The following is a 57,671-nucleotide window of genomic DNA, read 5'->3' as shown; positions in this document are numbered from 1 at the left end:
GTTGACCGGTGTTACGCCGCGCTTCTTCCGGCCCGGAACGGCGTTCTACGACGAAGTCGCCGCGAGCATGACCCGCAGGCTGGGGATGCTCCCGGTCAATTTCACGCTGAACGGCGACGGGGGCGCTACCTTCGCGCCGCCTACCGTCGCCGGGGAAGTGGCCAAGGCAGTGGCGGGAGACATCGTCATCTCGCACTTCAACAGACCGGCCGCCGGAACCGCAGAGGGTTATGCGAGGGCTTTGCCTCGCTTACTGGACCGGGGTGTTACGTTCGCGCGGCTCGGAGACGTCCTGCCTGTGTGAAGGGGTTCTCTAGTCCTGCCGCGGTCCTTTTGACCCTGCTTTGCAGATACGACTAGAATAAACGGGCGTGTACTACGTGCATGCGTCCATTTTGTATTAATCCACAAATCAGGATGACCCGGTATTTTGCCGTGTTCTGCCGTCCGGACCCGGGCGGCAGCGGTTTGCCTGACCGACATACTATCCACAACGGAGCCCCTACTACATGACCATCACCTCCACCGAGAAGCCCGGTACCCCCGTAGTCGCCATTAACGACATCGGTACCGCTGAGGACTTCCTCGCAGCTGTCGACGCCACCATCAAGTACTTCAACGACGGCGACCTCGTCGAAGGTACCGTCGTCAAGGTCGACCGCGACGAAGTCCTGCTCGACATCGGTTACAAGACCGAAGGTGTCATCCCTTCCCGCGAGCTTTCCATCAAGCACGACGTTGACCCCGGCGAAGTTGTTGCCGTTGGCGATCAGGTCGAAGCTTTGGTTCTCACCAAGGAAGACAAAGAAGGCCGTCTGATCCTCTCCAAGAAGCGTGCTCAGTACGAGCGCGCCTGGGGCGACATCGAGAAGGTCAAGGAAGAAGACGGCGTCGTTACCGGTACCGTCATCGAGGTTGTCAAGGGTGGCCTCATCCTGGACATCGGCCTGCGCGGCTTCCTGCCCGCATCCCTCGTCGAGATGCGTCGTGTTCGCGACCTCGCTCCGTACATCGGTCAGCAGATCGAAGCCAAGATCATCGAGCTGGACAAGAACCGCAACAACGTTGTGCTGTCCCGCCGTGCATGGCTCGAGCAGACCCAGTCCGAGGTCCGCTCCACGTTCCTCAACAAGCTGGAAAAGGGCCAGGTTCGTCCCGGCGTCGTTTCCTCCATCGTCAACTTCGGTGCATTCGTGGACCTTGGCGGCGTAGACGGCCTGGTCCACGTTTCCGAGCTCTCCTGGAAGCACATCGACCACCCGTCCGAGGTTGTCGAGGTTGGCCAGGAAGTCACCGTCGAGGTCCTCGAAGTGGATCTGGACCGCGAGCGTGTCTCCCTGTCGCTCAAGGCTACGCAGGAAGACCCGTGGCAGACCTTCGCCCGCACCCACGCCCTCGGCCAGGTTGTTCCGGGTAAGGTCACCAAGCTGGTTCCGTTCGGTGCGTTCGTTCGCGTCGAAGACGGCATCGAAGGCCTCGTTCACATCTCCGAACTGGCTGTCCGCCACGTTGAGCTCGCCGAGCAGGTTGTCTCCGTTGGCGACGAACTGTTCGTCAAGGTCATCGACATCGACCTCGAGCGTCGTCGCATCTCCCTCTCCCTCAAGCAGGCTAACGAGGGCGTTGACGCTGACAGCACCGAGTTCGATCCCGCTCTGTACGGTATGGCCGCTGAGTACGACGAAGAGGGCAACTACAAGTACCCCGAGGGCTTCGACCCCGAGTCGAACGAATGGCTCGAAGGCTACGAGACCCAGCGCGCCGCTTGGGAGCAGCAGTACGCTGACGCCCAGACCCGTTGGGAAGCCCACAAGAAGCAGGTTGCACAGCACGCTGCTGACGACGCTGCCGCTGCAACGTCCGGTGAGAGCGATTCCGGCACCACCAGCTACTCCTCGGAGCCGGCTGCTGCTGAGTCCAACGCCGGCACCCTGGCGTCCGACGAAGCTCTCGCAGCACTGCGTGAGAAGCTGACCGGCAACTAATTCCGCCGCCCCTCACGGGATGCGCTGAATAGCCAAAGAAGGACCCCTGCCATGCGGCAGGGGTCCTTCTGCTTTAGTCAGGTGCGAGGAGCCCTGCCAGTTAAAAGAGCACTGCCTAGCGGAGCAGTAGCCGAGCCTTAACCAAAGTCCCCTCGAAGATGAGTTCGGCGCCGAGGGAAGCCAGTAGGGATTGTGCAGCCTTGTTTCCTGGCGTGGTGGAGGCTTCCAGGACGGCGAAGCCGCGAGCACGGGCTTCGTCTGCCACAAGCTGGAGGGCCAGCCGCCCCACGCCCTGGCCGCGGAAGCGAGTGGCCAGCCAGATGCCAGTTTCTACGGCACCGGGTTCTACGGCGTTGGGTTCTACGGCATCGGGCCCGACCGACTTCAACCGAACGGACCCCACCACTGTTCCGCCTGCCACCACAGCCCAGGTCTTCTCACGCGCAGGCCCTTCAAGTCCGGTTGCAGCCGCCCGGTGATAGTCGCGGAACCAGGCGATCCGCTCAGGGTTCCAGGCCGACGTCGAGCCCAGCGGCGGAGTGACCTCATCGGCGGTGGCCTGCACCAGCGCCACGGCAAGCAATTCTTCGAGCACGTCTTCGTCAACGTCTGCGAGTGCCACCTGGGGTTCCACCGTTGATTCAGGGCACATCGATCCACTCCGTTCCCTGGGGATTAAGTCTGCCCGCGCCTGCAGTGAGGGCGCGTACGCGGGCTTGGGCGTCCGCGATGGTGTTGCTGCTGTCCGGCAGCGCTACCCGAAGGACCGTGTGCTTGGCTTCATAGCTGGTGTTCGCCATGACAAAGCCGGAGCCACGCAGTTCGTTCTCCAATCGTCCGGCGTCCACGTGCGGCACCTCGATCTCACAAAGCCGTAGCCGCCGGCGCTGCACGAGTGGCGCCAGTTCCAACGCTGCTGATACCGATTCGGAGTAGGCGCGGACCAGCCCGCCCGCCCCCAGGAGGATTCCACCGAAATAGCGGACGACGACGACGCTTACGTCGCTAAGGTCCGTTACCCCGGGTGCTGTCTCACGCTTGAGCAGTGCCTCCAGCATGGGGACACCCGCCGTGCCCGACGGTTCGCCGTCGTCACTGGAACGTTGAGTCATCCTGTCCGGACCTACAACGAAAGCCGAGCAGTGGTGCCGTGCGTCATGGAACTCGCGTCGCAGCGCGGCCACCAGGGATCGTGCAGTATCTTCGTCCGGCGAGCGGCGGAGGACGGTGATGAAGCGTGAACGCCGGATCTCCAGTTCGTGTCGGAAATCCGGACCTTCAGCGAGCGTTGTGTAAATGGTTGCACGGCTGTCATCCTCAATTTCCACCGCTTCAGTCTAGTGTGGAGGGGTGTTGAAGATCGGGCTGACGGGCGGCATCGCCTCAGGAAAATCGCTGGTGGCGGCCAGGCTGCAAGAGTTGGGTGCCGTGCTCATTGATGCTGACCTCATCGCCAGGCAAGTGGTGGAGCCTGGAACTCCGGGCCTTGCCCGTGTAGTGGAGGCCTTTGGACCCGGAATCGTGGACGGGCAGGGCAGACTCGACCGCCCTGCTCTTGGCGCCATAGTTTTCCAGGATCCCGCTCGGCGGGAGGTGCTTAATGGCATCATCCACCCGTTGGTCCGGGAGTCAGCAGCGGCAATCGTCGCGGAGGCCGCCGACGAAGACATTCTCGTCCAGGACATTCCCCTCTTGGTCGAGACAGGCCAGGGGAGCGCATTCCATCTGGTGGTTGTGGTGGATGCTCCCGATGACGTGCGGATCCAACGGATGGTGGACCTACGCGGAATGAGCCTGGAGGACGCGCGTTCCCGAATGGCGGCCCAAGCCAGCCAGGAGGCAAGAAACGCTGCCGCGGACGTCGTCCTGGAGAATACAGGTAGTCGGGAGGAACTGCTCGCCAAAGTGGATGCCTTGTGGTTCGGGCGACTGGTGCCTTTCGCGGACAATTGCCGGCGTGGAGTTCGTGCCCGGCGGACAAATGGTCCGGTCCTGTCCGCCTCGAGAACCGACTGGGGCCTGCAAGCAGCCCGGCTCTCCTCGCGCATCCAGGCGGCAGCGCCGGAGGACATCCTTGCCGTGGACCACATTGGGTCTACGTCGGTGGCCGGGTTGGCTGCCAAGGATGTGATAGACCTTCAACTGACTGTTGCCGACCTTGAGGTGGCGGATCGCATTGCCCCACGTCTGGCAGCAGCAGGATACCCACGTGTTCCGGGCGTTTTCGCTGACACCCCGAAGCCGTCGGAACCTGATCCAGCCCAATGGCAGAAGCGTTTCCATGCCAACGCGGATCCGGGACGCCCGGCCAACCTGCATGTGCGGGTTGCCGGCTCGCCCGGATGGAGATACGCCCTGCTGTTCCGCGACTGGTTGAGGGCGGAACCTTCTGCGGTTGCCCTGTATGAGGCACACAAGCGCCACCTTGCTGCACAGCATGCCAGTGACCCCGGCACCGCTGCCTATGCCGATGCCAAAGAACCCTGGTTCACGGATGTGGCCTGGCCGCTGATGGATGAGTGGGCAAACCACACCGGCTGGCAACCGCCGTCGTATTCTTCTGTTGCAGCGGGACATTAATCCGGACAATAACTGTCGGGGTGCGGGGGTAGATTGGTGTCATGAGCCTTGCCCAGGAGATCAACCGTGTCGTCGCGCCCTTCGAAGTCGTCAGCGATTACAAACCGGCCGGGGACCAGCCGGCAGCCATTGCGGAACTGACAGAACGCATCAACAACGGCGAGAAGGATGTTGTCCTTCTCGGCGCCACCGGTACGGGCAAGAGCGCCACTACAGCCTGGCTTATTGAGCAGGTGCAGCGTCCCACACTGGTCATGGTTCAGAACAAGACCCTGGCAGCCCAGCTGGCCAACGAGTTCAGGGAACTCCTGCCCAACAATGCAGTGGAGTATTTTGTCTCGTATTACGACTACTACCAGCCCGAAGCGTACGTACCCCAGACGGATACGTTCATCGAAAAGGACTCCTCGGTCAATGAGGAAGTCGAGCGCCTTCGGCACTCGGCCACCAATGCACTGCTGACCCGGCGCGACGTCATCGTTGTGGCCACAGTCTCCTGCATCTACGGCCTGGGAACTCCCGAAGAGTACATCGCGGGCATGGTGACGCTCACCAAGGGCGCGGAGATGAACCGCGACCACCTCCTTCGCAAGTTCGTTTCCATGCAGTACACGCGCAATGACACCGACTTCCACCGGGGCACCTTCCGCGTCCGTGGAGACACCGTAGAGATCATTCCGATGTATGAGGAACTCGCACTTAGAATCGAATTTTTCGGTGACGAGATCGAGAACATCTACACACTGCATCCGGTCACCGGCGAAGTCATCCGCGAGGAAACCGAAATGTACGTCTTCCCGGCTTCCCACTATGTGGCAGGCCCGGAGCGAATGGGCCGTGCGATCACCGCCATCGAAGACGAACTCGCCGAACGCCTGAAGGTGCTGGAGAGCCAGAACAAGCTGGTGGAAGCCCAGCGCCTGCGGATGCGGACCACCTACGATCTCGAAATGATGCAGCAGATGGGTTTCTGCAACGGCATCGAGAATTACTCCCGGCACATTGACGGCCGTGCAGGCGGTACAGCACCACACTGCCTGCTGGACTACTTCCCTGACGACTTCCTCCTGGTCATCGACGAATCCCACGTCACCGTCCCGCAAATCGGCGCTATGTACGAAGGGGACATGTCCCGCAAGCGCACGCTGGTGGACCACGGCTTCCGGCTGCCCTCGGCCATGGACAACCGGCCTTTGAAGTGGGACGAGTTCCTTGAACGCATTGGGCAGACCGTGTACTTGTCGGCCACGCCTGGAAAGTACGAGCTCGGGAAGGCGGACGGCTACGTCCAGCAGATCATCCGGCCCACCGGCCTCATCGACCCCGAAGTGATCGTGAAGCCCACCAAGGGACAGATCGATGACCTCCTGGGTGAAATCCGCCAACGTACTGAACGCGATGAACGCGTCCTGGTCACCACTTTGACCAAGCGGATGGCGGAAGACCTCACGGACTACCTCCTGGGCCACGGCGTAAAAGTCCAGTACCTTCACTCGGACGTGGACACTCTTCGCCGGGTCGAGCTACTGCGTGAGCTGCGGATGGGAGTCTTTGACGTCCTGGTCGGCATCAACCTTCTGCGTGAGGGCCTGGATCTGCCCGAGGTCTCGCTGGTCAGCATCCTGGATGCGGACAAGGAAGGCTTCCTGCGTTCCTCAACCTCGCTTATCCAGACGATTGGCCGTGCCGCTCGAAACGTGTCCGGCCAGGTCCACATGTATGCGGACAAGATCACGGACTCCATGGCCCACGCCATCGAGGAAACCAACCGGCGTCGCGCCATCCAGGTCAAATACAACACCGACAACGGCGTGGACCCCCAGCCGCTTCGGAAGAAGATCGCTGATATCACGGACCAGCTGGCCCGCGAAGACGCCGATACCCAGGAGCTCCTGAACAACAACAGGCTGGCCAAGGGAGCCAAACGTACGTCGGGCAGCAAGGGTGCAGCCACGGTCCGGAAGGACGGGCTGGCCGCGGCTCCGGCGGAAGACCTGGTTGGCCTCATCGAACAGCTCACGGAACAGATGCACGGTGCTGCTGCCGAGCTGCAGTTCGAGGTCGCCGCCCGAATCCGTGACGAAGTGGGGGAGTTGAAGCGGGAATTGCGTCAAATGCAGTCTGCAGGGCACGCCTAAGGTAAGGTTGTGGTCACGTAGGGGAGTATCCCAAGCGCTACGTCCGTCAGCACGCAAGGCATAGATGCCTCGCCGGACTTAGTGGGCCGCTGAATGTGCATTCACCGCACTGGCAGGCCGGAGAGACTTACACCGCTTTCCCGTACCCTGCGAAAGGCCCACATTAATGGAGCTTCCAATCTGGTTTGAGGTCGGCTCGTTCGTCGCCCTCGGAATTATCCTGCTCATCGACCTCCTCCTGGTGGTCAAGCGTCCCCACGAACCATCAATGAAGGAAGCCGGCCTCTGGGTTGCCTTCTACGTTGCCTTGGCCCTGGTCTTTGCTGGTGCCATGTTCTACTTCACCGGCCCCGAATATGGCAGCCAGTTCGTCGCCGGCTGGGTTACTGAATACAGCCTGAGCATCGACAACCTTTTCGTCTTCATCATCATCATGGCCCGCTTCTCCGTGCCCCGGAAATACCAGCAGGAAGTGCTGATGGTGGGCATCATCATCGCACTGGTCCTCCGCGGTATTTTCATCGCCTTGGGCGCGGTGGTCATCGAGCAGTTCAGCTGGATCTTCTACATCTTCGGCGCGTTCCTGCTGTGGACGGCCTGGAAGCAGGCCACGGATTCAGGTGAAGACGAAGAAGAAGGTGCCGAAAACCCGCTGGTTGCGCGGCTGCGCAGGGTCCTGCCGATGTCTGAAAAGTTCGACGGCGGCAAGCTGCGGACCACGGTAAACGGCAAGAAGGTCTTCACCCCGATGCTGATTGTCTTCGTGACCATCGGCATGACCGACCTCCTGTTCGCAGTGGACTCAATTCCCGCGATCTTCGGCCTGACCCAAAGCGCCTTCATCGTGTTCACCGCCAACATCTTCGCCCTCATGGGCCTGCGCCAGCTGTACTTCCTGCTGGGTGGACTGATGAGCCGTCTGATCTACTTGAAGCACGCCCTGTCAGTCATTCTTGCCTTTATTGGTGTCAAGCTCGTCCTGCATGCGATGCATGTCAACGAGCTTCCCTTCATAAACAACGGCCACCACATCGAGTGGGCTCCGGAGATTCCCACCTTCGTTTCGTTGGCGGTCATTATCGGCACGATCGTCGTGGCCGTCGTGGCCAGCTTGCTCAGCCCGGCCGCCCGCCAGTCCAAGCTGGACGCGCGGTTGGAAGAGGACGCGAAGAAGAGCTTGAGCGAAGCAGAGTAACCATACTGTGAACGTTGTAGTCTCTTGAAGTGACTACCACATCTACTACGGCGCTGGACCCCCAACGGGTTCAGCGCCGTACTGTTTTCCTGCTCAGCTCGGCCCAGCTCCTCAGCGGAATTGGTAACGGCGCCACGTTATCCATTGGATCGCTCCTGGCCGTGGATCTGTCCGGGTCCGAGGCGTGGGCGGGATCGATCACTACTGTATTGACGCTCTCGGCCGCATTGTCTGCTTTACCGTTGGCCCGGCTGGCGGAGTCGCGTGGACGGCGGGTTGGCCTCGTCTCGGGCCTGATCGCCGCCATGATCGGGGCGCTCCTGGTGATGGCATCCGTGGTGGGTGAATCTTTCCCCCTGCTCCTGCTCGCGGCCGGTTTTCTCGGCCTTGGTACAGCCGCCAACCTTCAATCGAGGTTCGCCGCCGTCGACCTCGCCCACGCTGAGCACCGCGGCAGGTCACTTTCCACTGTTGTCTGGGCAATCACTATTGGCGCTGTGGCCGGTCCAAACCTCATCCAACCTGGTGCAGCAGTGGGGGCCGCGTTGGGCCTGCCGCCCATTGCCGGGCCTTTCGTTTTCTCGGCTGCAGGTCTGTTCCTGGCGGCAGTGCTGCTCTTTGCCGGTTTGCGGCCCGACCCGTTGCTGCTGGCACGGCGGTTGGCCTCGGAGTCCGCAGGAATTGGGACGCTCCCAGTTAGGGGCACTATCCGATCCGGCCTTCAGGCTGTTCGTTCCTCGTCCCGGGCCATCCTTGCGCTTGCAGCCGTGGTCGCTGCCCACGGCGTCATGGTGGCCATCATGTCCATGACCCCCTTGCACCTGCAGCAGCTGGTGGGCGGTTCACATGCCGGCCATCACGGCGGAACAACTGACAGCACGGATGCTCTGGTGCTCATTGGGCTGACCATTTCGCTGCATGTCGCCGGCATGTTCGCCCTGTCGCCGCTCTGGGGTTGGCTGACTGACAAAGCCGGCCGCATCCAGACCATCGCCATAGGCCACGGACTGCTGCTGGTGGCAGTGCTGATCGCTGGAATCGGCCAGCAGGAGCCCGTGCTGGTCACCACTGGGCTGATCATCCTGGGACTTGGGTGGTCCGCCGCGACCATTGCCGGGTCCACCCTCCTTGCGGAGAGCATCGCCGAAGAACAAAGGGTAACCGTGCAAGGCGTTTCCGATACGCTCATGGGCGCGGCGGGTGCAACGGGCGGGGCTACGTCCGGACTTGTCCTCGCCTGGCTCGGCTATGAAGGGCTGAATATAGCCGCCGGTCTGCTGGCAGCCGTAATGCTGGCCTTGACGGCCGCCACCGCGGCCCGGGTGCGCCGTTCAATCCCCGTGTAGGAACAGTCCCTGTGGAGGAACGCGTTGGGTTAGCGGGAACTCCGCACCAGCCCGAATAGCCGCCTGAAGATGCCTTCGCCGTCTTCCCCGATGCCGTCATGGTGGAAGTCGTCCGTGACCCAGGTCTGAAGCCCACGGACTGCCGCGGCGGTTTCCATTGAGAGGTCATGGTCCACGTAGATATCGTCTTTGTAGACGGCGGCCGCTACTGGAACCTTGTTGACCGCCAATTGCTGGTGGTCATACAGGGGACACCAATCGGACTTGGCCGCCAGCATGGCCGCGACGTCGCGGAGCGGGATCAGCGCCGGATCCTGTTCGAAGTACCAGGGGTAGACCATTTCTCCCGTCAGCAGCGGGGCTTCTGCTCCCGGCTTGAACTCGGGGAATTCTTCCAGCACGCGCCACGCTGCCCAGTCCGTGGACTCGCCCTGCCCGTAGATCGATTCATGAAGGACCGCGTACAAGGGGTTCCCTGCCCGGCTGACCAGGCTCCGCACTTGCTCCAGGAACGCCTCCGACAGTCGATCACCCAAAGGTGTTTCGATGAAAGCGTCCTCCAGGAGGTAGTGCAGGGAGTCCACCCGGGTGTTGCCGCCGAGGAACGATCCCACCATCTGGAACCGCTCGGGCGTCAGCCGTTCTCCGCTGGCCAGGAACTCCTTATGCTGTTCGAGGTGGCGGACGATCCTGGTGACAGTTTCCCGGTCTTCCGGATACCAGGCGAAGTACTCCGCGTTCCGCTCCGCCACCCGGCGGAAAGTGGCACGGTAAACGCGCTCGGCCGGGCCGTGCAGCGGAGCAAGTCCTCCCGTGATGAGGACCTCCCGCAACCCCTTCGGGGCGAACGACAAATAGGTCAACGCGCAGAATCCACCAAAACTCTGGCCCAGCACTGACCACGGTCCGGAATCCAAGGCATGGCGGATGAATTCGGCGTCAGCCACGATCGAATCAGCCCGGAAATGCGTGAGGTAATCGGCCTGGGCTGCGGCGTCGCCCCGGAGCACCAATGACTGTCGCTCCACAGGCGTGGAAAGGCCGGTACCGCGCTGGTCCAGCATCAGGATCCGAAAATCCTTGGCCGCTGCCTTCATCCAACCTGAAAGGGAAGTGATGCGGTTCCCGCGCCCGCCAGGTCCACCTTGGAGGAACAGCAACCATGGGAGCTTGGCGGCCTCCTCCTCCGAGTACTCGGTGGAGGAATACTCCCGTGCAAACACAGTGATCGTTTCGCCAGCCGTCTGGTCATCCGTGGCGGAATTAGCCGAACCATGGTCCAGGGGGACCGTGAAGTAGTGCTCGGCGGTCCGGAGGCCTCGGAATTCGTGCCGGGCGCGGATGCGGTGGGTGTCGGCCAAGGCTCGCACTTCAGCCATGGGCAAGAGCCTTGTTACCGTTACTGGCACCTGCCCCGAACGCTTCCAGCGCTTCGCCGGTCAGCCTGAACGTAGACCACTCTTCCATGGGGAAGGCGCCAAGGTTCTTGTAGAACTTGATGGACGGTTCGTTCCAGTCCAGGACGCTCCATTCCACCCGGGCATAGCCGCGTTCGACGGCGGTGGCGGCCAGATGCTGCAGGAGCGCCTTGCCGTGACCCTCGCCACGCGCGTCCGGAACCACGTAGAGGTCTTCCAGGTAGATGCCGTGAACACCTTCCCACGTTGAGTAATTCAGAAACCACAGGGCAAAGCCCTGCACCGTACCAGCGTCATTGGAGGCCATGTTCGCGAATACCCGCGGGTTTTCTCCGAACAGTGCCTCGGTCAGCAGTTCGGGGGTATTCCTGACGGCGTCGGGTTCCTTTTCGTAGATCGCAAGATCGTGGATCATGCGCAGTATTGTGGGAACGTCTTCAACGGTGGCAGGGCGGATTACACTCATGCTTCCGAGCTTACTAGGGGCTGGACCGCCTACCGCCAACGTAGTGCGGAGGAACCGTACGTGACGGGCGGTTCTTGATAACCAACGGGGACGCCGTCCACCGTGATGGGCGGGCCGACGTACCGGAGACGGCCGTAGGGGCTGTCTACCTCGTGGTACTCGGGCTCGGGCAGGTCGACGTCAGTCGCGCTGACCGTCGAAAGGAGAAGTAGCTCTTCCGCTGTCCGGGCCAGTGAAAGCCGGGCAGTTCCACCACGTCCCGTACCGAGTCGCTGGGCCAGCAAAGCGAACACTGCCGCCGCCAGGCCGTAACCCGTGGCGTGATCCAGCGCCTGCACCGGTAGCGCGCCAGGCCTCCACCCGCCGTCGTCGAAGTGGCCATATCGATCAGCTATGCCGCATGCTGCCTGCACCAGGCTGTCAAAACCACGTCGTCCCTGCCAGGGACCTGCGTGGCCCCATGCGCTCAAGGTCACTACTACGAGGTCGGCGCGGCGCAGCAGCAGCGCACCAGGCGTCAATCCAAAACGATCCAGACCGCCGTCGCGATACCCCATGACCACGACGTCTGCCGTCTCCAGGAGACCCATGACCGCGGTCAGATCATCCGGATTCCGGAAGTCTGCTTCAGCGCTGCGCTTGTCAAAACCCGAGTCAATGAAGGCGTCTGTCAGCTCCGGGAGGTGCGGAGGGTCTATCCGGAGGACGTCCGCGCCCAGCGCGCCAAGTAGCCGGGTTGCCACAGGGCCGGCAATGACGCGGGTCAGGTCAAGGACTTTCAGACCTGTCAAGGGGCGGTCTGGAACCGCGGAAGGAACCCACGACGACCGTCGGGTTGCTTTCGTGGACGGTCCAAGGTGATCGAAACTGATCCACGGCCCCTCACTGGCCGCTTCAAACATAGGGGAGTCTGTCCACTCTTCCCTGGTACGGACGGCGGCAGCTACGCCGTTGTTGCCAGTAATTAGGTGTTCGGCTTCCAAAGACGTCATAGCCAGTAACGCGCGGTCCACGTCGGCAGGTTCGCTGGCCGAGACCGCTTCCATCAGTCGGGCCGCGTGGTGCGGGTAGTTGGCGTGGAGGCGGATCCAGCCATCAGCGGTTCTTCGAAAACCGGACAAGGGAGCGAACCCTTCAGGTTTCTGGCCACCTATGCGCAGGTGCCCCAGGGAATCGAACGCAGCTGCAGTGGGCCCGGCGGCGACAGAATACCTATGCATCGTTCCCGTCAAGGCGTTCAGGGCCGTAGCCGCAGCCTGTACCGCGCCCAAAGCCAGCCCTTCCACGTCCAATGCAGGAATGCCATCTGGGGAGCCCCACCATCGTCGCGATCCGGTCCAAGAAGGCGTGGGTTGTGCGCTCATTACCTCCAGCGCCCGCAAGGTGCTGCCGAGATCGGGGACGGATTCCATGGGACTTCCTTTAAGCCGGTGGAGCTGGACTTGGGAGCCGGTTGGCCTAGAGCCGGTTGACGTTCGTCACGCGGACCACAGCGGTGCCTGTCTCATCGGAAGCCGCTAGATCCACGTCGGCGGAGATTCCCCAATCGTGGTTTCCGGCGGGGTCATCGAAGATCTGGCGTACCCGCCACGTGCCGGGTTCTTCGGTGATGATGAGCAAGCCGGGGCCCCGGGCATCGGGTCCCGTGCCGATGTCGTCGTGTTCATCGAAGTAGTCGTCCAGAACCTCTTCCCAGCGCTCGGCGTCCCAGCCGGCGTCGGCATCCAGCTCACCCAGGGCGGCAGAGTCTTCGTCCGCAAAGAGCTCCACCCTACGGAACATTTCATTCCGGACCATGACCCGGAAAGCCCTGATGTTCGAGGTCAGAAGCGGCGGCGGTGGCGGGGGAGCGTCATGTGGTGTCGGCATTAGTCCTGAGGTGAGCTCCTCCCACTCATCAAGGAGGCTGGAGTCCACCTGCCGGACAAGTTCACCCAGCCAGGCGGTGAGGTCTTCAAGGTCCTCGCGCAGCAAGTCCTGGGGCACCGTCTGCCTGAGTGCACGGAATCCATCCGCCAAGTAGCGCAGGACGATGCCTTCGGAGCGGGCCAGTCCGTAGAACTGCACGAACTCTCCGAAGTTCATGGCACGTTCATACATGTCGCGGATGATTGATTTGGGCGCAAGCTCGAAGTCGCCCACCCATGGGGCAGCTTTTCGGTACACCTCGAAGGCTTCGCCGAGAATCTCCGCCAAGGGCATCGGGTACGTGACGTCGTCGAGCATGGCCATGCGCTGCTCATATTCGATGCCGTCAGCCTTCATGGCCGCAACCGCCTCGCCACGGGCTTTCTTCTGCTGCGCAGAGAGAATCTGGCGCGGCTTCTCCAGCGTGGCCTCGATAACTGAAACAACGTCCAGCGCATACGACGGCGACTCTGGATCCAACAGTTCCAGCGCGGCAAGCGCAAACGGCGAAAGCGGTTGGTTGAGGGCGAAGTTGGCCTGCAAGTGGACCGTCAAGCGGACAGAACGGCCTTCGGTTTCTTGTTCATCTTCGGGAATGCGTTCAACCACACCCGCGGCCAGCAGTTCGCGGTAGATGCCCAACGCCTTCTTCGTGAGTTTCAACTGCGCCGGGCGGTTCTCGTGGTTTTCACTGAGCAAGCGCCGGGTTGCATGGAAAGGATCTCCCGGGCGCTCCATGAGATTAAGGAGCATCGCGTGGGTGACCGTAAAGCTTGAAGTCAGGGGCTCCGGGACCGAGTCCACCAGCCGCTTGAAGGTTGATTCGCCCCAGGAAACGAAACCTTCCGGTGGCTTCTTCTTTACCACTTGGCGAAGCTTCTTCTGGTCGTCGCCGAACTTTGCCGTGGCCTTTGCCATGGCCTTGGTATTCTCCACTACGTGATCCGGAGCCTGGACCACCACGGTGCCGGCGGTGTCGTACCCAGCGCGACCAGCACGTCCGGCAATCTGATGGAACTCACGCGGGTTGAGCACCCGTGTGCGTACGCCGTCGTATTTGCTCAAGGCCGTCAACAGAACCGTCCGGATGGGCACGTTGATGCCTACACCCAGGGTATCGGTGCCGCAGATGACCTTCAGGAGCCCGGCTTGTGCGAGTTGCTCCACCAAGCGGCGGTACTTGGGCAGCATGCCGGCGTGATGGACGCCGATGCCATGGCGGACCAGCCGGTTGAGTGTCTTTCCGAAGCCCGCGGCGAACCGGAAGCCTGCGATGAGCCCTGCAATGCGGTCCTTTTCCTCCCGGCTGCACATGTTGATGCTCATCAGGTTCTGGGCACGCTCGATCGCTTCTGCCTGGCTGAAGTGCACAACGTACACGGGGACCTGCTTGGTGGAGAGCAGTTCTTCCAGGGTCTCGTGGACCGGAGTGAGGTGATAGTAGTAATGCAGGGGAATTGGACGCTCGGCAGAGCTAACGGTAGTGGTTGGCCGCCCGGTGAGTTCAGTGAGGCCGGCTTCGAAACGGCTGACGTCGCCCAGTGTCGCGGACATGAGCAGGAACTGGGCCTGGGGAAGTTCAAGCAGGGGAACCTGCCAGGCCCATCCCCGCTGGGGATCGGAGTAGAAGTGGAATTCATCCATGATCACAGCGCCAAGTTCCGCGGAAGCTCCCTCGCGGAGGGCAATATTGGCCAGGATCTCAGCGGTGCAGCAAATAATCGGCGCATCCTGGTTTACGCCGGAGTCACCCGTAATCATGCCAACGTTTTCGGCGCCGAAGATGTCGCACAGCGCGAAGAACTTCTCCGAGACCAAAGCCTTGATGGGAGCGGTGTAGTAACTGCGTTGGCCACGGGCCATGGCCTCGAAGTGGGCTGCTATGGCGACAAGCGATTTACCCGAGCCAGTGGGTGTAGCCAGGATGACGTTGGCGCCGGAGGCGAGCTCCATGATGGCCTCGTCCTGAGCAGCGTACAACTGCAAGCCGCGGCCTTCTGTCCACTCAACGAAACGGGTATAGATCTCGTCCGGACCCAACGGGTTGGAGGGGGTGGAACCAGGGAGCTGCTCAAGAAGTTTCATTGGTTTCCAGCTTAGTCCCCGGACGGTTTAGGCTCGCCCCAGCACTGTTGCCAAACGCCAGGAGGCTTATATGAAGTGGGATCCGTCCAAGTATGTGGAGTTCGGCAATCACAGGGACAGGCCGTTCCATGACTTGGTGGCCAGAATTCAAGCTGCGTCGCCGCGGAAAGTGGTGGATCTTGGATGCGGCCCCGGTAATCTCACATCCACACTGGCTGTCCGCTGGCCAGATGCCCGCGTAATCGGCCTCGATTCCTCTGGCGAGATGCTGGCGAAGGCAGCTGGACAGGCCCGGAAATTCGCCAACTTGGAATTCGAGCAGGCAGATATTGCTGACTGGCAGCCTGACCAGGAGACCGACGTCGTGGTATCCAATGCCGCGCTCCAGTGGGTTCCCGGGCACCAAGCCATGCTCGGTCACTGGCTAGGTGCACTGAAACCGGGTGCCTGGTTCGCCCTTCAGGTGCCGGGAAACTTCACATCCCCTTCGCACGCGCTCATGAGGGAGCTCGCCGAGTCACCCAAGTGGTCCTCCCGCCTTGGCGGCGTTCTTCGGCATGATGGCGTCGTGGGCAGTCCCGCGGACTACCTGGGTATTATGCTCGACGCCGGGTGTGCAGCTGACGCTTGGGAAACCACCTACCAGCAGCTGCTGCCGGGCAAGGACCCGGTCCTTCAATGGGTGAGGGGCACGGGACTGCGGCCGGTGCTGGCAGTCCTGTCTCCTGGCGATGCCGCCGACTTCGAGCAAGAATATTCTGCTTTGCTGCGCGAGGCATATCCGGCCACAAGCCACGGGACGGTGTTCCCGTTCCGGCGCATCTTCGCCGTGGCCCGGAAAGACGCATGAGCCGGCAGGACCTGTTGCCGGGCGTAGCAATTCAATTTCAAACCGTCGGTGGCTTGTACCCTTTCCGCGTCGCTGGTCTAATTCTCGGCATGGACCATAGACGCTTCATTGAGCAGCAATCGCCCGGATGGCTTCCGGTACCTGGCCGGTGTTCGCGATGACTGCCATGGACGGCTTTCCCGGGAACTGGAGGCCCAACACCAGCAGCGGAGTTGCCCTTTTTGAGCAGCTGAGGCTGCGCATCATCGAACTCGCAGACTCCGGCGTCCTCGCAGTTGGAGCGAAGCTCCCGCCGGTGCGCAACCTGGCGGGAGTGTTGGATGTGGCCCCACATACGGTGGCCCGCGCCTATAAGGAACTCGAGGCTGCCGGCGTCGTCGCTACCAGGGGACGCAACGGCACCATCGTGTGTGCCCGGGATGACCGCTGGGGCGCGCTTGCGGAAGTTGCCGCCCAGTACGCTGCTGCGGCCAAGGCCCAAGGAGCGTCGTTCGCGGAAGCTGTACAGCTTCTTGCGGCCGCATATGACGCTGATTGATACCGATCAGTAGCATGTGAGGCACGACATGGAAATTCGAAGAAGTTTTCGATTAGCATTGGTAGGTGCCCAAAGCCTTAGCTGAAGATGCAGCCATCGATGCCCTGAAGAGCGTAGCCGTCGTCTCCGATATCAAGCCCACCCGGCCGGACCTGTCCCGGCTGGTAGTCAAGGGTGCGCGGGAACACAACCTGCGCAATGTAGATCTGGACCTCCCCCGGGATGCGATGATCGTGTTCACGGGCCTCTCAGGTTCGGGCAAGTCCTCCTTGGCTTTCGATACGATCTTTGCCGAGGGACAGCGGCGCTACGTGGAATCGTTGTCCGCCTATGCCCGCCAGTTCCTGGGCCAGGTGGACAAGCCGGATGTGGACTTCATTGAGGGCCTGTCGCCGGCGGTGTCGATCGACCAGAAATCCACCAGCAAGAACCCTCGCTCCACCGTAGGCACCATCACGGAAATCTACGACTACATGCGTCTGCTCTGGGCGCGCGTAGGCCGTCCGCACTGCCCGGTTTGTGGCGAGCCCATCGCCCGGCAAACCCCGCAGCAGATCGTTGACCAGCTATTGGAACTGGAAAAGGGCACACGATTCCAGGTTCTCGCTCCGGTGGTTCGCGGGCGCAAGGGTGAATTTGTTGACCTCTTCAAGGAACTGACGGCCAAAGGCTATTCGCGCACCCGGGTGGACGGTGAACTCGTACAGCTCAGCGAGCCGCCCAAGCTTGGCAAGCAGTTCAAGCACACCATAGAGGTGGTCGTGGACCGTTTGGTGGTCAAGGAAGACATCAGCCAGCGGCTCACCGATTCAATTGAAACTGCCCTGGGCCTGGCAGAAGGCCGGGTGCTGATTGAGTTCGTGGACCTTGAGGCCGGGGACCCCGCACGTATCCGTGCTTTCTCCGAGAACCTCGCTTGCCCCAACGAGCACCCCCTGGCCATCGATGAAATCGAGCCACGCTCTTTCTCGTTCAACAACCCCTTTGGCGCCTGCTCAGCGTGCAGTGGCATCGGAACCAGGCTTGAAGTGGACGAGGAACTGATTGTTCCCAACCCGGAGCTTTCCCTGGCACAGGGCGCCATCGCTCCATGGTCCCTGGGCACCGCCACCACCGAGTACTGGAACCGCCTCCTGGAGGGCCTGGCCCACGAGCTCGGCTTCTCCATGGACACCTCGTGGGAAAAGCTCCCCAAGGATGTCCGGAACACCGTGCTGCATGGCAAGGACCACAAGGTTGTGGTCCAGTACCGGAACCGGTTCGGCCGGGAACGCAAGTACAGCACCGGCTTTGAGGGCGCCATCCAATATGTTCACCGCAAGCACGGCGAAACTGACTCGGATTGGGCGCGGGACAGGTACGAAGAGTACATGCGCCAGATTCCCTGCCCCGAGTGCAACGGTGCGCGGCTCAACCCTGCCTCGTTGTCAGTGTTGATCAATGGCAAGTCGATCGCTGAAGTCGCGGCCCTACCCATGCGTGAATGTGCGTCGTTCCTGGGTAGCCTGACCCTGACCGATCGCGAGGCACAGATTGCCCACCAGGTCCTGAAGGAAATCCAGGCCCGCTTGACGTTCCTTTTGGACGTGGGACTTGAATACTTGAACCTGGAACGTCCTTCCGGGACCTTGTCCGGCGGTGAAGCCCAGCGCATCCGCCTGGCCACGCAAATTGGTTCCGGCCTCGTGGGCGTCCTCTACGTCCTGGACGAGCCATCCATCGGCCTGCACCAGCGCGATAACCGCCGCTTGATCGAGACGCTGACCCGCCTGCGGGACCTCGGCAACACACTGATCGTGGTGGAGCATGACGAGGACACCATCCATGAAGCGGACTGGGTGGTTGACATTGGACCTGGCGCCGGCGAGCACGGCGGACAAGTGGTGCATTCAGGTACATACAAGGAACTGCTGGAGAACAAGGAGTCCTTGACAGGCGACTACCTGTCAGGCCGCCGCAAGATCGATATCCCGGCCAAGCGCCGCAAGTACGACAAAAAACGTGAGTTGAAGGTTGTGGGCGCCAGGGAAAACAACCTGGACAATGTGGATGCCACGTTCCCGCTGGGGCTCTTTACGGCAGTGACTGGTGTCAGCGGTTCGGGCAAGTCAACGCTGGTGAACGAGATCCTCTACAAGGTCCTCGCCAACAAGCTCAATGGCGCCAAGCAGGTTGCCGGGCGGCACCGGAGCGTGAATGGACTGGAGCACCTGGATAAGGTGGTCCACGTTGATCAGAGCCCCATCGGGCGCACACCGCGCTCCAACCCGGCAACGTACACAGGCGTGTTCGACAACATCCGGAAACTGTTTGCTGAAACCACCGAAGCAAAGGTCCGCGGTTACCAGCCCGGCCGGTTCTCGTTCAACGTCAAGGGCGGCCGCTGCGAAGCATGCTCTGGAGACGGCACGTTGAAGATCGAAATGAACTTCCTGCCCGACGTCTACGTTCCCTGTGAGGTATGCCACGGCGCCCGGTATAACCGTGAAACCCTTGAAGTGCATTACAAGGGAAAGACGATTGCCGATGTCCTTAACATGCCCATTGAGGAAGGCGCTGAATTCTTTGCTGCCTTCACCCCCATCGCGCGGCATCTGAACACCTTGGTGGACGTGGGCCTGGGCTATGTCAGGCTGGGCCAGCCGGCCACAACCCTGTCCGGGGGTGAAGCCCAGCGCGTGAAGTTGGCAGCAGAACTCCAGAAGAGGTCCAACGGCCGCAGCATCTACGTTCTGGACGAACCCACCACCGGCCTGCACTTCGAGGACATCCGCAAGCTGCTCATGGTCCTCCAGGGGCTGGTGGACAAGGGCAACACGGTGATCACCATTGAGCACAACCTGGACGTCATCAAGTCCGCGGACTGGATCGTGGACCTCGGGCCGAACGGTGGTTCAGGTGGAGGCAAGATCGTCGCAACAGGCACACCTGAGCAGGTAGCCAAGTCCACTGACAGCCACACCGCAACCTTCCTTGCGGAAATTCTGCGCTAAGAGTCCCGAGCTGCCTCGCCGGATGTCTAAAGAATATCCTCAGCACGGCAGAAGTATTCCGTTAGCGGCATGCGAGTTTCAGGCATGCCGCTACTCATGAGAAACTAACCCGGTGACTCAAACAACGGTGCCCGTAATTTTCGATCTGGACGGCACCCTTGTCGATCCAGCCGGCGGTATCACAGGAGGAATATCCGCGGCCCTGCGCGAAATGGACCTCCCGGTTCCGGAACAGGCCGTGCTGAATGCCATGGTTGGCCCCAAGCTCAGCGATGCACTCCTGCATTTAGCGAATGTTCCGGCCGAATTGGTAGATGAAACCATTTCCCGTTACCGGCGGCATTACAGGGAAACCGGTATTGGCCAGAGCAAGTTGTATCCGGGAATCTTCGATCTCCTTGAATTCTTTGCCGAAACGGGGCGGGCCGTTGCCGTTGCAACCCAGAAGCCTCAAGGTATTGCCCGAATTGTCCTCGAGCATCACGGTATTGCGGATTTCTTTGTGTCGATTAGGGGATCTGCCGACGACGAATCGCTGGCGGCCAATTCCGCGCCTGGCAAGATCGGGATTGTTGGCGCAGCCTTGGCGGATCTGCACTCCCAGCCTGCTGTGATGGTGGGGGACCGGCACCAGGACGTCGCCGGAGCAATGGCCAACGGCTTGGATTGCATTGGTGTTCGCTGGGGCTTCGCTCCGGACGGCGAGCTGGAGGAAGCCGGTGCGGTCGCCGTGGTCGGCACCGCCCTTGAGTTGCGAACCAAAATTGAAGAACTTGACGCTGTCCGCGCGGCGGCCCTGAGCGAGGTACAAAACGATGGCAGTCTTTGATGCGATCCGCTGGACTACGCGTGGACTGATCTCCACCACGTGCCGGCCCACGGTCATTGGACTGGAGAACGTGCCCAAAGAAGGCCCGTTCATCGTGGCGCCGAACCACCTCTCTTTCCTGGACAGCGTGATTGTCCAGGCACTGATGCCTCGCCCAGTAGCGTTCTTCGCCAAGGCGGAGTACTTCACCACCAAAGGTGTTAAGGGCGCTGTGATGAAGTCCTTCTTCGAAGCCGTCGGTTCCATCCCCGTGGAACGCGGTGAACAGGCTGCCAGCGTGCAGGCTCTGAAGACCCTGCTGGACATCCTGGAGTCCGGCAAGGGCATTGGAATTTACCCGGAGGGCACCCGGTCCCGCGACGGCATCCTTTATCGCGGCCGCACCGGCGTCGGTTGGTTGGCGCTCACCACGGGCGCACCCGTCATTCCCGTGGGACTGATAGGCACGGAGAAACTGCAGCCGGCGGACAAGAACGCCGTCCGCCCCCAGCACTTCACCATGAAGGTCGGCGAGCCGCTCTACTTCGACAAGACAGGCCCGGACCATTCCCTTCCCGCACGCCGCCAGGTGACGGACAAGATCATGGACGCCATAGCTGCCCTCAGCGGACAGGAACGGTCCTCAAGCTACAACCAAAGCAAGTCGGTGGACTGAGCCCCGTGGCGTAGGCTGTCTGTCCTGTTCACTAGACTGGAATCGTGGCAAATCCAGCAAGTTACCGGCCCCAGACGGGTGAAATTCCCACCACCCCGGGCGTCTACCGTTTCCGCGACCCGCACGGCCGCGTTATTTACGTGGGCAAGGCCAAGAACCTCCGTTCCAGGCTGAATTCCTACTTTGCGAACCCGTCCGGGCTTCTACCCAAGACGCATGCCATGGTCCATGCCGCGAGCAGCGTGGAGTGGACCGTTGTGGCCAGCGAGCTGGAGTCGCTACAGCTGGAGTACACCTGGATCAAGGAATTCAAGCCGCGTTTCAACGTGGTCTTCCGGGACGACAAGACTTATCCCTATCTGGCCGTCACCATGGGGGAGAAGTACCCCAGGGTGCAGGTCATGCGTGGCGAACGCAAGAAGGGCACCAGGTATTTTGGCCCCTACACGGCGGGCGCTATCCGCGAAACCATGGATACCCTCCTTCGCGTGTTCCCGGTCCGCAGCTGCAGCGCGGGCGTCTTCAAGCGCGCACAAGCCAGTGGGCGGCCTTGCCTTCTTGGCTACATCGACAAATGCGCAGCACCCTGTGTCGGCCGGGTGACGCCGGAGGAGCACCGGCAACTTGCGGAGGACTTCTGTGCCTTCATGGGCGGGGAAGCCAAGCGCTTCATCAACCGGCTTGAAAAGGAAATGTCGGCCGCCGTCGCGGAACTCGACTATGAGCGCGCAGCACGGCTCAGGGACGACATCATCGCTTTGCGAAAGGTCTTCGAACGCAACGCCGTAGTCCTCGCTGAGGATACGGACGCCGACGTCTTTGCGCTGCATGAAGACGAGCTCGAGGCGTCCGTGCAGGTGTTCCACGTCCGCGGCGGCCGGGTCCGTGGACAGCGTGGCTGGGTGGTGGAGAAAGTTGAAGACGCCACGACGCCGGAACTCATCGAGCACCTGCTGCAACAGGTCTACGGGGAAGACAGCGAGGTCCAAGGCCGGATCCCGCGGGAAGTACTCGTTCCGGAGAATCCGAGCAACCATGCCGAGTTGAGTGAATGGCTGGGCGGGCTCCGCGGGGCAAAGGTGGATATCCGTGTGCCCCAGCGAGGTGACAAGGCTGCGCTGATGTCAACGGTCCGGGAGAATGCCGAGCAGGCGCTGAAGCTGCACAAGACCCGCCGTGCCGGGGACATCACCGTCCGCTCGCTTGCCCTTCAGGAGCTTCAGGAGGCCCTTGAGCTTCCGGTTCCGCTTCTTCGGATCGAATGCTTCGATATTTCGCACGTCCAAGGAACCAACGTGGTGGCGTCCATGGTGGTGGTGGAAGACGGTTTGCCCAAGAAGTCCGATTACCGCAAGTTCTCCATCACGGGGGCGGCGGCAGCCGACGATACCGCCGCCATGCATGATGTCTTGACGCGCCGCTTCCGCCACTACCTCACCGATAAGGCCGCCCAGGTGCCCGTCTCCGGCGAAATCATCAACCCAACCCGTGCGGGCACCGCCGCGGCTACGCACGGAACTGAAGCGACGCCGTCGGACCCCACGATGCCGGCTCCCAAAGCCAAGTTCGCGTACCCGCCCAACCTGGTGGTTGTGGACGGCGGGCAGCCGCAGGTCAATGCTGCAGCGCGTGCTTTGGCTGAGTTGGGCATCGACGACGTCTACGTGGTCGGCCTGGCGAAGCGCCTTGAAGAGGTATGGCTTCCCAACAGCGACTTCCCGGTGATCCTTCCCCGGACGTCGCAGGGCTTGTACCTGCTCCAGCGCATCCGCGACGAAGCCCACCGCTTCGCCATCACCTTCCATCGGCAAAAGCGCGGCAAGGCCATGACGGTCTCTGCCCTGGACGGCGTTCCGGGCCTGGGGGAAGCCAAACGCAAGGCTTTGGTGGCACACTTTGGCTCCCTCAAGAAGATCAGGGCGGCCAGTGTGGAGGAACTCACCTCCGCCAAGGGTATCGGTCCGGCGTTGGCAGCTGCCGTCGTGCTGCACCTGGGTTCCAGCGAAGACGCAGGTGAAGCCGCTCCTGCGGTGAACATGACGACCGGCGAAATCCTCGAATCTTAGCTAGGGTAAGAACTTGACCGGTGGCCGCAACTGCGATGCCGCCGGTCAAGCTGTAACAACCACTTCCAAGGAAACGGGGACCACTGATGGATGAGGCAACGGCAGGAGCCGGCGCGGAGCAGGACGGACTAACGCCCGTCAAGCCGGCGGAGGCGGAACTGCTGGTGGTTACCGGCATGTCGGGGGCAGGCCGCAGTACCGCTTCGGACGCCTTGGAGGACCACGGTTGGTACGTTGTGGACAACCTTCCTCCCCAGATGCTTGGCACCTTGGCGGAAATCGTCTCGCACGCGCCTAAATCCATCCCCAAACTGGCCGTAGTGGTGGATGTCCGAAGCAAGGACCTCTTTACTGACATCCAGACTGCCCTGGGCGCCTTGAGCGCCACTGGCATCACGTTCCGGGTACTGTTCCTTGATGCCAGCGATGAAGTCCTGGTCCGCCGGTTCGAACAAGGCCGGCGTCCGCATCCACTTCAGGGCGGCGGCCGGATCCTGGACGGAATCGGCATAGAGCGTGAGGTCCTGCGCGAACTGCGGGAGCATGCTGACGTCGTCCTGGACACTAGTGAGTTCAATGTGCACGGCCTGGCAACAGCCATCACTGAGTTGTTCAGCGACACCGGACCCGTGACGCTTCGGCTGAATGTCATGAGTTTTGGATTCAAGTATGGCTTGCCCGTAGACGCCAACTTCGTGGCCGACGCCCGCTTCATTCCCAACCCGCACTGGGTGCCGCAGCTTCGTCCGCACACAGGGTTGGATGAGGACGTCAGTGACTACGTGCTCTCCGCTGATGGGGTCCAGGAGTTTGTCGACCGTTACGTCAAGGCCTTGGAGCCTGTACTGGACGGCTACCGGCAAGAGAACAAGCATTACGCCACCCTGGCTGTGGGGTGCACCGGTGGCAAGCACCGTTCGGTGGCAGTCGCCGTCGAGCTCTCCAAACGCCTCGCGCAATATCCGCGCGTAACCGTCACAACGACGCACCGCGACCTGGGGCGTGAGTAAATGGGAGTCCTTACAGGACCGTTGCCCCTCATCCCGCCGAAAGGCGTTCCGGGCAGCCAGCAACACAAGAGTCCTTCAGTAGTTGCCCTCGGCGGCGGGCACGGCCTGGCGGCTTCGCTCTCGGCACTTCGTTTGTTGACGTCGGAGCTGACGGCGATCGTCACGGTAGCTGACGACGGCGGCTCCTCCGGGCGCCTACGGGACGAGTACGGCGTCCTCCCGCCCGGTGACCTGCGGATGGCGTTGAGTGCGCTGTGCGACGACACGGACTGGGGGCGGACATGGCGGGACGTCATGCAGCACCGCTTCGCTGCGGGAACCGCCAAGGGTGGTTCCCTGGACCATCACGCGATGGGCAACCTGCTCATCGTCACGCTCTGGGAGCTGCTGGGGGATACCGTGGCCGGCCTCAAATGGGCCGGGGCATTGCTGGGCGCGCGGGGTCAGGTACTGCCGATGTCCAGTGTTCCTTTGACCATCGAGGGCCAAGCCCGGGTGGAACTGCCTGGCGGCGGCCATGAACTGCAGACCGTCAGCGGACAGGCGAAGTGCGCGGTTGCCGGAAAACTCGAGGAAGTGCGGCTGCTGCCCGAGGACGCCCGAGCCTGCACTGAGGCGCTCACTGCGATCGAGCTCGCCGATTGGGTCATCCTCGGACCAGGGTCCTGGTACACCTCGGTATTGCCCCATTTGTTGCTCCCCGAGCTTCGGCAGGCCCTTGGCGATACTGCGGCCAAACGCTGCCTCACCATGAATCTTGACGTCGAAACCAAGGAAACGTCCGGCATGACAGCGGCCGACCATTTGGATGTCCTGCGACGCTACGCGCCGGAGTTCAGCGTCGACGTCGTCCTCGCCGACCCCGCCGCGATCCAGGACCTGAAGGCTTTTGAGAAAGCTGCGGGGATGATCGGCGCGGAAGTGGTGTTGGGTAGAGTAGGGGCTTCGAGGCGCCGCCCCGTCCATGATCCACTGCTCTTGGCAGCGGCGTACCACGATATTTTCGGGAACAGTTAGGAATACACACGCGATGGCACTTACCGCGTCGGTCAAGGACGAACTGTCCCGGCTGGACATCAAGAAATCTTCAGTCCGTAAAGCTGAGGTTTCGGCGATGCTCCGCTTTGCAGGGGGCTTGCATATTATTTCGGGACGAATCGTCATCGAGGCTGAGGTGGACCTGGCCTCCACGGCGCGGCGTCTGCGCGCCGCGATTGCCGAGGTTTACGGACACCAGAGCGAGATCATCGTGGTTTCGGGTGGTGGCCTGCGCCGCGGTAGCCGCTACGTGGTGCGCGTTGTCCGCGACGGCGAGGCCTTGGCCCGCCAAACAGGACTCCTGGACGGTCGCGGCCGCCCGGTACGCGGCCTGCCTTCTGTAGTCGTCAATGGGTCTGCGGCCGATGCGGAAGCCGTCTGGCGCGGAGCTTTCCTGGCCCATGGATCCCTGACCGAACCAGGACGTTCCTCGTCCCTGGAAGTAACCTGTCCCGGGCCGGAGTCCGCGCTGGCACTGGTGGGTGCCGCCCGCCGGCTGGGCATTCAGGCCAAGGCCCGCGAAGTCCGCGGTGTTGACCGCGTGGTTATCCGTGACGGTGACACGATCGCCGCGCTCCTTACCAGGATGGGCGCACATGACGCCTTGATGGTCTGGGAGGAGCGGCGCATGCGCAAGGAAGTCCGGGCTACTGCCAACAGGCTGGCCAACTTTGATGACGCCAACCTGCGCCGCTCGGCGCAGGCTGCCGTAGCCGCTGGCGCCAGGGTGGACCGCGCACTTGAAATCCTGGGCGATGATGTTCCGGATCACCTGAAGTACGCAGGGGAACTCCGGGTCGCCCACAAGCAGGCAAGCCTGGATGAATTGGGCCGCCTTGCCGATCCTCCCATGACCAAGGACGCCATTGCCGGCCGGATCCGCCGCTTGCTCGCGATGGCCGATAAACGCGCGCTGGATCTGGGAATTCCGGGTACTGAAGCAAATGTGACTCCGGAAATGATGGACGAGTAGTTCCCGCCCATAGAATCGAGAGCGCGGAGGAAATACTGCGAGGTCGCCGCGGGTTGTTCCCGTTGGTGGCAGGAGCAAGCTTCCTCCCCAAGGATTTCCGGCTGGCCTGCCGGCCGGATGAACACAACGAGAGTTACCAAACCGGACTTCGGTCCATTACATTGGAGGATTTCGTGACAGAGTACGTTCTGCCCGAGCTCGGCTACGACTACGCAGCGCTTGAGCCGCACATTTCAGCGAAGATCATGGAACTGCATCACAGCAAGCACCACGCTGCTTACGTTGCAGGCGCCAACAATGCCCTCAAGCAGCTCGCTGAAGCCCGCGAATCGGGTGACTTCGCCAACATCAACCGCCTCTCCAAGGACCTCGCGTTCCACACCGGCGGCCACATCAACCACTCCGTGTTCTGGAACAACATCTCCCCGGACGGCGGCGACAAGCCTGAAGGCGAACTCGCAGCCGCCATCGAGGACGCTTTCGGGTCCTTTGACGCTTTCCGTGCCCAGTTCACCGCTGCCGCACTGGGTCTGCAGGGTTCCGGTTGGGCCTTCCTGGCGTACGAGCCCATCGGTGGCAACCTGGTCATCGAGCAGCTCTACGATCAGCAGGGCAACGTCGCCGTTGGCACCACTCCGCTGCTCATGCTGGACATGTGGGAGCACGCGTTCTACCTGGACTACGTCAACGTCAAGGCTGACTACGTCAAGGCGTTCTGGAACATCGCCAACTGGGCAGATGTCGCCAAGCGCTTCGAAGCAGCCCGCGCCAACGCTACGGGCCTCATCGTCCTGTAGCTGGTGAGGCCCGATTCACGTTGATGTAACAAAAGTCACATTAACGCTGAAATGGGACCAAATGCTGGAAAGCCTGCCCCCGCAGTTGCGGGGGCAGGCTTAGTTAAACGTAAGATGGGTCACGGAAGGCGGTTAGCCTTCAGCAACGTGGCTGGTCGCCCTCCGATCTGATAATCACCTCTGCCCAATGACGTGCGGGGTCTGTTAGTTGGAAATATTGATCCGACTCACTAGGCGTGCTTGCAAGAGCACCAAGGAGATTGACACATAGTGACCACCCGTATTGGTATCAACGGCTTCGGCCGCATCGGCCGTAACTACTTCCGCGCAGCACTGGCCCAGGGCGCAGACCTTGAGATCGTCGCAGTCAACGACCTCACCAGCCCTGAGACCCTCGCCCACCTCCTGAAGTACGACTCCGTCGGTGGCCGTCTGACCCAGTCCGTGGAAGTCAAAGAGGGCAACCTGGTTGTTAACGGCGAGTCCATCACGGTCCTTGCTGAACGCGATCCCGCAAACCTTCCCTGGGCCGAGCTCGGCGTGGACATCGTCATCGAGTCCACTGGGTTCTTCACCAAGGCAGCAGCTGCGCAGAAGCACATCGACGCCGGCGCCAAGAAGGTCCTCATCTCGGCTCCTGCCAGCGACGAAGACATCACCATCGTCATGGGTGTGAACCACGAGCTCTACGATCCCGCGGCGCACCACATCATTTCCAACGCATCCTGCACCACCAACTGCCTGGGCCCGCTGGCCAAGGTTGTCAACGACGCCTTCGGCATCGAGCGTGGCCTGATGACCACGGTTCACGCCTACACGGCTGACCAGAACCTGCAGGACGGCCCCCACGGAGACCTCCGCCGTGCCCGCGCTGCCGCTATCAACATGGTCCCCACCTCCACCGGTGCCGCAAAGGCCATCGGCCTGGTCCTGCCGGAGCTCAAGGGCAAGCTGGATGGCTATGCAATCCGCGTCCCCGTCCCCACCGGTTCCGCAACGGACCTCACGGTCACTGTTTCCCGCGAAGTCACGGTCCAGGAAGTCAATGCCGCGGTCAAGGCCGCTGCTGAGTCCGATCAGTTTGCCGGAATCCTGAGCTACACCGATGCTCCCATCGTCTCCTCGGATATCGTTGGCGACCCCGCTTCGTCGATCTTCGACTCCGGCCTGACCAAGGTGATCGGCAACCAGGTCAAGGTTGTTTCCTGGTATGACAACGAGTGGGGCTACTCGAACCGCCTCGTCGACCTCACGGAGCTCGTCGCATCCAAGCTGGGCTAGGGTAGACACATGACATCTCACACCCTCAACGAACTCATCGCTGAAGGTGTCCGCGGGCGGTACATTCTGGTCAGAAGTGACCTGAATGTGCCGCTCGACGGCTCTACAGTGACCGACGACGGCCGCATCAAGGCCTCCCTCCCGGTCCTTAAGAAGCTCTCGGACGCCGGTGCCCGTGTGCTCGTAACCGCCCACCTCGGCCGCCCCAAGGGGGCCCCTGAGGAAAAGTACTCATTGAAGCCCGCAGCGGCCCGCCTGGCGGAACTTGCGGACTTCAACGTCCAATTGGCTGCAGATACCGTTGGCGGCTCCGCCAAGGAATTGGCAGCTGCATTGCAGGATGGCGAAATACTCATCCTGGAAAACGTGCGTTTCGATGCCCGCGAGACCAGCAAGGACGACGCCGAGCGTGGCGCATTCGCTGACGAGCTGGTTGCCCTGACGGGTGACAACGGCGCGTTCGTGGACGACGCCTTCGGCGCGGTCCACCGCAAGCACGCCAGCGTCTACGACGTCGCAACCCGGCTGCCGTCCTACCTCGGCGACCTCGTGCACACCGAGGTGGAGGTTCTGCGGAAGCTCACGGCCGACACCCAGCGGCCTTACGTCGTCGTCCTGGGCGGTTCCAAAGTCTCGGACAAGCTGGCGGTCATCGACAACCTCCTTGGCAAGGCAGACACCATCCTGGTCGGTGGCGGCATGCTATTCACCTTCCTCGCCGCCGAAGGCCACAAGGTAGCTGGCAGCCTCCTTGAGGAAGACCAGATTCCTGTAGTGCAGGACTACCTGAAGCGCGCTGCGGACGCCGGTACGTCTTTCGTGATTCCCACGGACGTCGTGGTCGCCAGCCGCTTCGCAGCGGATGCCGAGCATGAAGTAGTCCGCGCGGATGCCATCGAGGAAAGCTCCTTTGGTGCCTCCGGCATTGGCTTGGACATTGGGCCCGAATCCGCGTCTGCTTTTGCGGCGCAGATCGAAGGAGCCAAGACCGTCTTCTGGAACGGCCCCATGGGCGTTTTCGAATTCGAGGCATTCTCCAGCGGCACGCGGGCCATCGCACAGGCCCTGACTGACACTGTGGCCTTCACGGTTGTCGGTGGTGGCGACTCCGCCGCAGCAGTAAGGACCCTCGGCTTCGAGGATTCCCAGTTTGGCCACATCTCCACCGGTGGCGGGGCCAGCCTGGAATATCTTGAAGGCAAGGAACTTCCGGGCCTCAGCGTCCTGGACCGCTAAACAGCAATCCGGCCGGCAGGACGCCCACGCGTCCTGCCGGCTGTTCCATTTATCAACGCATTCTTGGAGTTCATGTGACTACCTCTGCCAACGGCAACTTTGTCCGAAAGCCCTTCATCGCAGGCAACTGGAAGATGAACATGGACCACGTCCAGGGCATCACTTTGCTACAGAAGCTCGTCTGGACCCTCTCGGACGCAAAGCACGATTACAACCGCGTAGAGGTTGCCGTCTTTCCGCCGTTTACCGATCTCCGCGGGGTGCAGACGCTCGTACAGGGCGACGAACTCGACGTTGTTTACGGCGGCCAGGACCTGTCCCAGTTCGACTCTGGCGCCTATACCGGTGACATCTCCGGCCAGTTCCTGAGCAAGCTGGGCTGCGCATACGTTTTGGTAGGGCACAGTGAACGCCGGACCATTCACAACGAGTCCGACGATGTCCTGAATGCAAAGGTCAAAGCTGCGTTCCGCCACGGTGTCACACCGGTCCTTTGTGTGGGTGAGGGCCTCGAAATTCGTCAGGCAGGCACGCACGTGGAGCACACGCTGGCCCAGTTGCGCGCCGGTGTCGAAGGCCTCACTCCGGAACAGGCCGCTGAGCTCGTTGTCGCCTATGAGCCCGTGTGGGCTATCGGAACCGGTGAAGTTGCAGGTCCGGACGATGCACAGGAAATGTGTGCTGCCATCCGCGCCGAACTTGCCAAGCTCTTCGACGAGGGCGTGGCTGAAAAGACGCGCCTTCTGTACGGTGGCTCGGTCAAGGCCAACAACGCTGCCGCCATCATGGCAGAAAACGACGTTGATGGCCTGCTTGTGGGTGGCGCCAGTTTGGACCCAGCTGAGTTTGCTAACATTGTCAGGTTCGAGAGCCACCTCGTCACGGACTAGTCCGGCTCCCGTTTTCCGCTTCTTCGAAAGGCCGTCGTGGACGTTCTTCATGTCATCCTGCAGATCCTGCTGGGCGTAACCAGCCTTCTGCTGACGCTGCTCATTCTTCTCCACAAAGGACGTGGAGGCGGTTTGTCCGACATGTTCGGTGGAGGAATGAGCTCCGGATTGAGCTCTTCCGGCGTCGCTGAGCGGAACCTGAACCGCTTCACCATCATTCTTGGCGTGACGTGGGGAGTCGTCATCATCGGCCTGGGCCTGATCATGCGCTTCACCTCAGGTGGCGATTCCTAATAGTTCGCGCGGGAAGGCTCCTGCAAGGGAGCCTTCCCAGAATTCCGGAACCATTCGGCACCAAACACCAGTGCCGCCGTCGTACCCCTCGCATTAGACTGGGCCTGTTGGCCGTAAGGCCTACGGGCCGTGACGGCCAACTACCGAGTCGCTAGGGGTTCGAAAATGGTTCATGGCACGCCTGGTTACCGGGGCACCCGCGTTGGTGTAGCACTCGGAACTGCTCCTCGACATCAAAGCGACCACGGCGATGGAGAACAACTGCCGCGTATTCGTGTCCCGTATTGGTGCGCCAAGGGACACGAGACGCGGCTTGTTTTCCTTAAGCTGCCGGACGAACAAATACCCAAGAACTGGGACTGTCCCAAGTGCGGCCTCCTTGCATCGAGAGACCCAGGCCAGGTTACGGAAACCCGGCCGGAAGATGACCTCTTCAAGTCGCACTTGGATTACGTTAAAGAAAGACGCTCCAGCCAGGACGCCGAAATCGTCCTGGCCGGAGCGTTGGAGCGGTTACGCGCCCGCGGGGTCCTTCCGGACCAACTGCTGGGGGACACGTGACGCCGCGTTCTCGTCGATGAGCCAAAGGGTCCTTGAACGCCCAACCGGGCCTGCTGCGGGAACCTGAACAGGGTTGGCCCCTGCCAAGGCAAGGCCCACAGCGCCGGCCTTGTCTTCGCCCGCTACCACCATCCAGATTTCCTGCGCCGTGTTGATGGCAGGCAAAGTCAAGGAGATGCGGGACGGCGGCGGCTTGGGCGAGTTTTCAACACCCACCACTGTACGGTTCTTCTCCCTGATGGCGGCCTGTTCCGGGAAGAGGGAAGCGACGTGCGCGTCAGGACCTACACCGAGCAGGAGTACGTCGAAACGCGGAAGGACGCCGGGCTCCTCCGGACGGGTATCGGACATGTCAGCTGCATGCTCTGCCTCAGCTGCTGCCTTCAGCCTGTCGGCATAGTCAGCCGCAGCATCATCAGCCGATGCGAATTCGTCCGAAGAACCGGGCTCATGGACCCGGGCAGGGTCAACCGGCAGGTGGGCGAGCAAAGCCTGGTGTGCCTGGCGGGTGTTGCGGTCATCGCTGTCTGCTGCAACAAAACGCTCATCCCCCCACCAGAAATTCACCTTTGACCAGTCGACAGCTGGTGCCGCGGCAGAATCCGCCACCGCCTTCAGGGTACCGATCCCGACAGTTCCTCCGGTCAGGACCACCGTGGCCTCACCGTGCTTGTCCTGGACATCCACAAGCTTGGTGATAAGGCGCGCCGCAATAGCCGCCATGAGCACCTTGGAATCGGGGTGGATACTTACTCTGGGATCAGCGTGCACTGGTCTGGACTCTCCTCTGACTGGTTAATGGCAGTCCCATCGTAATCACTTCTCCGAAGACTTCGTCGGGGTCCAGCCGACGGAGTTCTTCGGCGAGGCAATCCTTCAGGCTGCGTCGGGGGAGGGTGATGCGCTGTGCAGGCTGACCCGGCTGCGTTAGCTCGGCCACGGACAATCCCGGGCGGAAAAGCTGGACGTCACCGCTGGCACGCGTCATGCGGACGCGGCGGATTCCGGTACCAGCCGGATCGGCAACGATCGTCACAGGCGCTTGCAGGGCAAGGCTCAACCAGGCTGCCAGGAGCAGAGTGCTGGGAGAGTCCGAAGCACCTTCCACCGCTACGGCCGAGACGGGGTCCCCGTCCACCTGGTCGAACACGGCAGCAAGCTGCATGCGCCAGTTCGTCAGACGGGTCCATGCGAGATCCGTGTCGCCTGCCTTGTAAGTCCGGCGAATGTTCTCCAGTGCCAGGGCGGGGTCGGGCTCGTTCGCGGAGTCCGTGATGCGACGGTGCGCAATACGCCCGATGGACGTCTCGCAGGCGCTTTCCGGTGCGCCGTGGGGCCACCAGGCCACAATCGGTGCGTCCGGAAGCAGGAGGCCTGATACCAGGGACTCGCTTTCGTGGGCCATGTGGCCGAACCCCCGGAGCACGATGACTTCGGAAGCACCGGCGTCGCCGCCAACGCGGATCTGCGCGTCGAGGCGGTCCGGTGCTTCTGCCCCGGCATCGGCAAGCACGATGATGCGGCAGGGGTGTTCGCGGCTGGCCTCGTTGGCCGCCTCGATGGCGTCTTCTTCCTGCCCGGACTTCGTGACAACCACCAAGGTCAGCACCCGGCCCAGGGCGATCACGCCGCCCTGTTCCCGCAGCGACATGATCTTCTTGGAGATCTTGGAGGTGGTTGTGTCGGGAAGATCTACGATCATGGCCTTCTCCAGGTTCGTCCATCACGGGCAAGGAGTTCATCGGCCGAAGCCGGTCCCCAGCTACCGGGTGCGTACGGTTGCGGTTGTTCTTCCAGGCCCGCCCAGTACTCTTCGAACGGGTCCAGGATCTTCCAGGACAGCTCAACTTCCTGGTGGCGCGGGAAGAGCGGCGGTTCGCCCAGGAGTACGTCCAGGATGAGCCGTTCGTAGGCTTCGGGACTGGATTCGGTAAACGAGTGGCCGTAGCCGAAGTCCATCGTGACGTCGCGGACCTCCATTTGCGTGCCCGGCACCTTGGAACCGAAACGGATCGTTGCGCCCTCGTCAGGCTGGACACGAATAACTACGGCGTTCTGACCGAAGTCGTCATCGTTGTGATCGCGGAACAGCAGGTTGGGTGCACGCTTGAAGACAACCGCGATTTCGGTCACGCGGCGGCCCAGGCGCTTTCCGGCACGCAGATAGAACGGAACCCCGGCCCAGCGGCGGGTGTTAATGTCCACACGGATCGCGGCATAGGTTTCGGTCTTGGAATCAGCAGGAATGCCGTCCTCGTCCAGGTAACCGAGTACCTCCTCGCCGCCCTGCCAGCCACCGGTAAATTGTCCCCGGGCGGAATGCGTGGATAAATCATCGGGCAGCTTGACGGCCGCGAGGACTTTTTCCTTCTCGGCACGCAGGTCATCGGCGTTGAAGGAAATAGGCTCTTCCATTGCCGTCAAGGCCAGGAGCTGCAGCAGGTGGTTCTGGATCACGTCACGGGCCGCGCCCACGCCGTCGTAGTAGCCGGCACGGCCGCCGGTACCGATGTCCTCGGCCATGGTGATCTGGACGTGGTCAACGTAGTTGGCATTCCAGAGAGGTTCGAACAGCTGGTTTGCAAAGCGCAGGGCCAGGATGTTCTGGACCGTTTCCTTGCCCAGGTAATGGTCAATCCGGAACACGGCATCCGGCGGGAACACTGACTCGACGATGTCGTTGAGCTGACGGGCTGACTCGAGGTCGTGACCGAACGGCTTTTCGATGACCACCCGGCGCCATTGCCCGGGCTTCGCCTGGGCCAGGCCATGCTTGGACAGCTGGCGACAGACCTGCTCGAACGCCTTGGGCGGGATAGAGAGGTAGAACCCGTGGTTGCCACGCGTGCCACGGGTCTCGTCCAGTTCCTCCAGGACGTCACCGAGGCGCTCAAAGGCGTCGTCGTCGTCGAACTCGCCCTGGACAAAGCGAATACCCGAAGCCAACTGTTCCCAGACGGCCTCATCAAACTTGGTCCTCGCATGGGCCTTGACGTTCTCTTTCACCTCCGCCGCGAAGTCTGCGTTGTCCCACTCACGGCGTCCGAATCCCACCAGGGCAAAGCTGGGCGGAAGCAGGCCGCGGTTGGCAAGGTCATAGACGGCCGGCATGAGTTTCTTACGGGCGAGGTCGCCGGTGACTCCGAAGAACACCAACGAGGACGGCCCGGCGATGCGGTTCAGGCGCCGGTCCCGCGGATCCCGCAAGGGGTTCCGCAGGCCGGCGTTCTTCCTGCCGTTTTCAGTTTCTGGCATGTTTGGTTTTGTGCCTTAGCTTTCGAGCGCGCTGGCCTGGCCGGCCAGTGCAGCGACGACTTCCTTGAGCTGGGCTACGCCGGCAGCACGTTCGGTGAGGTGCAGGCGCAACACGGGACGGCCATGGCCTTCCAGGACCTGGGCATCGCCCGAGGCCTGTGCAGCAATGAGCTCCCCGAACGTGAAGGGGCGGTCAGGAATTTCCAGGTCCAAAGACGATGCTGCGGTGATCTGAAGGAACACACCAATAGCCGGGCCGCCCTTGTGGAACTGTCCCGTGGAATGCAGGAACCGAGGGCCCCAGCCGAACGTCACCGGACGGCCGGAAACAGCGGCGAGTTCGTCACGGATGCCTTCAAGGGGTGCATGGGAGATGCGGTCCAGGTAAGCCTGGACGCTCAGGTAACCGTCAGAGCCGAGCTGGGCCAGAAGTGCCTGGACGGCCTCGGCTGCCGTGGAAGCGCTACCGAGCCAATCGCCGCCGCGTACTTCCACGACGCCGTCGGTGAACGCGGCCGGAGTGGGCTCAGGCCGGGCATCCAGCAGACCGCGCGCGGCCACTTTGGCAGCCTCGACGTCGGGCTGGTCAAACGGGTTGATGCCCAGGAGCCGGCCTGCAACGGCGGTCGCGAATTCCCAAAGGAACATCTGGGAAGCCAGGCCACCTGCGATGGCGACTTCGTTTTCACGAAGTTCGACGTCGGCGTCCGCACTGACCAGCCGGACCACCAGGACGTCCTCAGCGCCGCCAAGAGCCTCGGGGGAATCCGGGCCCGCGACAACAGGCAGCACACCCGTGCCGAGCTTGCCCGTGGACTCCGCGATGAGCTGCTCGGCCCAATCAGCGAAGCCCACAATGCCGGAACCGTCCTCGGCGATGACGATCTTGTTGCGCAGAGGATTGGTGCCGCCCAGGGCGATGCCCAAGGCAAGACCAATGTTGTCCTCGGAATCCTCATTGAGGATTTCTGCCGCTTCCTCTGCCTCGTCCAGGAAAGATTGGATATCCACACCGGCCAGGCCACACGGGACCAGGCCGAACGCGGTAAGGGCGGAGAACCGGCCGCCGACGTTCGGGTCGGCGTTGAAGACTGCACGGTAGCCGGCTTCGCGGGATGCCTTGTCCAGCGGAGAACCCGGGTCCGTCACGATAATGATTCGACTCTTGGCATCGACACCGGCGTCCTTGAACGCTTTCTCGAAAACCCTGCGCTGGGAATCGGTCTCAACAGTTGAACCGGACTTAGAGGACACGACGATTGCAGTCGCCGCCAACCGGTCCGTCAAAGCAGCGCTGACCTGCTCAGGATCTGTGCTGTCCAGCACAGTCAGCTCGACGCCGGCGGTGCCGGCGATGACCTCGGGAGCCAAGGAGGAGCCACCCATGCCACAGAGGACAATACGGGAGACGCCCTCGGCGCGGAGAGCATCGCGAAGTTCGAGAATGCTCTCCACCAAAGGTTGCGATACGGCGGCAGCCTCAACCCAGCCCAGACGGATGGCCGACTCGGACTCCGCTTCTGGACCCCACAGCGTGTGGTCTTTGGCGAAAATCCTCGTGGCGACCTTGTCGTCTACCAGGCTGGTGATGTTCTGGGCGATGGCCTGCTGCGCGGCACCGCTGGCGTCGTAGCTGATTGTGCTCATGGTTGGTTAGGAAGCCTTCCGTGCGGTGGCGAGGGCGCCTTCTACGTCGGCCAGGAGTTCCTTCCAGCTGGCCACGAACTTCTCGAGACCTTCGGACTCAAGCACGGCTACGACGTCGTTGTAGGAAACGCCGAGTGCTTCGAGTGCGTCGAGGGTCTGGTTCGCTTCTGCGTAGGTGCCGGTGATGGTGTCTCCGGTGACTACGCCGTGGTCGAACGTTGCGTCGAGGGTTTTTTCCGGCATGGTGTTGACCACGCCGGGGGCGACGAGTTCGGTGACGTACAGGGTGTCGGGGTAGGCCGGGTCCTTGACGCCGGTGGAGGCCCAGAGCGGACGCTGGGGGAGGGCGCCGGCTTCTGCGAGCAAGGCCCAGCGTTCGGTGGAGAACAGTTCTTCGTAGACCTGGTAGGCCAGGCGTGCGTTGGCGACGCCGGCCTTGCCCTTGAGGGCCTTGGCTTCGTCGGTGCCGATGGCATCCAGGCGCTTGTCGATCTCGGTGTCCACGCGGGAAACGAAGAAGGATGCCACGGAGTGGATCTTGGAGAGGTCATGGCCGTTGTCCTTGGCCTGTTCCAGGCCGGACTGGAAGGCGTTGATGACGGCGCGGTAGCGCTCCAGGGAGAAGATCAGGGTCACGTTGACGCTGATGCCTTCGGCCAGGGTTGCCGTGATGGCTTCCAGGCCTTCCAGGGTTGCCGGGATCTTGATGTGGACGTTGTCCTTGTTGACCTTGCCGTGCAGGTGCTTGGCCTCGGCGATCGTGGCCTGGGTGTCCCATGCCAGGCGCGGATCCACCTCGATGGACACGCGACCGTCCACGCCGTTGGTCGCGGCAGCGATCGGTGCGAAGAGGTCGCAGGCGTCGGCGACGTCCGTGGTGGTGATCTCGAAGATGGTCTCTTCGACGCTGGCACCGGCTTCGGCCTTGGCTGCGATGGTGGCGTCGTAGTCCGTGCCGGTGGTGATGGCGGCGTGGAAGATGGAGGGGTTGGTGGTGACACCAACGACGTTCTTTTCGTCGATGAGCTTCTGCAACGTCCCCGTTTCGAGGCGGTTGCGGGAAAGGTCATCGAGCCAGATGGAAACGCCGGCGTCGGAGAGTTGCTGCGTGGGGGTGCTGGTCATTGTTTTCTCCTTGATAGAGGTATCAGGCGCTCAGGCCTGCGAGGGAGTCTTTTGCAGCGGCGGCGACGGCTTCGGCAGTGATGCCGAATTCCTGGAACAACCGCTTGTAGTCTGCCGAGGCACCGAAGTGCTCAAGTGAGACCGAACGTCCGGCGTCACCGACGAATTCGCGCCATCCCAGGGCGAGGCCGGCTTCGACGGAAACGCGTGCCTTCACCTCGGCGGGGAGCACGGACTCACGGTAGGCCTCGTCCTGCTTGTTGAACCATTCCACGCACGGCATGGAAACAACGCGGGTGGCGATGCCTTCAGCCTGGAGCGCTTCGCGGGCCGCGACGGCGAGCTGGACCTCGGAGCCCGTGCCGATCAGGATGACCTGCGCGTCAACGGTTTCGCCGTCCTTGGAAGCCTCAGCCAGGACGTAACCGCCCTTGGCCACACCAGCGGTGGAACCGAAGGTGTCACCTTCTGCGGTGCCTTCGCCGCGGGCGTAGGTGGGGATGTTCTGGCGGGTCAGGACAATGCCGGCCGGGTTCTCGTGGTTCTCCAGCATCGTCTTCCACGCTGCCGAGACCTCGTTCGCGTCACCGGGGCGGACCACGTCCAGGCCCGGGATGGCGCGCAGCGAAGCGAGTTGCTCCACGGGCTGGTGGGTGGGACCGTCTTCGCCCAGGCCGATGGAGTCGTGCGTCCACACGTACAGGGACGGCACACCCATCAACGCGCCGAGGCGGATGGCCGGGCGCTGGTAATCCGAGAAGATCAGGAACGTGCCCGAGAACGCACGGGTGCGTCCGTGCAGGGAGATGCCGTTCACGATCGACGCAGCCGCGTGCTCTCGGATACCGAAGTGCAGGACCCGTCCGTACGGATTGCCCTTCCACGCGTCAGTGGAGCGCGAGGTGGGAATGAACGAGGGCGAGCCTTCAATCGTGGTGTTGTTGGACTCGGCGAGGTCGGCGGAACCGCCCCACAGCTCGGGAAGGACCGGGCCGATGGCGTTCAGGACCTTGCCCGATGCTGCACGGGTGGAAACATCCTTGCCGGCTTCGAACACCGGCAGTGCCGCGTCGATGCCCACGGGAAGCTTCTTGGCCTCAACGCGCTCCAACAGGGCAGCAGCGTCCGGGTTGGCTGACTGCCAGGACTCGAACGAGGACTGCCAGGCAGCGCGGGACTCGGCGCCACGGTCCAGGACCTTGCGGGCGTATGCCAGGACCTCTTCGTCAACATCGAAGGACTTCGCAGGATCGAAACCGAGCACGGTCTTCAGTGCTGCGACTTCCTCGGCACCCAAGGCCGAGCCGTGGATCTTGCCCGTGTTCTGCTTCTTCGGGGCCGGGTAGCCGATGATGGTCCGCAGCGAAATGATGGACGGCTTGTTCGTCTCAGCCTTCGCAGCCAGCAATGCTGCGTAGAGTTCCTGGACGTCCTCGACGTACTCCCCGGTCTTGGTCCAGTCCACACGCTGGGTGTGCCATCCATAAGCTTCGTAGCGCTTCAGGACATCTTCGGTGAACGCGACGTCGGTGTCATCTTCAATGGAAATGTGGTTCTCGTCATAGATCACCACGAGGTTGCCCAGTTCCTGATGGCCGGCCAGCGAGGACGCCTCGGACGTCACGCCTTCCTGCAGGTCGCCGTCGGAAGCGATAACCCAGATCGTGTGGTCAAACGGTGATTCACCGGCGGGAGCATCGGCGTCGAACAATCCACGCTGGCGGCGCTGGGAGTAAGCGAAACCAACAGCCGAAGCCAAGCCCTGGCCCAACGGGCCGGTAGTGATCTCCACACCAGCGGTGTGCTTGTACTCGGGGTGGCCAGGGGTCAGCGAACCCCAGGTACGCAGTGCCTCAAGGTCCTTCAATTCCAGTCCATAACCGGACAGGAACAGCTGGATGTAAAGAGTCAGTGACGTGTGACCGGGGGACAGGACGAACCGGTCACGCCCAATCCAATCAGGGTTCTTCGGGTCATGGCGCATCAGCTTCTGGAACAGCAGGTACGCTGCCGGCGCCAAGCTCATAGCCGTGCCGGGGTGGCCATTTCCAACCTTCTCCACAGCGTCAGCAGCCAACACGCGAACGGTGTCAACAGCCTTCCGGTCCAGATCGGTCCATGACAGTTCTTGCTCTTCCAAATGTGGCACGAAAACCGAGCCCCTCTCTGTGCTGACGGCAGGCGTAAGGACACGGCACGCAGGAAGCACAGGATGGCGCCCGCTGCAATGTGTCTACCAGCCGTTCACCATTGAAACGTTGATCCTTCATCCAGACGCACGGCTCCTCCGAGAATACGGTTTCCCGGATTGTCAACGTGTGCTGATCTGCTCAACAGCTTAGCCCCAAACGTGTCCTGAAACTCAGGGAATCCCACTAACTGGACAGAAATTCCCTTATATGAATCACGATGGCGCCGCCACGGAGTGAACTTTCCGAAACATTCGCGTATTTTGCGGACATGGACGCACTTCCGGCCACGGTATGATATCTGGAGGCCACCAGCGGTTCATGCGCCTGCGGTTCCATCTCGGAAACCCGGACTGCAGTCGCTGCGAGAACCCCAGAGCATAGAACAGAGTGACTGCCGCCGTGAGCACAACTGATACGCCCCTCAACGCGTCCCCGGCCCGGGGAAGCATCGGAATCTCCCGCAAGTTAAAGGCGTATCTGGCTCTCACCAAGCCCCGTGTCATCGAGCTGCTCCTGGTCAGCACCCTCCCCACCATGATCTTTGCCCAGCGCGGCTTCCCGTCCATCGGGTTGATTCTGGCGACTCTCGTGGGGGGTGCCTTCGCTGCAGGCAGCGCCGGCGTGTTCAACTGCTACATCGACCGCGACATCGACAAATTGATGCACCGCACTGAGAAGCGTCCGCTGGTTACTGGCGAAGTATCGCCACGGGAGGCTTTGGTTTTTGCCTGGATTCTCGGCGCCGCGTCGATTGCCATCCTGTGGTTCGGCGCGAATCCGTTGTCCGCATGGCTTGGCTTGGGTGCCATCGTTTTCTACGTGGTCATCTACACCATGATCCTGAAGCGCCGCACCGCACAGAACATCGTTTGGGGCGGGGCAGCCGGCTGCTTCCCGGTGCTCATCGCCTGGGCCGCGGTCACCAACACCGTTGAGTGGCCTGCCATTGTGCTGTTCATGGTTATCTTCCTATGGACGCCCCCGCACTACTGGCCGCTGTCCATGCGCTACGGCGAGGACTACCGCAACGCCAAGGTGCCCATGCTCGGAGCAATTGCAGGGGCCAAAGTTGTGTCCGTCCAGGTGGTCCTTTACGCCTGGGCAATGGTTGCCTGCTCGCTCCTGATGATTCCAGTGGGCGGCGCCGGCTGGGTCTATACAATTGCCGCTGTCGCTGCTGGGGCCTGGTTCCTGTACGAGAGCCACGCCCTCTACAAGCGAGCCCAGGGTGGCGACGTCTCCAATAAGGGCGCCATGAAGGTCTTCCACGGCTCCATCAGCTACCTGACGCTACTCTTCATCGCGCTGGCAGTAGACCCGTTCATCGGATCACCGATCATCGGCGGCTAACCTCCGCGGCCGCTTCCACAAATAAGGCACGACCACAAATAAGGCCCGACGCCGCATCCCACCCCGGGTACCGGCGTCGTGCCTTTCGTTTCCCCTCGATGCTCTCTCACATCCCACCGGGTTTTCTGCGGATGCTCGCGCACAACCCACTGCGTTTTCACTGATGCTCGCTCACATCCCACTGACCTGGTCGGGGGTGTTCGTTTGACCGTGGATGCCAGCACGGATGCTATGACCGCTTCCTTCGAAGCAGATGAAGAATGCGTAAAAGGGCCAGCAAAGGGAGCCGCTGGCCAGATAGCCCCGCCCAATCCCCGCGCCGCTGTCGTGGTAAGGCGCGAACTACCTCCAGGCGTGCTGGGAGTCGCATAGAGTCCGGACACGGTTGGCCCGTTTGCGGTCAAATGCCTTTGTCGTCCGAAAGTGATCGAGCAACCGACCTAAGCCGTGGGGATGTGAGCGAGCAACCACCCCAAGCCGTCGGGATGTGATCGAGCAACCACCCAAGCCGTCGGGATGTGATCGAGCAACCGCCCTGAATCGTCGGGATGTGATCGAGCAACCGACCTAAGCCGTCGGGATGTGAGCGGGGGCTACGTGGCGGGGCTGTACTTGGCGATATCAGCCGCGTTGGTCGACGCGCTCATTAGCAGGGCTGCGCCAAGCATGTGTGCGCCCACGAGAAGCGCAGGAATTCCGTTGTAGTACTGGGTGAACCCGATGACGGCTTGGAACAACGTCACGGCGAGCAGCAGGAATGAAGCGGTCCGGAACGGGCCGCCAATCTTGTGCCGGACCACAAGGTATACAGCCAATAGTGTCCCGGCTGTGATCAGGTAGGCGGGCACAGCGTGAATGTGTGAAAAAAGGTCCCAGTCCAGATCATTGCGCGGCGCGTCTGCGTCGCCTGCGTGCGGACCGGCGCCTGTGACTACTACGCCGAGCATGACTGCTATTGCCGAGAAAACGGCGACGGCCAGCATAACGGGGCGGGCAACGGAAGGTAGTGCAGGCAGTACCTGCTTCATGAATCGGCCGGTGCGGCCGAAGGCACGGTTCACGAGCAGAGTCGCGAAGACAACCAAGGCCATGGATACCAGGAAGTGCAGGCCCACAACCCAGGGGTTGAGGTTGGAAAGAACCGTGATTCCGCCGATGATGGCCTGAGCAGGGATGCTCGCGAGCAGGCCAAGGGCGAGCATGAAGAGGTCGCGACGTTCCTTGCGGAGATTCCACAAGTAGACCAGCATGAGTGCAGCAACCGCCGCCAACGCGAACGTGAGCATACGGTTTCCGAACTCGATAAAACCGTGAATGCCCATTTCAGGCGTGTTGACGAGGGAGTTATCGGTGCATCGCGGCCACGTGGGGCAACCAAGGCCCGACGCCGTAAGGCGAACTGCACCACCGGTCACCACGAGCACTGTCTGTCCGATCAGGGAGAGGACCGATAGCCGTTGGATAGTGCGATTTACCTCCGTTGGCAGCTTGGCGGTGAATCGCTGGACGGATTTAGGGAGGCGTGATGCCGTGCTCACAGTTTGCTCAACTCTCAGTTCTGCTTGTTGTCAGTTCCACTTGAACCAGCGAATGGCTGCGGCGCCGGCCAGCAATGTCCACAGCAGGAGGACCAGGACGGCGGGGAAGGGCACAATGCCCAGCAGGAATGCATCCCGCAATGCCTGGCCGAGGGCGCCAGAGGGCAGGAAATGCACGATGCCCTGGGCTACGGCAGGAAGCCTTTCTGCCGGGACAACTATCCCGCCCAGCGCTCCGAGAAGGATCCACAGAAGATTGGTGATGGCCAGGGTAGCTTCAGGCCGAACCGTTCCCGCAACGAGGAGTCCCAGCGCAGTGAACGATGCCGCACCAAGGACAAGGATCCCAAGGCCCGGAAGCCATGCTTCGGGCCGGGGCTGCCAGCCCAGGAGTCCGGCGACTACCCCGACCACCAGCACTTGAAGGAAGAGGACGACGAGCACAGCGAGTATCTTGCCGGCGATCAGGCCACCACGTCCCAGGGGGGTGGTTGAGAGGAAGCGGAGAACGCCGTAACGCCGGTCAAATCCCGTGGCAATGCCCTGGCCAGTAAAAGCGGTGGACATTGCGCACAGGGCGAGGATTCCCGGCGTGGCCACGTCGACACGAGAGCCTCCGAGCCCATCGAGGAGCGGAGTAACAGTCAGCCCGGCCAAAGCAAGCAGAGGCAGGACGACTGCAAGAATCAGTTGCTCACCGTTCCGCAGCATTGTGATGGTCTCGTAGCGGCCTTGCTGCAGAATACGGCGAGGCAAGGAAGCGGGGCCGGCGTTGGGGGACAGTAGCTTGCTCATCGGAGGTCCCTTCCGGAAATGTCCAGGAAAACGTCCTCGAGGCTCCGCGCCTCGAGTCTGAGTGACGCCGGCATGATGTTCCGTGCGGCCCACCAAGCGGTCAGGGCGGCAAGGTCGTCGGGCCCCAGTGCGCCGGTGATCGAGTAGCTGCCAGCCCGGGTTTCCAGGACCTGCAGACCTGCGCCAAGGACGTCTTTGAACTCGAGTCCCGGCGGCGCATCGAAGAAGAGGGTCCGGTCAGTGATTGCGGTGTCGGTGGAATGATCGTGCCGCAGAAGGTCGGCGACCGTTCCCTCGGCGACGTTGTGTCCGCCGTCGATGATGTAGACGTAGTCAGCCAAGCGCTCGGCGTCATCCATCAGGTGCGTCGTGAGGATGATGCCCATGCCGGCGTCGCGCAGTTCGGCAATAAGGTCGAAAACCACCTGCCGCGAATGCGGATCCAGTCCAGCGCTGGGTTCGTCGAGGAAGAGGACCTCCGGGTTGCCAATCAATGCGGCAGCCAAGGCCACCCGTTGCTTTTGGCCACCTGATAAGCGCCGCACACTGGTGCGGCCGAATTGGGCGATGCCAAGACGCTCCACGAGGGCGTCGACGTCCATCGGATTGCGGTACATGCCGGCAACATGACGCAACAAAGGGATTGGACGGGCCGACGGCGGGAGGCCGCCATCCTGAAGCATGACACCTACCCGGGACCTCAAGTCAGCGCCGGCACTATCCGGGTCTGCCCCCAGAAGCGAAATGGTTCCACCGGTCCGTCTCTGCAGGCCCTGCGCACATTCCAAGGTGGTGGTCTTGCCGGCACCGTTAGCCCCGAGAAGGGCCGTAATCTGGCCCCGCCCGGCCGTCATGGACAGCCCACTGACAACCCGGAGCATTTTGCCGTCAAGGGAGGCCAGGGGGCCTACATCCTTTATGAGTCCGTCTATAGTGAGGACAGGGGAATCGGTGGATCGCACCAGAGTATTCTACGGGAAGTAGTACGGTCGCATTTGGCGGGTGGCTAAGGTCAGTCTTGCCTTACTGGATGCATGAAACAAATTACGACATGATTGTGTTGTGTATTCCATGACGAGTCCAATCTCCATGCCATCAAGGCGGCATGCCGCAGCGGCAGAGGCCTTCGCGCCTTCGTCGGCGCTGCCGGAAGCGGAAGACCGCACCAGGGACCGCGTCCTGAGCGCAGTGCTGGAAAACGGCCCGGTAAGTGCCGCCGAACTGGGCGACCTCCTTGGTTTTACGCCCGCAGCGGTCCGCCGCCACCTGGATCACCTTGAGCGAAATGGCGTAATTGAAGTCAAGCGCGTCGCCAAGGCGGGAGCCGGGGCGGGACGCCCTGCGCGCCGCTATGTCCTGAGTTCGCAAGGTCAATCCAAGCTTGGCGACGACTACTTGAACATCGCCAGCTCCGCGCTCCGCCGACTCCAGGACATCGCCGGCGAGGATGCAGTCCGCGAATATGCTGAAGAGCGCTTCTCTGAAATGGAGCGCCGCTATGCGCCCGAAGTTGCGGCGGCCGGGCAGGATATCGCGGCCCGCTCCTTGGCCTTGTCCAAGGCCCTCAGCCGGGACGGCTATGTTGCCTCTGCCCATTCCATTGAGGCCAAAGCCCCACTGCCGGCAGAATTTTCCAGTGTCCAGCTATGCCAGGGACATTGCCCCATCCAGCAGCTCGCAGCAGAGTTTCCTGTTTTCTGTGACAGCGAAACCAAAGTCTTTTCCCGCTTGGTGGGCGTCGATGTCCGGCGTCTTTCAACCCTGGCGCAAGGCGGGCACGTCTGCACCACCCACATACCTACCGGGCGACCAGCTGCCACGGTGCATCACAGCATCGCAGAGCAGTCCGGGAACCCGTACCAGGAATCAAACAACCAGCAAGAAAGGCCGTGATGACGGACCAACTAGCAGAGAAAGCGGTAGCTGACGGCACTGTGATCTCGGAGATTCTGGAGAAGAATCCCGAACTGCACGGTATCGGAAACTACGAGTACGGCTGGGCCGACAAGAACGACGTAGGCGCGAATGCCCGTCGTGGCCTCGACGAGGAGGTTGTCCGCGACATCTCCTCGAAGAAGAACGAGCCCGAATGGATGCTCGATCTGCGCCTCAAGGGCCTGAAGTACTTCGACCGTAAGCCCATGCCTACGTGGGGCGCAGACCTCTCGGGCATCGACTTCGACAACATCAAGTACTTCGTGCGTTCCACTGAGAAGCAGGCGGCAACGTGGGAAGACCTGCCGGAAGACATCCGGAACACCTACGAAAAGCTCGGCATCCCGGAAGCTGAGCGCAGCCGGCTCGTTTCAGGCGTCGCAGCCCAGTACGAATCCGAAGTTGTCTACCACCAGATCCGCGAGGACCTCGAAGCCCAGGGCGTTATCTTCCTGGACACGGACACCGCCCTGCGCGAACACCCGGAGATCTTCCAGGAGTACTTCGGCACCATCATCCCCGTGGGCGACAACAAGTTCGCTTCCCTGAACACGGCAGTATGGTCCGGTGGATCGTTCGTGTTCGTGCCCAAGGGCGTGCACGTCGACATCCCGCTCCAGGCATACTTCCGTATCAACACGGAGAACATGGGCCAGTTCGAGCGCACCCTGATCATCGCCGATGAGGACTCCTACGTTCACTACATCGAAGGTTGCACGGCTCCGATCTACACCTCGGACTCACTGCACTCCGCCGTTGTGGAGATCATCGTGAAGAAGGGCGCCCGCGTCCGCTACACGACCATCCAGAACTGGTCCAACAACGTGTACAACCTCGTCACCAAGCGTGCCATCTGCGAAGAGGGCGCCACCATGGAATGGATCGATGGCAACATCGGCTCCAAGGTGACCATGAAGTACCCGGCCGTTTACCTGGTAGGCGAGCACGCCAAGGGTGAAACCCTGTCCATCGCTTTTGCGGGCGAGGGCCAACACCAGGACACGGGCTCCAAGATGGTGCACATCGCACCGAACACCAAGAGCTCCATCATTTCCAAGTCCGTGGCCCGCGGCGGTGGCCGCGCGGCCTACCGCGGCTTGGTCCAGGTCCGCGAAGGTGCAAAGCACTCGGCCAACACGGTCCGTTGCGATGCCCTTCTGGTGGATACCATTTCCCGCTCGGACACCTACCCGTACATCGACATCCGCGAGGATGACGTCGTCATGGGTCACGAGGCCACCGTTTCCCGCGTCAGCGAAGAGCAACTCTTCTATCTGATGTCCCGCGGCATGCCTGAGGACGAGGCCATGGCCATGATCGTGCGCGGCTTCATTGAGCCGATCGCCCGTGAACTGCCCATGGAATATGCCCTTGAGCTGAACCGCTTGATTGAACTGCAGATGGAAGGGTCCGTCGGTTAACAATGACTGATATCACTACTGAAAAGGCGCGCATCGGCGCGCCCTCGGCCCAGCCGTTTATCAACGGCTTCACCGAGGAAGGCGAAAACCTTTCGCCCCTAAACACCGGAACAAACACCAGCACGACGTCGGAGCAGCCTGCTGCTGGTCCGCTCGGTGGAGCATCGGTAAAGAGCCACTCGCATGGTGGCGGCGTCGGTATCCCGGACAGCTCCCGCGCCGGCCGCCTCACGTCTTACAAGCTGGAGGACTTCAAGCCCCTGACCGGCCTTGAAGAAGACTGGCGTTTCACACCGCTGAAGCGCTTGCGCGGTCTCCACACCGAGGTCCTTGACGGTGCAGCTCCGGCTGTCAGTGTGACCGCACCGGCCGGCGTCGTCGTCGAGACCGTTGGCCGCGACGACAAGCGCATCGGGCAGGCAGGCATCCCGGAGGACCGTGTGTCCGCAAACGGCTGGGAGAACTTTGCCGAGGCTACCGTTGTAACGGTTCCGGTTGAGCTGCAGGCCGAGAGCGAAGTTTCCGTCCTGGTCACCGGCTCCGGCGACGCTCCGTCGGCGCAGCACATCGTGATTGTGGCAGAGCGTTTCTCCAAGGCGGTGGTGGTCCTGGATCACCAGGGCACCGCTGTTGTTTCCGAGAACGTTGAAATCATCGTCGAAGATGGCGCTGAGTTGACTGTCGTGTCCTTGCAGGAATGGGCAGACGACGCCGTTCACGCATCCGCGCAGCAGGCCAGGATCGGCCGCGACGCCAAGTTCAAGCACATTGTGGTCAGCCTCGGCGGGGACGTCGTGCGCGTTACGCCGTCCACCCGCTTCACCGCTCCTGGTGCCGACGTCGAAATGTTCGGCCTGTACTTCGCCGATGCTGGTCAGCACCTTGAGCAGCGCCTGTTTGTTGACCACGCAGTGGCCAACTGCAAGTCGCGCGTGCTGTACAAGGGCGCGCTGCAGGGCCGCAATGCCCACACTGTGTGGGTGGGTGACGTCCTGATCCGTAAGGAAGCAGAAGGCACGGACACCTATGAGGCCAACCGCAACCTGGTCCTGACGGACGGCGCGCGTGCTGACTCTGTGCCGAACCTGGAAATCGAGACGGGACTCATCGAGGGTGCCGGCCACGCCAGCGCCACCGGCCGTTTCGACGACGAGCACCTCTTTTACCTCATGGCACGCGGCATCCCGGAAAAGGTTGCCCGCCGCCTGGTGGTTCGAGGCTTCCTCAACGAGATCATCCAGCAGATCAACGTCCCGGCAATCGAAGAACGCCTGACCGCTGCTGTTGAGCGCGAACTCGCCGCGACCGACAACTAGCAGACCAGGCAGGACAACGATGAGTGAACAAACCAAGGGCGAACTGGTATGCAACGCCAATGACATCCAGGTCAAGCAGGCGCTGCGCGTCCTGATCGATGACTACCCCGTAGCCATCGTGAGGGACTCGATGGGTGAGATCCATGCCATCGGCGATACCTGCTCGCACGCGGACATCTCGTTGTCCGAAGGCGAGATTGACGGCTGTGCGATTGAGTGCTGGGGCCACGGTTCCCAGTTCGACCTCCGCAGCGGACAGCCTCTCCAGCTGCCTGCCTACGACCCCGTTCCCGTTTTCGCCGTCACCATCGATGGTGACGACGTCTACGTGGACGTGACCAACGTTGTGAACGGTGCTTCGGTAGACAACTACTGAGCGCCCAGTATCACCAGACTTACGAACGGAAAAGAAAGAAGAGCATGTCTACTCTTGAGATCAAGGACCTGCACGTCAGCATCGAGACGGAGCAGGGCACCAAGGAGATCCTGAAGGGCGTCAGCCTCACCATCAAGACCGGTGAAACGCACGCCATCATGGGCCCCAACGGCTCGGGCAAGTCCACCCTCGCTTCTACCATTGCCGGCCACCCCCGCTACACGGTGACCAGCGGCACCATCACTCTCGATGGCGAAAACGTCCTCGAAATGAGCGTTGACGAGCGCGCCCGTGCAGGCGTCTTCCTCGCCATGCAGTACCCGGTAGAGGTTCCCGGCGTCACCATGACGAACTTCCTGCGTACCGCCAAGACGGCGATCGACGGCGAAGCACCCGCCCTTCGCACGTGGACCAAGGACGTCAAGGCTGCCATGCAGCAGCTGCGTATCGACGCCGACTTCGCACAGCGCAACGTCAACGAAGGCTTCTCCGGTGGCGAGAAGAAGCGCGTCGAGATCCTTCAGCTCGAGCTCTTCAAGCCGAAGTTCGCCGTTCTGGATGAGACCGACTCAGGCCTGGACGTCGACGCCCTCAAGGTGGTTTCCGAAGGCGTCAACCGCGCACATGCAGAGGGAAACATGGGCACGCTGCTCATCACCCACTACACCCGCATCCTGCGCTACATCAAGCCGGACTTCGTCCACGTCTTCGTCGACGGCAAGGTTGTTGAAGAGGGCGGCCCCGAGCTGGCCGACCGTCTTGAAGAAGAGGGCTACGACCGCTACGCCGCAGGCGCAGGCGTTGCCGTTGCTCCTGCCGTACAGGGCTAGTTAGGATCGTTCCATGACCGAAATCAACGCGGCGCGCACCAGCCTCGAGGACGTCGAGGAAGCGCTCAAGGACGTCATTGACCCGGAGCTCGGTGTCAACGTCGTGGACTTGGGCCTCCTCTATGGCCTGAAGTACTCGGATGAGGACGGCGCACTCCTGATCGACATGACGCTGACAACGGCGGCTTGCCCGCTCACGGACGTGCTGGAAGAGCAGGTAGGCAAGTCCCTCGACGGCGTAGTGGATGAATGGCGCTTGAACTGGGTATGGATGCCGCCATGGGGTCCCGAACGGATCACTGACGACGGCAAGGACCAGATGCGGGCCCTGGGCTTCAACATCTGATCAGCAGGTTTCGCCCTCCAGGGGCAAAGAAATGGTTCCGGGCATATCGCCCGGGGCCATTTCTTGTTTCTCGGGAGACCGGCGTTGGGAGCACTCGCCAGCCAAGGCCAGCGGGCCGTCTGCGTTGCAGCACAGCCTTTCACCCTAAACCGGGAAGGAGTAGGATGCGGCCATCCGAGGCGCAACTCCAACCATCTTTGGTTTCCTAGGCCGGGTGGTTGGCGGTGTCTACTGGCTGGGGAGTGGCCGCACACCCGCGTTTTCGGTGCAGCTATAACTACACGCTGATTAGAGGCACTCCCAATGAAAGCAAAATTCGCCCTACCAAGTGTTATCGCCCTTGCCACCGCGGGACTCTTAGCGCCCGCCGCGTCGGCAGCACCCCCTGGCGGAAGTCAACTCTCTGGAGCAATTTTCACTACGGACGGTTCCGGCGTCCCGGTAAACCTGAACATTTATGACGCCAAGGAGGACGTCTACCTCAATGGCGGACCCGGCATCAACGCACCTGATGATGCTGCCGGACTGCCGGCAGGTGACTACTACTTCCAGGTTACTGATCCGTCGGGCAAGACCCTGCTGTCCACCGACGCAATCAACTGTAGGGAGTTCACTGTCAACAGTTCCGGTGTCATCGAGGACGTGGTTTCGGCCGGTGGCTGTGAACACGCGACGGGCGCGGACGGAGAGGACGGCGGAGCCACTGTCCAATTGTTCCCTTACGCCAACACCCCGAACAACGGCGGCGTCTACAAGGTGTGGGTAACCCCCGTGGACAAGTACGACTGCACGGCGCCCGGCAACAAGAACTGCTTCGTGCCCCGCCACAGCAAGGTGGACAACTTCAAAGTCCGCAACCCGCTGATCGTTGAGATTGATGTCCGCTTCTTTAAGAACGGCGCAGCCTTGGACGGCTATGGAGCTGAGTGGACCGACACGAATGGCGCCCACAACATCAAGTTCTCCGAGTGGAATCCGAGCCTTTTGGCCTACCACGAGGCTCACTTTGAGGCGACGGAACAAGGGACTCATTCCATCAAGGTTTCAAGTCAGCCCGGCTGTGCTCTTGGCTCGGTGCAAGGTCCGGACGGATCCCTGGCCAAGATCAAGGGCAGCAGTGCCACGGTCGCGGTCACCGTTGCTGACCATACGCAGGGCGACTACACCTACCGTGTTGACGTGACCTGCAACTAGCCGGCAGCGGCCGGCCCGGAACTTCCATCGGAAGTCCGGGCCGGTTTCCTTGCCAGTGTGCTTGGTTTGGTGGCGTCCTAAGGCGCGGCCACCCCGAACGTGTCGCATTTGTTGATGTCGCCGGTGGCGTATCCCTGGTAGAACCACTTCTGCCGCTGTTCACTGGAGCCATGGGTCCAGGATTCCGGTGAGACCCGTCCGGTTGCGGCTTCCTGGATGCGGTCATCGCCGACGGCGGACGCAGCGGACAGCGCGTCCTGCAGGTCCTGCTCGGTTATGGGGTCAAGGAACGGCTTGCCCGTTGCCGGGTCTTTCTGGGTGCTTGCGTGGCGAACCCAGAGTCCCGCGTAGCAGTCTGCCTGCAATTCGACACGGACTGCACCGGACTGCGGCCCTTGGGGATCCTGTTGTGCCCGGTCCAGATTGCCCAGGATGTTCTGGATGTGGTGGCCGAATTCATGGGCCACCACGTACTCCTGCGCCAGTGGTCCCCCTGATGAACCAAAACGGGTCACGAGCTCATCGAAGAACCCGGGGTCGAAGTATGCCTTGGTGTCCACCGGACAATAGAAGGGTCCTACAGCCGTGGTGGCAGGGCCACATCCTGTTTGGGTTCCTTGGTCGAAGATGACCGTTCCGGGCCGGGAGTACTGCACGTTGTACTGGGCCAGGTATTCGGGCCAGAAGGCATTAAGGCTGTTAACAGTGCCTGTGATTCGGCAGTCGAGTCGTTTGTCCGCGTCAGCGCCAGTCTGGCACTCCTGCACACCGCCGCTCCCGCCATCGACGGCGGGCGGCTGGGTTCCGCCGCCCGTAAGGTCGCCAAGGATGTTGGGGTTGATTCCGAAGAGGGCCAGAAGCAGCACGACGATGCCACCACCAATCCCGCCACCTATTTTCGTCCCGCGGCCCATGCCTCCGCCGCGTCGGTCTTCTACTTGGGATGGGTCAAGCTGCGCACCGTCATTGAAACTCATACAGTCAGAATAGACGTCACCATTGGTGCCGGAGGGCGAACACTGCCGTAAAATTGCGGGGATGCCTTTCCTGGACAAAATTCAGCTCTGGGCCGATGAGCGTCCCCACGACACCGCCGTCGTTGTGGGCCGCAACCGGCTCAACTGGGCCGAGCTCCGCGACGCCGCGGCGGGCCTGCTTGGCCGTGCGATGGCCACCACTGTGCTTGCCGAACCCAACTCCACTGACTTCGTCGCGAAGTTCACGGCGGCGGTGGCGGGGGAGCGCCGTTGTGCGGTGCTGGACCCACAGTGGCCGGCAGCAATGGTAGAAGAGGTGACCTCACGAATCGCCGACTCTACCGTCTCATCCCACCTTGAACTTACTGACGGTGACCTTTCCACCACCTTCCTGATTGGGCTCACTTCCGGCACCACTTCAGTGCCCAAGGCGTTCACGCGGTCCCGCCGTTCGTGGCAGGTTTCGTTCGAGGCGTCGATCGAGTTCTTTGGGCTCTCGCAGGAAGACCGGACCCTGGCGGCAGGTCCACTCTCCTCCAGCTTGAACCTCTACGCCCTGTCTGAGTGCCTGTACGCGGGCTCTGTATTCCACACGCTGGAGTCCTTCGACGTCGGCGACGCCCACGCTTCGATCAGCCATGACAACATCACAAGACTGGTTCTTACGCCCACCATGCTTCGTTTGCTGAGCGAACGGGGCCTGGCGGGAGACGTGGATGCTTCCGGAATCCGCAGCATCATCTGCGCGGGTTCCAAGCTCGATGGCCGTACGTTGGAAGCGGCGCGCCGCTGGGCCCCGCATGCTGCCATCTTTGAGTATTACGGAGCCTCGGAATTGAGCTTCGTCTCCGGCACACGCTTGGCTGCGGGAGAACCCCTTGACGTCGGGGGTACGGGGATTGGCCGGCCTTTTCCTGGTGTGGAATTGCGAATCCTGGACGACAATGGCCAGAACCTCCCGGACGGGGAGCACGGCAACATCAGCGTTCGCAGTGGAATGGTCAGCAACGGCTACCTTTGGGGAGACGACGGCCAGGCCCTCCGCTGCTTGGACGGCTGGTACACCGTGGGGGACCAAGGGTATCTCGCCGACGGGACCCTGCACATCCTGGGACGTCGTTCGGACATGATCATCACCGCGGGAAAGAACGTGTACCCGCACGAGGTGGAGCTTGCCCTCGCCTCCGTTCCAGGCATCGAAGTTGCGGTGGCGGCCGGCGCTCCGGATGACATCCGGGGTCAAAGGGTGATTGCCGGCGTCGTTCCGGCCTATGGCGCAGTCACGGCGACCCAGCTCCGCACGGGCCTTGACGGCCTGCTCGCGCGGGACAAGTGGCCGCTGCAGTACTACGTCCTGTCCGAGTTACCCATTACGGATCGCGGAAAGGTCAGCCGGATGGTGCTACTCGACTGGATCAAAAACCATGATGCCCGGGCGCGTCCCCTTGGGTAGCGGCTCTTCCATGCCGGAAGTGGACGAGTCCCGCCAGCCTGTCATCATCGCGGCTCTGCGGACTCCGATCTGCCGTGCAAACGGGCAGCTGAGGCATCTCCGGGCGCCGGACCTCCTGGCGCCGGTCATCCGTTCCCTCATTGAGTCGGCATGCATTGACCCGGCCGGTGTGAACGACGTCATCATGGGCAATGCTGTTGGTGGCGGTGGAAACGTAGCGCGATTCGCCGCATTGCAGGCCGGCCTGCCCATCTCAGTGCCCGGGCTCACGGTTGATCGGCAGTGCGGTTCCGGCCTGGATGCTATTGCACTTGCCGCGCGTCTGGTTGGCGCCGGTGGAGATCCGCTGTATCTGGCTGGCGGGGTGGAAAGCATCAGTACCGCTCCAGCGCGCGCCCACAGGACCGACGACGGCGGCCTGGACTTTTATTCGCGGGCCACCTTTGTGCCACCCGGGTTTGGTGACCCCGACATGGGTGTAGCCGCGGAAAATGTGGCCCGCACGTTTGGTATCAGCCGTGAGCGGCAGGATGAGTACGCACTCCGCAGCCATCGTCGGGCTCTTGGGGCTGCTGCAGCGGGCAAGCTCGCGCGCGAAATCGTGCCGCTTGAAAATGCCGGGACGATCGTCGACGCCGACGACGGCCCCAAGCGTTCGTTGCGCGCTTCGCTGATGTCACGGTTCCCGGCAGTTTTCGTCCCCGACGGAACTGTCACGGCAGCTAACTCATGTTTCGACGCCGACGCGGCTGCCGCCGTCGTTATTACTTCCCTGAAGCGTGCCCGGGAGATGGGCGCGGTTGACGGCTTGCTGGTTTTGGGTTGTGAGACAACGGGAGTGCATCCGGAGTTGCTCGGCATCGGGGCGGCGCACGCCGCGGAACGGTTGTTGGCGCAGCACGGTGTGGCTGCCACGGACGTAGAGCTCATCGAATTCAACGAAGCTTTTGCCTCCCAGAGCATCGCTTGCCTTGATCATCTGGGCATCGATCCTGGGAAAGCCAATGCAGAGGGCGGAGCGCTGGCGCTCGGCCACGGCTACGGTGCTTCGGGGGCTGTCTTGGTGACGCGCCTGCTCACCCAGGCTCGAAACCTATCCGAAAACTCTGGTGGCGCACCGCTGGGTTTGGCGATGATCAGCATTGCCGGGGGAATGGGCACGGCAGCACTCCTGCGCTACGCCCGGCTCTGACCCAACTGCGTCGCATTAGAGCGCGTTTAGAGCCGTCAAAACGCGCTCAGCTGCGACCTAGTTGGGCACGTCCGGTTCCCCGAGTCCCCGGGCGGCCAAGGCGTCGCCGGTTTGGCGCGCATAAGCGACCGTCGTGATAAAGACCGGGAGTATGAGTGCCCTCGGGTTGCGTTCAAGTCCACGGGCGCGGGCCGCATCCCTGACGTCCGAAAACGCTCCTGCAATGAAGGGGATGCTCCTGAGCATCACGGCGATAGTGAGCGCGAAACGCTCCGGATCGGCACCGAAGCGCTGGAAGGGTTTGGCCAGGGAGACAACGCCGTCCAAGAGGTCCTGGACGGGTGTGGTGGCTGTCAGGACTGAGGCTGCGACGACGCACACCAGGACATTCAGGACGATGCGCGCAGCCGTAGGGGCACCCAATTGCCACCATTGAAACAATCCAATCACCACGAGGACGGGCGTAACCGTCCATATGGCCCGCGTCAGGCGGCGCAAACCGGCCCCGCTGAGCAAGAACAAGCCGCACATCATGGCGAAGACCAACAGCGAGACTTGCCAGTCGACAATCAGGAACGACGCGGTCCCGCACGCTGCAACCACCAGGAACTTCAGCCACAACGGGATTCGGTGGATGAGCGAGTTGCCCGGCACATAGTTTGCGATCAGGAAGCCGTGGCCCCTCATGACTGGCCTCTCCCCGGACGTTCGCCAAGGCCGGGAACCTCGTCGAGCGCAGTTGCGCACAGCTCCCGGTACCGGGCGACACCTTCGGCGGCATCGCCGTCGAATACTATCCGCCCCGACTCCACTACCAGCACGCGGTCCATCTCCAGGGCGAGGTCGAGGTCGTGGGTGGACATGACGACTTGCTGTTCCAGGCCCGTCAGGGTGCGCCGGAGTAGCTCGCGATTACGCAGGTCAAGGAGGGTGGATGGCTCGTCAAGGACCAGCACCTTGGGATTGACGGCGATGACTGCCGCCAAGGCGAGCAGCTGACGCTCCCCGCCGGAGAGCTCATAGATGCTCTGGTCTGCCAGGGGCAGCAGGCCAAACCTGTCAAGAACTGCTTCCGCGTGTGCGGCTCGTTCGCGGGTGTTCTTAATGGAGCGCCGCAGGGAGAGTTCAACGTCTTCACGGCCGGTAGGCATCACCAGTTGCGACAAAGGATCAGTGAAGACGAATCCGACGTTGGCACGAACCCTACGCACAGCTTTGACTGTGTCATCGCCGTGGACTTCAACGGTTCCCTCGCTTGGCTCCACCAATCCGTTCAACAGCCGCAACAGCGTGGACTTTCCGGAACCGTTGGCTCCGATGACGCCGATTCGCCGCTCTGTAAGGCTCAAGGAAACATCCTCCAGCAGGGTCTTGGACGTGCTGCTGCCGTCAATGGCTACACGAACCGAGACCCTGCTGAAGCTGATGGAGTTCATAGAGATATTGTTTCCGACTTTGCGTGACGCAGGCTATTTGACCCTGCGGACCAGGACATCCGGGAAGGCCTTGTGAATAGCCACGGCAATGATCACGGCGAGGACGTTTTTGAGGATGTCCCCGGGGTAGAACGCAAGATCAGCAATGAAGGCTTTGGTGAAGTCCAGTTTGCCGTTGACCATCATGCCCAGAACGCCCAGGCCGTGTATGAGGACGATGCTGCTGACCATCGCGGCAGCAAACAGGAGCAGGGAACGGTTCCTTACCGTCTTGCGGATAACCAAAGCCGCCAGATAGCCGGTGGCCGCCGCCGCAAGGGGGAAGGCAATGATGTACCCTGCCGAAGCTGTAGCGAGGATGCCCAGTCCACTGCGGCCCCCGCTGAAGATCGGCAACCCGGCCAGGCCAAGGAGGACATAGAGTCCGACGGCGGCGAATCCCCGCCCGGGGCCAAGCACCAGGCCACTAAGCATCACAGTGAGGGTTACCAAGGTGATCGGCACGCCAAGGGCGCCAACCGGAATGCCGGGAACGATCGCGGACGCGGCCACCAAGGCTGCGAAGACGGCAATGAGGCCGAGGTCTGTGGCGGTCCATCGCTTACGCGAGGAGTTGCGCTCCACGGAGGCGGAGGTGGTTTGGCTCATGACGGGTCCTATCAGGAAATGCTGTGGGTGCGTGGTCGAAGTTTTATTCCCCCAATAGTGAGGATACGGAGCTTGGAAAGGCTCTTTTTTGGAGCCTCTCAACAAGCGGGGGTAAAAATTCTGTGTGGGATGGCACAATGTGCCGCCCGGGCGACGTAAGGTCCGGGGGAGGGCGGGGTGCCGGTAGACTTGAACAGGCTGTTCTCACGGCCCTCCCCGCCGCTACTACCGGGTCAACCGGTCACGCAGGCGTTCCCCATTGAAAGGCATCACCCGAATTGATTACCGTCCAGGAACTCGAACTCCGCGCCGGCGCACGCCTGCTCATGGACAAGGTCAACTTCAGGGTGGACAAAGGCGACAAGATCGGCCTTGTTGGACGCAATGGCGCGGGCAAGACCACTTTGACCCGCGTCCTCGCCGGCGAAGGCCTTCCGGCAGGCGGCAAAGTGACCCGCAGCGGTGAGATCGGCTATCTGCCCCAGGATCCCCGCACGCCGGACATGGAGCAGCTCGCCCGAGATCGCATCCTGTCTGCACGTGGCCTGGACGTGGTGGTAGGGAAGCTGAAGAAGGCGCAGGCCGAGATGGCCAGCGACGACGAAGCCGTACAGCGAAAGGCCATGAACCGCTACGATCGCCTGGAAGCTGAGTTCCTGGCGGGCGGCGGATACGCCGCTGAAGCTGAGGCAGCCGCGATCTCCTCCAACCTTGCGCTCCCGGAACGCATCCTTAACCAGCCGCTGAAGACCCTCTCCGGTGGCCAGCGCCGTCGCGTGGAGCTCGCGCGCATTCTTTATTCCTCGGCAGAAACCCTGCTCCTGGACGAACCCACCAACCACCTTGACGCCGACTCCATCACCTGGCTGCGCGACTTCCTCAAGGACCACCAGGGTGGGTTGATCGTGATCAGCCACGATGTTGAATTGTTGGAGGCCACAGTCAACAAGGTCTACCACCTTGATGCCAACAGGGCCCAGATCGACTACTACAACATGGGTTGGAAGCGCTATCTCCAGCAGCGCGAAACGGATGAAAGGGCCCGCAAGCGCGAACGGGCCAATGCGGAAAAGAAGGCCCAGGTCCTTATCGACCAAGCCAACAAGATGCGCGCAAAGGCAACGAAAGCTGTCGCAGCGCAGAACATGGCAAAGCGTGCAGAGCGTCTCCTTGGCGGTTTGGAAGCCGTTCGTGAAAACGATCGCGTCGCCGCACTGCGCTTCCCGGACCCGTCACCCTGCGGCAAGACCCCACTGACCGCCGAAGGGCTCAGCAAGTCCTACGGCTCCCTGGAGATTTTCACTGACGTGGACTTGGCGATCGACCGCGGCTCCAAGGTGGTCATCCTTGGCCTCAACGGTGCGGGCAAGACCACCCTCCTGCGAATGCTCGCAGGCGTTGACAAGCCGGACACCGGCGACATCATCCCGGGACACGGATTGAAGGTGGGCTACTACGCCCAGGAGCACGAAACCCTGGACCACGATCGCACAGTCCTTGAGAACATGCGTTC

The 57,671-nt window shown here is 61.9% G+C and carries 51 protein-coding genes (2 of these 51 cut by a window edge); 32 read left to right on the top strand and 19 right to left on the bottom strand.

What is annotated here, in order from left to right; translation table 11 throughout:
- Positions 1 to 304: the 3' end of a polysaccharide deacetylase family protein gene (locus KSW38_RS15460; RefSeq protein ID WP_216925809.1), read on the top strand. Its footprint begins 716 nt before the window's first position; only the last 304 of its 1,020 coding nucleotides appear in the window; its start codon lies off the left edge, out of view; the stop codon is at positions 302 to 304.
- A gap of 205 nt (positions 305 to 509) precedes the next feature.
- Positions 510 to 1,985, top strand: coding sequence for a 30S ribosomal protein S1 (rpsA, locus tag KSW38_RS15455; protein ID WP_216925808.1), 1,476 nt, complete (start codon positions 510 to 512; stop codon positions 1,983 to 1,985).
- 115 nt (positions 1,986 to 2,100) lie between these two features.
- On the opposite strand, the gene KSW38_RS15450 is transcribed toward rpsA, so the two are convergent.
- Both KSW38_RS15450 and KSW38_RS15445 read right to left on the bottom strand, forming a co-directional pair.
- Positions 2,101 to 2,637 (bottom strand): GNAT family N-acetyltransferase, encoded by a 537-nt coding sequence (locus tag KSW38_RS15450; protein ID WP_216925807.1) that lies wholly within the window; start codon positions 2,635 to 2,637, stop codon positions 2,101 to 2,103.
- Positions 2,627 to 3,313 (bottom strand): IMPACT family protein, encoded by a 687-nt coding sequence (locus tag KSW38_RS15445; RefSeq protein WP_216925806.1) that lies wholly within the window; start codon positions 3,311 to 3,313, stop codon positions 2,627 to 2,629. The genes KSW38_RS15450 and KSW38_RS15445 overlap by 11 nt, the downstream gene beginning before the upstream one ends.
- Before the next feature lie 22 nt (positions 3,314 to 3,335).
- Between KSW38_RS15445 and coaE the strand changes: the two genes are divergently transcribed.
- From coaE to KSW38_RS15425, 4 genes are all read left to right on the top strand, one after another.
- Positions 3,336 to 4,565 (top strand): dephospho-CoA kinase, encoded by a 1,230-nt coding sequence (coaE, locus tag KSW38_RS15440; RefSeq protein WP_216925805.1) that lies wholly within the window; start codon positions 3,336 to 3,338, stop codon positions 4,563 to 4,565.
- Positions 4,566 to 4,606: 41 nt separating this feature from the next.
- Positions 4,607 to 6,703: an excinuclease ABC subunit UvrB gene (gene uvrB / locus KSW38_RS15435; RefSeq protein ID WP_216925804.1), complete on the top strand. Its 2,097-nt coding sequence runs from the start codon at positions 4,607 to 4,609 to the stop codon at positions 6,701 to 6,703.
- Between the two features lie 166 nt (positions 6,704 to 6,869).
- The gene (locus tag KSW38_RS15430) at positions 6,870 to 7,898 is read left to right on the top strand and encodes a TerC family protein (RefSeq protein WP_216925803.1); all 1,029 of its coding nucleotides are present in this window, start codon (positions 6,870 to 6,872) and stop codon (positions 7,896 to 7,898) included.
- Between the two features lie 29 nt (positions 7,899 to 7,927).
- The gene (locus tag KSW38_RS15425; RefSeq protein ID WP_216925802.1) at positions 7,928 to 9,244 is read left to right on the top strand and encodes an MFS transporter; all 1,317 of its coding nucleotides are present in this window, start codon (positions 7,928 to 7,930) and stop codon (positions 9,242 to 9,244) included.
- A 29-nt stretch (positions 9,245 to 9,273) separates the two neighbouring features.
- Here KSW38_RS15425 and KSW38_RS15420 read toward each other — a convergent pair whose 3' ends face one another.
- From KSW38_RS15420 to KSW38_RS15405, 4 genes are read right to left on the bottom strand one after another with little or no spacing between them, the layout of a single operon-like run.
- Positions 9,274 to 10,623, bottom strand: a complete 1,350-nt coding sequence (locus KSW38_RS15420; protein WP_216925801.1) for an alpha/beta fold hydrolase — start codon at positions 10,621 to 10,623, stop codon at positions 9,274 to 9,276.
- Positions 10,616 to 11,128, bottom strand: a complete 513-nt coding sequence (locus KSW38_RS15415) for a GNAT family N-acetyltransferase (protein ID WP_216925800.1) — start codon at positions 11,126 to 11,128, stop codon at positions 10,616 to 10,618. The genes KSW38_RS15420 and KSW38_RS15415 overlap by 8 nt, the downstream gene beginning before the upstream one ends.
- Before the next feature lie 29 nt (positions 11,129 to 11,157).
- Positions 11,158 to 12,540 carry a CoA transferase gene (locus KSW38_RS15410; protein ID WP_216925799.1) on the bottom strand — a complete coding sequence of 461 codons (1,383 nt, stop codon included), beginning with the start codon at positions 12,538 to 12,540 and terminating at the stop codon, positions 11,158 to 11,160.
- 46 nt (positions 12,541 to 12,586) lie between these two features.
- Positions 12,587 to 15,121, bottom strand: coding sequence for a DEAD/DEAH box helicase (locus tag KSW38_RS15405; protein ID WP_216925798.1), 2,535 nt, complete (start codon positions 15,119 to 15,121; stop codon positions 12,587 to 12,589).
- 70 nt (positions 15,122 to 15,191) lie between these two features.
- Between KSW38_RS15405 and KSW38_RS15400 the strand changes: the two genes are divergently transcribed.
- From KSW38_RS15400 to KSW38_RS15330, 15 genes are all read left to right on the top strand, one after another.
- Positions 15,192 to 15,971, top strand: a complete 780-nt coding sequence (locus tag KSW38_RS15400; RefSeq protein WP_216925797.1) for a trans-aconitate 2-methyltransferase — start codon at positions 15,192 to 15,194, stop codon at positions 15,969 to 15,971.
- A gap of 157 nt (positions 15,972 to 16,128) precedes the next feature.
- Positions 16,129 to 16,509: a GntR family transcriptional regulator gene (locus KSW38_RS15395; RefSeq protein ID WP_216925843.1), complete on the top strand. Its 381-nt coding sequence runs from the start codon at positions 16,129 to 16,131 to the stop codon at positions 16,507 to 16,509.
- 65 nt (positions 16,510 to 16,574) lie between these two features.
- Complete coding sequence (gene uvrA / locus KSW38_RS15390) at positions 16,575 to 19,502, top strand: excinuclease ABC subunit UvrA (protein ID WP_216925796.1); 2,928 nt, start codon at positions 16,575 to 16,577, stop codon at positions 19,500 to 19,502.
- Between the two features lie 112 nt (positions 19,503 to 19,614).
- Positions 19,615 to 20,331, top strand: coding sequence for an HAD hydrolase-like protein (locus KSW38_RS15385; RefSeq protein ID WP_216925795.1), 717 nt, complete (start codon positions 19,615 to 19,617; stop codon positions 20,329 to 20,331).
- Positions 20,318 to 20,986, top strand: a complete 669-nt coding sequence (locus KSW38_RS15380; protein ID WP_216925794.1) for a lysophospholipid acyltransferase family protein — start codon at positions 20,318 to 20,320, stop codon at positions 20,984 to 20,986. Before KSW38_RS15385 ends, KSW38_RS15380 begins: the two co-directional genes overlap by 14 nt.
- Before the next feature lie 44 nt (positions 20,987 to 21,030).
- A complete protein-coding gene (gene uvrC / locus KSW38_RS15375) occupies positions 21,031 to 23,052 on the top strand; it encodes an excinuclease ABC subunit UvrC (RefSeq protein WP_216925793.1) in 2,022 nt (673 codons plus the stop codon).
- An 86-nt stretch (positions 23,053 to 23,138) separates the two neighbouring features.
- On the top strand, positions 23,139 to 24,062 hold the full coding sequence (gene rapZ, locus KSW38_RS15370) for an RNase adapter RapZ (RefSeq protein WP_216925792.1): 924 nt from the start codon (positions 23,139 to 23,141) through the stop codon (positions 24,060 to 24,062).
- Entirely contained in the window at positions 24,063 to 25,079 is a 1,017-nt protein-coding gene (locus KSW38_RS15365; RefSeq protein WP_216925791.1) for a gluconeogenesis factor YvcK family protein, read from the top strand.
- Positions 25,080 to 25,092: 13 nt separating this feature from the next.
- A complete protein-coding gene (whiA, locus tag KSW38_RS15360) occupies positions 25,093 to 26,073 on the top strand; it encodes a DNA-binding protein WhiA (protein WP_018777554.1) in 981 nt (326 codons plus the stop codon).
- Positions 26,074 to 26,246: 173 nt separating this feature from the next.
- A complete protein-coding gene (locus tag KSW38_RS15355; protein ID WP_216925790.1) occupies positions 26,247 to 26,870 on the top strand; it encodes a superoxide dismutase in 624 nt (207 codons plus the stop codon).
- Between the two features lie 270 nt (positions 26,871 to 27,140).
- A complete protein-coding gene (gap, locus tag KSW38_RS15350; RefSeq protein WP_216925789.1) occupies positions 27,141 to 28,151 on the top strand; it encodes a type I glyceraldehyde-3-phosphate dehydrogenase in 1,011 nt (336 codons plus the stop codon).
- 9 nt (positions 28,152 to 28,160) lie between these two features.
- Positions 28,161 to 29,387, top strand: a complete 1,227-nt coding sequence (locus KSW38_RS15345; protein ID WP_216925788.1) for a phosphoglycerate kinase — start codon at positions 28,161 to 28,163, stop codon at positions 29,385 to 29,387.
- Between the two features lie 74 nt (positions 29,388 to 29,461).
- Positions 29,462 to 30,277, top strand: a complete 816-nt coding sequence (tpiA, locus tag KSW38_RS15340) for a triose-phosphate isomerase (protein WP_216925787.1) — start codon at positions 29,462 to 29,464, stop codon at positions 30,275 to 30,277.
- A gap of 36 nt (positions 30,278 to 30,313) precedes the next feature.
- On the top strand, positions 30,314 to 30,571 hold the full coding sequence (gene secG / locus KSW38_RS15335) for a preprotein translocase subunit SecG (protein WP_216925786.1): 258 nt from the start codon (positions 30,314 to 30,316) through the stop codon (positions 30,569 to 30,571).
- Between the two features lie 165 nt (positions 30,572 to 30,736).
- Positions 30,737 to 31,132: an RNA polymerase-binding protein RbpA gene (locus KSW38_RS15330; protein ID WP_216925785.1), complete on the top strand. Its 396-nt coding sequence runs from the start codon at positions 30,737 to 30,739 to the stop codon at positions 31,130 to 31,132.
- On the opposite strand, the gene pgl is transcribed toward KSW38_RS15330, so the two are convergent.
- The 6 genes from pgl to tkt are packed head-to-tail and all read right to left on the bottom strand — an operon-like array spanning position 31,085 to position 39,308.
- The gene (pgl, locus tag KSW38_RS15325; RefSeq protein WP_216925784.1) at positions 31,085 to 31,903 is read right to left on the bottom strand and encodes a 6-phosphogluconolactonase; all 819 of its coding nucleotides are present in this window, start codon (positions 31,901 to 31,903) and stop codon (positions 31,085 to 31,087) included. The two genes, KSW38_RS15330 and pgl, sit on opposite strands and share 48 nt — an antisense overlap.
- Complete coding sequence (locus tag KSW38_RS15320; protein ID WP_216925783.1) at positions 31,893 to 32,834, bottom strand: glucose-6-phosphate dehydrogenase assembly protein OpcA; 942 nt, start codon at positions 32,832 to 32,834, stop codon at positions 31,893 to 31,895. The genes pgl and KSW38_RS15320 overlap by 11 nt, the downstream gene beginning before the upstream one ends.
- On the bottom strand, positions 32,831 to 34,387 hold the full coding sequence (gene zwf, locus KSW38_RS15315) for a glucose-6-phosphate dehydrogenase (RefSeq protein WP_216925782.1): 1,557 nt from the start codon (positions 34,385 to 34,387) through the stop codon (positions 32,831 to 32,833). Before zwf ends, KSW38_RS15320 begins: the two co-directional genes overlap by 4 nt.
- A 15-nt stretch (positions 34,388 to 34,402) precedes the next feature.
- Positions 34,403 to 36,034, bottom strand: a complete 1,632-nt coding sequence (locus KSW38_RS15310; RefSeq protein ID WP_216925781.1) for a glucose-6-phosphate isomerase — start codon at positions 36,032 to 36,034, stop codon at positions 34,403 to 34,405.
- Between the two features lie 6 nt (positions 36,035 to 36,040).
- Entirely contained in the window at positions 36,041 to 37,159 is a 1,119-nt protein-coding gene (gene tal, locus KSW38_RS15305; RefSeq protein WP_216925780.1) for a transaldolase, read from the bottom strand.
- 22 nt (positions 37,160 to 37,181) lie between these two features.
- Complete coding sequence (tkt, locus tag KSW38_RS15300) at positions 37,182 to 39,308, bottom strand: transketolase (RefSeq protein WP_308169392.1); 2,127 nt, start codon at positions 39,306 to 39,308, stop codon at positions 37,182 to 37,184.
- A 430-nt stretch (positions 39,309 to 39,738) separates the two neighbouring features.
- Between tkt and KSW38_RS15295 the strand changes: the two genes are divergently transcribed.
- Positions 39,739 to 40,701, top strand: a complete 963-nt coding sequence (locus tag KSW38_RS15295; RefSeq protein ID WP_216925779.1) for a heme o synthase — start codon at positions 39,739 to 39,741, stop codon at positions 40,699 to 40,701.
- Between the two features lie 593 nt (positions 40,702 to 41,294).
- Here the strand turns inward: KSW38_RS15295 and KSW38_RS15290 are convergent.
- From KSW38_RS15290 to KSW38_RS15280, 3 genes are read right to left on the bottom strand one after another with little or no spacing between them, the layout of a single operon-like run.
- The gene (locus KSW38_RS15290; RefSeq protein ID WP_216925778.1) at positions 41,295 to 42,239 is read right to left on the bottom strand and encodes a COX15/CtaA family protein; all 945 of its coding nucleotides are present in this window, start codon (positions 42,237 to 42,239) and stop codon (positions 41,295 to 41,297) included.
- A 30-nt stretch (positions 42,240 to 42,269) separates the two neighbouring features.
- Positions 42,270 to 43,034 (bottom strand): ABC transporter permease, encoded by a 765-nt coding sequence (locus tag KSW38_RS15285; protein WP_216925777.1) that lies wholly within the window; start codon positions 43,032 to 43,034, stop codon positions 42,270 to 42,272.
- Positions 43,031 to 43,996, bottom strand: a complete 966-nt coding sequence (locus KSW38_RS15280; protein WP_216925776.1) for an ABC transporter ATP-binding protein — start codon at positions 43,994 to 43,996, stop codon at positions 43,031 to 43,033. Before KSW38_RS15280 ends, KSW38_RS15285 begins: the two co-directional genes overlap by 4 nt.
- Positions 43,997 to 44,105: 109 nt before the next feature.
- Here KSW38_RS15280 and KSW38_RS15275 point away from each other — a divergent pair, with 109 nt between their 5' ends.
- The 7 genes from KSW38_RS15275 to KSW38_RS15245 all read left to right on the top strand — a co-directional run bounded on the left by KSW38_RS15275 (position 44,106) and on the right by KSW38_RS15245 (position 50,452).
- Positions 44,106 to 44,927: a helix-turn-helix transcriptional regulator gene (locus tag KSW38_RS15275; protein WP_216925775.1), complete on the top strand. Its 822-nt coding sequence runs from the start codon at positions 44,106 to 44,108 to the stop codon at positions 44,925 to 44,927.
- Complete coding sequence (sufB, locus tag KSW38_RS15270) at positions 44,927 to 46,390, top strand: Fe-S cluster assembly protein SufB (protein WP_216925774.1); 1,464 nt, start codon at positions 44,927 to 44,929, stop codon at positions 46,388 to 46,390. The genes KSW38_RS15275 and sufB overlap by 1 nt, the downstream gene beginning before the upstream one ends.
- Before the next feature lie 2 nt (positions 46,391 to 46,392).
- Positions 46,393 to 47,706, top strand: a complete 1,314-nt coding sequence (sufD, locus tag KSW38_RS15265) for a Fe-S cluster assembly protein SufD (protein ID WP_216925773.1) — start codon at positions 46,393 to 46,395, stop codon at positions 47,704 to 47,706.
- A 19-nt stretch (positions 47,707 to 47,725) separates the two neighbouring features.
- Entirely contained in the window at positions 47,726 to 48,082 is a 357-nt protein-coding gene (locus KSW38_RS15260) for a non-heme iron oxygenase ferredoxin subunit (RefSeq protein ID WP_216925772.1), read from the top strand.
- A 44-nt stretch (positions 48,083 to 48,126) separates the two neighbouring features.
- Positions 48,127 to 48,912: a Fe-S cluster assembly ATPase SufC gene (gene sufC, locus KSW38_RS15255; protein WP_216925771.1), complete on the top strand. Its 786-nt coding sequence runs from the start codon at positions 48,127 to 48,129 to the stop codon at positions 48,910 to 48,912.
- Between the two features lie 13 nt (positions 48,913 to 48,925).
- Entirely contained in the window at positions 48,926 to 49,258 is a 333-nt protein-coding gene (locus tag KSW38_RS15250; RefSeq protein ID WP_216925770.1) for a metal-sulfur cluster assembly factor, read from the top strand.
- A 303-nt stretch (positions 49,259 to 49,561) separates the two neighbouring features.
- On the top strand, positions 49,562 to 50,452 hold the full coding sequence (locus tag KSW38_RS15245) for a hypothetical protein (RefSeq protein ID WP_216925769.1): 891 nt from the start codon (positions 49,562 to 49,564) through the stop codon (positions 50,450 to 50,452).
- A gap of 77 nt (positions 50,453 to 50,529) precedes the next feature.
- On the opposite strand, the gene ypfJ is transcribed toward KSW38_RS15245, so the two are convergent.
- Positions 50,530 to 51,429: a KPN_02809 family neutral zinc metallopeptidase gene (gene ypfJ / locus KSW38_RS15240; RefSeq protein WP_216925768.1), complete on the bottom strand. Its 900-nt coding sequence runs from the start codon at positions 51,427 to 51,429 to the stop codon at positions 50,530 to 50,532.
- A gap of 61 nt (positions 51,430 to 51,490) precedes the next feature.
- On the opposite strand from ypfJ, the gene KSW38_RS15235 reads away from it, so the two are divergent.
- Both KSW38_RS15235 and KSW38_RS15230 read left to right on the top strand, forming a co-directional pair.
- On the top strand, positions 51,491 to 52,882 hold the full coding sequence (locus KSW38_RS15235) for a class I adenylate-forming enzyme family protein (RefSeq protein ID WP_216925767.1): 1,392 nt from the start codon (positions 51,491 to 51,493) through the stop codon (positions 52,880 to 52,882).
- Positions 52,854 to 54,074 carry a thiolase family protein gene (locus KSW38_RS15230; RefSeq protein WP_216925766.1) on the top strand — a complete coding sequence of 407 codons (1,221 nt, stop codon included), beginning with the start codon at positions 52,854 to 52,856 and terminating at the stop codon, positions 54,072 to 54,074. Before KSW38_RS15235 ends, KSW38_RS15230 begins: the two co-directional genes overlap by 29 nt.
- A gap of 57 nt (positions 54,075 to 54,131) precedes the next feature.
- On the opposite strand, the gene KSW38_RS15225 is transcribed toward KSW38_RS15230, so the two are convergent.
- From KSW38_RS15225 to KSW38_RS15215, 3 genes are read right to left on the bottom strand one after another with little or no spacing between them, the layout of a single operon-like run.
- Complete coding sequence (locus KSW38_RS15225) at positions 54,132 to 54,761, bottom strand: energy-coupling factor transporter transmembrane component T family protein (protein WP_216925765.1); 630 nt, start codon at positions 54,759 to 54,761, stop codon at positions 54,132 to 54,134.
- The gene (locus KSW38_RS15220; protein WP_216925764.1) at positions 54,758 to 55,510 is read right to left on the bottom strand and encodes an energy-coupling factor ABC transporter ATP-binding protein; all 753 of its coding nucleotides are present in this window, start codon (positions 55,508 to 55,510) and stop codon (positions 54,758 to 54,760) included. The genes KSW38_RS15225 and KSW38_RS15220 overlap by 4 nt, the downstream gene beginning before the upstream one ends.
- 33 nt (positions 55,511 to 55,543) lie before the next feature.
- Positions 55,544 to 56,158: a biotin transporter BioY gene (locus tag KSW38_RS15215; protein WP_216925763.1), complete on the bottom strand. Its 615-nt coding sequence runs from the start codon at positions 56,156 to 56,158 to the stop codon at positions 55,544 to 55,546.
- A gap of 278 nt (positions 56,159 to 56,436) precedes the next feature.
- Here KSW38_RS15215 and KSW38_RS15210 point away from each other — a divergent pair, with 278 nt between their 5' ends.
- On the top strand, positions 56,437 to 57,671 hold the 5' portion of the coding sequence (locus KSW38_RS15210) for an ABC-F family ATP-binding cassette domain-containing protein (protein WP_216925762.1). The gene runs 364 nt beyond the window's last position; the window shows 1,235 of its 1,599 coding nt (coding positions 1-1,235); its start codon is at positions 56,437 to 56,439; its stop codon lies beyond the right edge, outside the window.

Source organism: Paenarthrobacter aromaticivorans, assembly GCF_019038615.1.
GTDB classification, from domain to species: domain Bacteria; phylum Actinomycetota; class Actinomycetes; order Actinomycetales; family Micrococcaceae; genus Arthrobacter; species Arthrobacter aromaticivorans.
This window is presented reverse-complemented; position numbering and strand designations above follow the sequence as displayed.

Bases quoted from the DNA above. Each gene is read 5' to 3' on its own strand.
- rpsA (WP_216925808.1), top strand. From the start codon at position 510: ATGACCATCACCTCCACCGAGAAGCCCGGTACCCCCGTAGTCGCCATT.
- KSW38_RS15450 (WP_216925807.1), bottom strand. From the start codon at position 2,637: ATGTGCCCTGAATCAACGGTGGAACCCCAGGTGGCACTCGCAGACGTT.
- uvrB (WP_216925804.1), top strand. From the start codon at position 4,607: ATGAGCCTTGCCCAGGAGATCAACCGTGTCGTCGCGCCCTTCGAAGTC.
- KSW38_RS15430 (WP_216925803.1), top strand. From the start codon at position 6,870: ATGGAGCTTCCAATCTGGTTTGAGGTCGGCTCGTTCGTCGCCCTCGGA.
- KSW38_RS15420 (WP_216925801.1), bottom strand. From the start codon at position 10,623: ATGGCTGAAGTGCGAGCCTTGGCCGACACCCACCGCATCCGCGCCCGG.
- KSW38_RS15415 (WP_216925800.1), bottom strand. From the start codon at position 11,128: ATGAGTGTAATCCGCCCTGCCACCGTTGAAGACGTTCCCACAATACTG.
- KSW38_RS15410 (WP_216925799.1), bottom strand. From the start codon at position 12,540: ATGGAATCCGTCCCCGATCTCGGCAGCACCTTGCGGGCGCTGGAGGTA.
- KSW38_RS15405 (WP_216925798.1), bottom strand. From the start codon at position 15,121: ATGAAACTTCTTGAGCAGCTCCCTGGTTCCACCCCCTCCAACCCGTTG.
- KSW38_RS15400 (WP_216925797.1), top strand. From the start codon at position 15,192: ATGAAGTGGGATCCGTCCAAGTATGTGGAGTTCGGCAATCACAGGGAC.
- KSW38_RS15395 (WP_216925843.1), top strand. From the start codon at position 16,129: ATGACTGCCATGGACGGCTTTCCCGGGAACTGGAGGCCCAACACCAGC.
- KSW38_RS15380 (WP_216925794.1), top strand. From the start codon at position 20,318: ATGGCAGTCTTTGATGCGATCCGCTGGACTACGCGTGGACTGATCTCC.
- rapZ (WP_216925792.1), top strand. From the start codon at position 23,139: ATGGATGAGGCAACGGCAGGAGCCGGCGCGGAGCAGGACGGACTAACG.
- KSW38_RS15365 (WP_216925791.1), top strand. From the start codon at position 24,063: ATGGGAGTCCTTACAGGACCGTTGCCCCTCATCCCGCCGAAAGGCGTT.
- whiA (WP_018777554.1), top strand. From the start codon at position 25,093: ATGGCACTTACCGCGTCGGTCAAGGACGAACTGTCCCGGCTGGACATC.
- KSW38_RS15345 (WP_216925788.1), top strand. From the start codon at position 28,161: ATGACATCTCACACCCTCAACGAACTCATCGCTGAAGGTGTCCGCGGG.
- KSW38_RS15330 (WP_216925785.1), top strand. From the start codon at position 30,737: ATGGTTCATGGCACGCCTGGTTACCGGGGCACCCGCGTTGGTGTAGCA.
- KSW38_RS15320 (WP_216925783.1), bottom strand. From the start codon at position 32,834: ATGATCGTAGATCTTCCCGACACAACCACCTCCAAGATCTCCAAGAAG.
- zwf (WP_216925782.1), bottom strand. From the start codon at position 34,387: ATGCCAGAAACTGAAAACGGCAGGAAGAACGCCGGCCTGCGGAACCCC.
- KSW38_RS15310 (WP_216925781.1), bottom strand. From the start codon at position 36,034: ATGAGCACAATCAGCTACGACGCCAGCGGTGCCGCGCAGCAGGCCATC.
- tal (WP_216925780.1), bottom strand. From the start codon at position 37,159: ATGACCAGCACCCCCACGCAGCAACTCTCCGACGCCGGCGTTTCCATC.
- KSW38_RS15285 (WP_216925777.1), bottom strand. From the start codon at position 43,034: ATGAGCAAGCTACTGTCCCCCAACGCCGGCCCCGCTTCCTTGCCTCGC.
- KSW38_RS15275 (WP_216925775.1), top strand. From the start codon at position 44,106: ATGACGAGTCCAATCTCCATGCCATCAAGGCGGCATGCCGCAGCGGCA.
- sufB (WP_216925774.1), top strand. From the start codon at position 44,927: ATGACGGACCAACTAGCAGAGAAAGCGGTAGCTGACGGCACTGTGATC.
- sufD (WP_216925773.1), top strand. From the start codon at position 46,393: ATGACTGATATCACTACTGAAAAGGCGCGCATCGGCGCGCCCTCGGCC.
- KSW38_RS15260 (WP_216925772.1), top strand. From the start codon at position 47,726: ATGAGTGAACAAACCAAGGGCGAACTGGTATGCAACGCCAATGACATC.
- sufC (WP_216925771.1), top strand. From the start codon at position 48,127: ATGTCTACTCTTGAGATCAAGGACCTGCACGTCAGCATCGAGACGGAG.
- KSW38_RS15250 (WP_216925770.1), top strand. From the start codon at position 48,926: ATGACCGAAATCAACGCGGCGCGCACCAGCCTCGAGGACGTCGAGGAA.
- KSW38_RS15245 (WP_216925769.1), top strand. From the start codon at position 49,562: ATGAAAGCAAAATTCGCCCTACCAAGTGTTATCGCCCTTGCCACCGCG.
- ypfJ (WP_216925768.1), bottom strand. From the start codon at position 51,429: ATGAGTTTCAATGACGGTGCGCAGCTTGACCCATCCCAAGTAGAAGAC.
- KSW38_RS15235 (WP_216925767.1), top strand. From the start codon at position 51,491: ATGCCTTTCCTGGACAAAATTCAGCTCTGGGCCGATGAGCGTCCCCAC.
- KSW38_RS15230 (WP_216925766.1), top strand. From the start codon at position 52,854: ATGATGCCCGGGCGCGTCCCCTTGGGTAGCGGCTCTTCCATGCCGGAA.
- KSW38_RS15225 (WP_216925765.1), bottom strand. From the start codon at position 54,761: ATGAGGGGCCACGGCTTCCTGATCGCAAACTATGTGCCGGGCAACTCG.
- KSW38_RS15220 (WP_216925764.1), bottom strand. From the start codon at position 55,510: ATGAACTCCATCAGCTTCAGCAGGGTCTCGGTTCGTGTAGCCATTGAC.
- KSW38_RS15215 (WP_216925763.1), bottom strand. From the start codon at position 56,158: ATGAGCCAAACCACCTCCGCCTCCGTGGAGCGCAACTCCTCGCGTAAG.